General features: G+C 61.4%; 28 protein-coding genes, 5 tRNA genes and 1 pseudogene. 14 read left to right on the top strand and 20 right to left on the bottom strand.

What is annotated here, in order from left to right; all coding sequences use genetic code 11:
* The coding region (locus tag DMX12_RS24990) for a DNA internalization-related competence protein ComEC/Rec2 (RefSeq protein WP_110679740.1) at nt 1–2132 on the bottom strand (2132 nt) is incomplete at its 3' end.
* A 142-nt stretch (nt 2133–2274) separates the two neighbouring features.
* Between DMX12_RS24990 and DMX12_RS24985 the strand changes: the two are divergent.
* Nucleotides 2275–2781, top strand: a pseudogene (locus DMX12_RS24985) (DUF2062 domain-containing protein); the annotation flags it as partial.
* Between the two features lie 9 nt (nt 2782–2790).
* Here the strand turns inward: DMX12_RS24985 and DMX12_RS24980 are convergent.
* The 3 genes from DMX12_RS24980 to DMX12_RS24970 form a co-directional block, all read right to left on the bottom strand.
* Complete coding sequence (locus tag DMX12_RS24980) at nt 2791–3570, bottom strand: ABC transporter permease (protein WP_009681883.1); 780 nt, start codon at nt 3568–3570, stop codon at nt 2791–2793.
* Nucleotides 3567–4499: an ABC transporter ATP-binding protein gene (locus DMX12_RS24975; protein WP_009681882.1), complete on the bottom strand. Its 933-nt coding sequence runs from the start codon at nt 4497–4499 to the stop codon at nt 3567–3569. The genes DMX12_RS24980 and DMX12_RS24975 overlap by 4 nt, the downstream gene beginning before the upstream one ends.
* A 146-nt stretch (nt 4500–4645) precedes the next feature.
* Entirely contained in the window at nt 4646–5269 is a 624-nt protein-coding gene (locus DMX12_RS24970) for a glutathione S-transferase (RefSeq protein ID WP_110679737.1), read from the bottom strand.
* A gap of 286 nt (nt 5270–5555) precedes the next feature.
* Between DMX12_RS24970 and DMX12_RS24960 the strand changes: the two genes are divergently transcribed.
* From DMX12_RS24960 to DMX12_RS24935, 6 genes are all read left to right on the top strand, one after another.
* Nucleotides 5556–8003, top strand: a complete 2448-nt coding sequence (locus DMX12_RS24960) for an acyl-CoA dehydrogenase (protein WP_110679735.1) — start codon at nt 5556–5558, stop codon at nt 8001–8003.
* Between the two features lie 92 nt (nt 8004–8095).
* A complete protein-coding gene (locus tag DMX12_RS24955; protein WP_110679739.1) occupies nt 8096–8500 on the top strand; it encodes a PA2817 family protein in 405 nt (134 codons plus the stop codon).
* Nucleotides 8501–8735: 235 nt separating this feature from the next.
* Nucleotides 8736–9278 (top strand): fimbrial protein, encoded by a 543-nt coding sequence (locus tag DMX12_RS24950; protein WP_110679738.1) that lies wholly within the window; start codon nt 8736–8738, stop codon nt 9276–9278.
* A 69-nt stretch (nt 9279–9347) separates the two neighbouring features.
* Nucleotides 9348–10091, top strand: a complete 744-nt coding sequence (locus tag DMX12_RS24945; RefSeq protein ID WP_110679734.1) for a molecular chaperone — start codon at nt 9348–9350, stop codon at nt 10089–10091.
* 31 nt (nt 10092–10122) lie between these two features.
* Nucleotides 10123–12609, top strand: coding sequence for a fimbria/pilus outer membrane usher protein (locus tag DMX12_RS24940; protein ID WP_110679733.1), 2487 nt, complete (start codon nt 10123–10125; stop codon nt 12607–12609).
* A gap of 53 nt (nt 12610–12662) precedes the next feature.
* Nucleotides 12663–13763 carry a fimbrial protein gene (locus DMX12_RS24935; protein WP_110679732.1) on the top strand — a complete coding sequence of 367 codons (1101 nt, stop codon included), beginning with the start codon at nt 12663–12665 and terminating at the stop codon, nt 13761–13763.
* A 20-nt stretch (nt 13764–13783) separates the two neighbouring features.
* Here DMX12_RS24935 and DMX12_RS24930 read toward each other — a convergent pair whose 3' ends face one another.
* From DMX12_RS24930 to DMX12_RS24905, 6 genes are all read right to left on the bottom strand, one after another.
* On the bottom strand, nt 13784–17638 hold the full coding sequence (locus DMX12_RS24930) for an RHS repeat domain-containing protein (RefSeq protein ID WP_110679731.1): 3855 nt from the start codon (nt 17636–17638) through the stop codon (nt 13784–13786).
* Between the two features lie 36 nt (nt 17639–17674).
* Nucleotides 17675–18151 (bottom strand): hypothetical protein, encoded by a 477-nt coding sequence (locus DMX12_RS24925; RefSeq protein ID WP_110679730.1) that lies wholly within the window; start codon nt 18149–18151, stop codon nt 17675–17677.
* Complete coding sequence (locus DMX12_RS24920) at nt 18151–20841, bottom strand: hypothetical protein (protein ID WP_146226865.1); 2691 nt, start codon at nt 20839–20841, stop codon at nt 18151–18153. The genes DMX12_RS24925 and DMX12_RS24920 overlap by 1 nt, the downstream gene beginning before the upstream one ends.
* Before the next feature lie 193 nt (nt 20842–21034).
* Nucleotides 21035–22702, bottom strand: coding sequence for a hypothetical protein (locus DMX12_RS24915; RefSeq protein WP_146226864.1), 1668 nt, complete (start codon nt 22700–22702; stop codon nt 21035–21037).
* Between the two features lie 7 nt (nt 22703–22709).
* On the bottom strand, nt 22710–23333 hold the full coding sequence (locus tag DMX12_RS29185; protein WP_146226863.1) for a hypothetical protein: 624 nt from the start codon (nt 23331–23333) through the stop codon (nt 22710–22712).
* A 74-nt stretch (nt 23334–23407) separates the two neighbouring features.
* On the bottom strand, nt 23408–25213 hold the full coding sequence (locus DMX12_RS24905; RefSeq protein ID WP_110679726.1) for a hypothetical protein: 1806 nt from the start codon (nt 25211–25213) through the stop codon (nt 23408–23410).
* Between the two features lie 199 nt (nt 25214–25412).
* On the opposite strand from DMX12_RS24905, the gene DMX12_RS24900 reads away from it, so the two are divergent.
* The 4 genes from DMX12_RS24900 (at nt 25413) to DMX12_RS24885 (ending at nt 36576) form a co-directional block, all read left to right on the top strand.
* On the top strand, nt 25413–30458 hold the full coding sequence (locus DMX12_RS24900; RefSeq protein ID WP_110679725.1) for an RHS repeat domain-containing protein: 5046 nt from the start codon (nt 25413–25415) through the stop codon (nt 30456–30458).
* Between the two features lie 357 nt (nt 30459–30815).
* Nucleotides 30816–32804 (top strand): hypothetical protein, encoded by a 1989-nt coding sequence (locus DMX12_RS24895; protein WP_110679724.1) that lies wholly within the window; start codon nt 30816–30818, stop codon nt 32802–32804.
* 141 nt (nt 32805–32945) lie between these two features.
* Nucleotides 32946–35099, top strand: a complete 2154-nt coding sequence (locus tag DMX12_RS24890) for an autotransporter outer membrane beta-barrel domain-containing protein (RefSeq protein WP_110679723.1) — start codon at nt 32946–32948, stop codon at nt 35097–35099.
* Nucleotides 35100–35151: 52 nt separating this feature from the next.
* The gene (locus DMX12_RS24885) at nt 35152–36576 is read left to right on the top strand and encodes a hypothetical protein (protein ID WP_110679722.1); all 1425 of its coding nucleotides are present in this window, start codon (nt 35152–35154) and stop codon (nt 36574–36576) included.
* A 50-nt stretch (nt 36577–36626) separates the two neighbouring features.
* Here DMX12_RS24885 and DMX12_RS24880 read toward each other — a convergent pair whose 3' ends face one another.
* From DMX12_RS24880 to DMX12_RS24855, 6 genes are all read right to left on the bottom strand, one after another.
* Nucleotides 36627–39083: a hypothetical protein gene (locus DMX12_RS24880; RefSeq protein WP_110679721.1), complete on the bottom strand. Its 2457-nt coding sequence runs from the start codon at nt 39081–39083 to the stop codon at nt 36627–36629.
* Between the two features lie 174 nt (nt 39084–39257).
* Nucleotides 39258–39333: transfer RNA gene (locus tag DMX12_RS24875), tRNA-Gly, on the bottom strand.
* A gap of 51 nt (nt 39334–39384) precedes the next feature.
* A tRNA-Gly gene (locus DMX12_RS24870) sits at nt 39385–39460 on the bottom strand.
* A gap of 3 nt (nt 39461–39463) precedes the next feature.
* Nucleotides 39464–39539 (bottom strand) — tRNA-Glu (locus tag DMX12_RS24865).
* A 91-nt stretch (nt 39540–39630) separates the two neighbouring features.
* Nucleotides 39631–39706 (bottom strand) — tRNA-Gly (locus tag DMX12_RS24860).
* Nucleotides 39707–39710: 4 nt separating this feature from the next.
* Nucleotides 39711–39786: transfer RNA gene (locus DMX12_RS24855), tRNA-Glu, on the bottom strand.
* Nucleotides 39787–40053: 267 nt separating this feature from the next.
* On the opposite strand from DMX12_RS24855, the gene DMX12_RS24850 reads away from it, so the two are divergent.
* The gene (locus DMX12_RS24850; protein WP_110679720.1) at nt 40054–40821 is read left to right on the top strand and encodes a hypothetical protein; all 768 of its coding nucleotides are present in this window, start codon (nt 40054–40056) and stop codon (nt 40819–40821) included.
* Nucleotides 40822–40959: 138 nt separating this feature from the next.
* Here DMX12_RS24850 and DMX12_RS24845 read toward each other — a convergent pair whose 3' ends face one another.
* Nucleotides 40960–41442 carry a GAF domain-containing protein gene (locus DMX12_RS24845; RefSeq protein WP_110679719.1) on the bottom strand — a complete coding sequence of 161 codons (483 nt, stop codon included), beginning with the start codon at nt 41440–41442 and terminating at the stop codon, nt 40960–40962.
* The gene (locus tag DMX12_RS24840) at nt 41443–42330 is read right to left on the bottom strand and encodes an ATP-binding protein (RefSeq protein WP_110679718.1); all 888 of its coding nucleotides are present in this window, start codon (nt 42328–42330) and stop codon (nt 41443–41445) included.
* 176 nt (nt 42331–42506) lie between these two features.
* Between DMX12_RS24840 and DMX12_RS24835 the strand changes: the two genes are divergently transcribed.
* Complete coding sequence (locus tag DMX12_RS24835) at nt 42507–44864, top strand: ATP-binding protein (protein ID WP_110679717.1); 2358 nt, start codon at nt 42507–42509, stop codon at nt 44862–44864.
* Here the strand turns inward: DMX12_RS24835 and DMX12_RS24830 are convergent.
* Nucleotides 44854–45342: a glutathione peroxidase gene (locus DMX12_RS24830; RefSeq protein ID WP_110679716.1), complete on the bottom strand. Its 489-nt coding sequence runs from the start codon at nt 45340–45342 to the stop codon at nt 44854–44856. The two genes, DMX12_RS24835 and DMX12_RS24830, sit on opposite strands and share 11 nt — an antisense overlap.
* Nucleotides 45343–45355: 13 nt before the next feature.
* Nucleotides 45356–45751, bottom strand: a complete 396-nt coding sequence (msrB, locus tag DMX12_RS24825) for a peptide-methionine (R)-S-oxide reductase MsrB (protein ID WP_009682839.1) — start codon at nt 45749–45751, stop codon at nt 45356–45358.
* Between the two features lie 167 nt (nt 45752–45918).
* On the opposite strand from msrB, the gene DMX12_RS24820 reads away from it, so the two are divergent.
* Nucleotides 45919–47130 carry a pyridoxal phosphate-dependent aminotransferase gene (locus DMX12_RS24820; RefSeq protein WP_009682838.1) on the top strand — a complete coding sequence of 404 codons (1212 nt, stop codon included), beginning with the start codon at nt 45919–45921 and terminating at the stop codon, nt 47128–47130.
* The last annotated feature ends 201 nt before the right edge of the window (nt 47131–47331 follow it).

Here is a 47331-nt window from a genome sequence, read left to right as displayed (position 1 = left end):
GCCCCCTCCACCGCCGTGTCATGCACTACCAGCCCATGCCGCCGGTACCGCTCCACCACCTGCGCATGCGGGTGCCCAAAACTATTGTTGCGCCCCCGCGATATCAGCACCCCACGCGGCGCCGTGGCACGCATGAAGGCCTCGCTGGAAGAACTGCGGCTGCCATGGTGCGGCGACTGCAGCCAGTCGATGCGTGGCGCTTCGGTCGCCGCCAGCCAGGCACGCTCCGCCCCTGCCTCCATGTCGCCGGCCAGCAACAACCGCTCGCCCTGCGCCTCGACCAGCAACACACAGGAGCGGTCATTACTGCTGCGCCCATCCGCCCAGCGCCACAGCGAAAAACCCACGCCATCCCATTCCCATTGCTCGCCACTGGCACAGGGTTGCAACTGAACATCATCCAGCGCTTCCCCACCGATAACCCGCTCGACCGGCAAACCCCGCTGTATCGCCCCAGCACCGCCGGCATGATCAGCGTGGGCATGGCTGATCAGCATCACGTCCAGGTGACTCACCCCCAACTTGCGCAAGGTCGGCAACACCACCCGCTCCCCCAAGTCGTAGTCGCCCCTCGCCGGCCCGGCGTCATAGAGCAGATTGTGATGCCGGGTGCGCAACAGCACCGCCAAGCCTTGGCCGACGTCCAGTTGCCAGACCTCCACCTGCCCGAAAGGCACCGGCTCGCGCGGCACCCAGAGGGCCAACAGCATCACCCCGCCCAACCCTCGCAGCGGCACACCACGGGGCAGCAGCACCAGCAAAGCCCCCAGGCAGACCAGCAGCCAGGCCCATAGCGGCAGGGCTGGCGGCACCCATGCCGGGCGTTGCTGCGCAACCAGCGCTAGCACCCGAAACAGCACGTCCAGCAAGCCACCTGCCAGCCACAAAAAGGCCTCCCCAGCCTCACCCAACGGCAACAGCAAGGTGCCCAGCAAGGCCAACGGCAGTACCGCCAGGCTCACCCATGGCACCGCCACCAGGTTGGCCAGCGGCGCACTCAGGCTCACCGGCAAGCCCACGGCCAGCAGCACCGGCAACAAACCGATGGCAATCACCCACTGCGCCCGCGTCCAGGCCTGCCATGGCCGCCATGCCCCCAGGCGGGCACTGAAGCAAAACACCAGCGTGGCCACGGCGCCGAACGACAGCCAGAAGCCCGGAAGCAGCGCCGCCAGCGGCTCGACCAGCAACACGGCCACCAGCGCCAGCAACAGTGGCAGGAACGCCCCCAGGTGCCGAAAACGCAGCCGCCAGAGCAACACCACGGCCAGCATCAGGCAGGCACGCTGCACCGGCACCCCCGCGCCGGCCAGCCAGCCGTAGGCCAGTGCCGCACCCATGGCCAGCGCGCACGCCGAGGGCAGCCATGGCAGCCGTGCGGGCCACAGCCCCCAGCGGGCCAACCCGGCGACCAGGCCATAGAGCAAACCGGCGACCAGGCCAATGTGCTGGCCGGAAATGACCAACAAGTGCACCGTGCCGGTGGCCTGCAACGTCTGCCAATCTTCCCGCGCCAGGCCGGCCCCGTCGCCGAGCACCAGGGCCACCAGCGCGGCCTGCCGGCCGTTGGCATCGACCGCCAGCAAGCGCTGGCGCAGCGAGTCCCGCCACCCATAGCTGGCCGGCGCCAGCAGCTGCCCCGCCTTCACCGTACCGGTAGCGCCGGCCCGCCGGGCCAACAGCTGCGCTTCACGGTCCGGCCCATGCGGGTTCAACAACCCGGCGGGGCGCTGCAAGGTCACCGCCAGCCGCCACTGCTCGCCGGCCCGTACCGGCGGCCCGTCGAACCAGCTGACTTGCAGGCGTTGTGGCAGTTCGGCACGGCGCGAACGGGCGGCCTCCAGCTCGAAACGCACACCGTGCGCCGTGCGCGCCGGCAAGCCGACCACCCGCCCCTCCAGCCACAAGGTGCGGCCATCCAAAGCGGCCGCCAGCCGGTCATCCAGGGCCTGCTGGGCAGACCAGCTGGCCCAGCACAGCCCCAACAGAAAACAGCCCAATGGCCACCCGCGGGTGAACAGGCAGACGCCAGCGCAAGCCGCCAGCACCCACAACCACCCGTCCGGTGGCAATGCAGGAAGAAAGCCCAGGCACAGCAGCCCGAGCGCAAGCGCCAACATCCCTGTGCGCATGAGGTAGAGCTCCAGAAGCGAAATCACCTTCTGAGGCATAGCCCAATTGCCGGCACGGCTTGCTCAACAATTGTCACAAACTCTGAACGAGGCTGAGCGGGAATAAGGGCATACTGCCCGGGTCAACGCTCCGGGAGCCTACATGCCGCGCCGACTTTTCAAACGCTACATGCCGGACCCGACCAGTATTCGGGAACACAAGTCCTTACGCTTTTTCGGCAAGTTGCTGCACGACCCGAACCTCTGGCACCTGAACCGCCATTCGGTGGCACGGGCCATGGGCGTTGGCCTGTTCGCGGCACTGATCCCGATGCCGGCGCAGATGCTGCTGGCCGCCGCGCTGGCCATTCCGGTACGCGGCAATCTGCCGATCGCGGTCAGCCTGGTGTGGTTGACCAACCCACTGACGATGCCGCCGGTGTTCTTCGTCACCTACATGACCGGCGCCTGGCTGATGCAGGTACCACCGCGCACATTGCCTGACGAACTGACCTTCGAGTGGATCACCGACCAGCTGTCGACGCTGTGGCAACCCTTCCTGCTCGGCTCGGTGGTGTGCGGCGTGGTGCTGGGCATCCTTGGCTACTTCGGCACCATGCTGTACTGGCGCTGGTGGGTGGGCCGGCAGTGGCGGCGGCGCCAATGCCGGTGCAAGGCCTCAGGCGCGCATGCCGCGGCCGCTGACCAGCAGGCGCACACACAGCAGGTAGAGCACCGCGGTGGCCACCAGCATGAAGGTGATCGCCGTGCCGATGCTGATATCCGACACCCCTAGGATGCCGTAGCGGAACGAGTTGACCATGTGCAGCACCGGGTTGGCCAGCGACACGGTCTGCCAGAACGGCGGCAGCAGGTTGATCGAATAGAACACCCCGCCCAGGTAAGTCAGTGGCGTCAGCACGAAGGTCGGGATGATCGAAATGTCATCGAAGTTGCGCGCGAACACCGCGTTGACGAAGCCCAGCAGCGAGAAAATGGTCGCGGTCAACAGCACCACGGCCACGGTCACGCCCAGGTGGTGCACCTGCAGGTCGGTGAAGAACATCGACAGGATGGTCACGATCACCCCCACCGCCAGGCCACGCAACACGCCGCCCAGCACATAGCCGACGAGAATGATGTGCGGCGATACCGGCGACACCATCAGTTCTTCGATCGAGCGCTGGAACTTGCTGCCGAAGAAGCTCGACACCACGTTGCCATAAGAGTTGGTGATCACCGACATCATGATCAGCCCGGGCACTATGTACTGCATGTAGGTGAAACCACCCATGTCACCGATCTGCCGGCCGATCAGGTTACCGAAAATCACGAAGTACAGGACCATGGTGATCGCGGGCGGCAGCAGGGTCTGCGGCCAGATGCGCAGAAAACGCCGCACTTCACGGTAGACGATGGTGTTCAGGGCGACCCAGTTGGTACGCAGTTCCACACTCATACGGCCACCTTCGACAGGTTTTTTTCCACCAGGGACACGAACAGCTCCTCGAGTCGGTTGGTCTTGTTGCGCAGGCTTTGCACTTCGATGTTCTGCAGGGCCAGCTGGCCGAACAGCGCGGTAATGCCGATGTCCTTGTCCACCTGCACTTCCAGCGTGTGCGGGGTCAGCAGCCGGCAAGGGTAGCCTTGCAACACCGGCGCCGTGGCCAGGTCCTGCTTGAGGTCGAGGACGAAGGTTTCGACATGCAGCTTGCCCAGCAACTGGCGCATGCTGGTGTTCTCGACGATGGTGCCGTGGTCGATGATGCCGATGTTACGGCACAGCTGCTCAGCCTCTTCCAGGTAATGGGTGGTGAGGATGATGGTGATGCCCTTCTGGTTCAGCTCGGTGAGAAAGCTCCACATCGACCGGCGCAGCTCGATGTCCACCCCGGCGGTAGGTTCGTCCAGGATCAGCAGGCGCGGCTCGTGAATCAGCGCGCGGGCAATCATCAGGCGGCGCTTCATGCCACCAGACAACGAACGCGACTGCACGTCGCGCTTGTCCCACAGGCCCAGCTGGGTCAGGTATTGCTCGGCGCGCTCCTTGGCCAGTTTGGGCGGGATACCGTAGTAGCCGGCCTGGGTCACCACGATATCGAAGGTTTTCTCGAACTGGTTGAAGTTGAATTCCTGCGGCACCACGCCCAGGCAGCGCTTTAGCGCGGCGGGCTCGCGGTCCAGGTCATGGCCGAATACGTTGACCGTGCCGCTGGTCTTGTTCACCAGCGTGGACAGGATGCCGATGGTGGTGGACTTGCCGGCGCCGTTGGGGCCGAGCAAGGCGAAGAAGTCACCTTCGGCAACGTCCAGGTCGATGCCCTTGAGGGCCTGGAAGCCGTTGCCGTAGGTTTTGGTGAGCTGTCGGATGGACAGGGCAGAACTCATAGCGGGTCACTTACCGAAGAATAAGGTGCAGGACACGCCAGATAACGTCACTGGCGCAGTGAGTGCGGCCAATGGTGCAAGGCCTGGCCGCACAAGTACAGTCATGTGTATTGATAGTGACTATCGAAACAGCCGTGGTGTTCGATTCAGGTCAGCGCCGTCATCACCGCAGCCTGGTAGGCCGGGCGTGCCTTGAGGCGTGCGTACCACGCTTCCAGATGCCGCATGGCCGGGCGCTCGATGGGCAGCTCGAACCAGGCGTAGGCGAAGCACCCCAGTGGGATGTCGCCCATGCCGATCTGGTCACCGGAAAGATACGGCTGCTGGGCCAGGGCAGCATCGGCCATCGCCAGCAGCTCGGCACAGCGCTTGTGCGCAGCGTTGATCGCCACCCAGTCGCGCTGGTCTTCCGGGGTACGCAGCAGGCCCCAGAACAGCGGGCGGAAGGGGGTTGCCAAGGCTGATGTGGTCCAGTCCATCCACTTGTCGGCCAGGGCGCGCTGGCGCGGGTCTTCCAGGTACCAGCCTTGCTCGGCGCCGTACTCGGCGCACAGGTAGCGGACGATGGCGTTGGACTCCCACAGGACCAGGTCGCCGTCCTCCAGCAGGGGCACCAGGCCATTGGGGTTGCGCGCGCGGTAGTGCGGCTCGTTGACCACGCCGAAAGCGCCGCCGGCGTCGATGGACGCGAAGTCCAGGCCCAGTTCGTGGGCAATCCACAGCGCCTTGCGCACATTGCTCGAATTCTTGCGGCCCCAGATCTTCAGCATGGCAACGTCCTTATGAATGTGGAGGGCTGCACAGTCTACTCCAGAGTTTTCTCGCCTGTACCGGCCTCTTCGCGGGCGCGCCCGCTCCCACAGGCGTCTCACCCGTCTCGAACCCTGTGATACCCCTGTGGGAGCGGGCGTGCCCGCGAAGAGGCCGGCACAGGCTGAAAATATCCTGAAACTCCCACCGCCACACCCTGTCACTGTTCTGACCCTGCCGTTCACGGCGTTACGTCTAAGCTGTCTGGGACGGTTCAAGCTCCCCTGGTTCCAAGGAGGACCGATTATGTTGCTGTTATGGTTGGTAGTGCTGGTGATCGGCGCGGCATACCTCACGCACCGGCGCCTGGCGCCCCTGCAGATTCTCGGCATCGTGGCGGCCTACGTCCTGCTGATGAGCATTTTCAGCAGCGCCCCCGGCTGGCTGCTGGCGCTGATCTGGATCGTGCTGGCGTTCAAGGTGGCCGTGGTGGCGCTGCCCGACTGGCGCCGCAAGGTGTTCACCGGCCGGGTATTCAACTGGTTCCAGCGCACCCTGCCGCCCATGTCGCAAACCGAGCGCGAAGCGATCGACGCAGGCACCGTCTGGTGGGACGGCGAGCTGTTCAGTGGCCGCCCCGACTGGCGCACCCTGCTCGCCTACCCGGCACCGAAGCTGACCGAGGAAGAACAGGCTTTCATCGATGGACCGACAGAAGAGCTGTGCGCCATGGTCAGCGACTGGCAGATCGGCCAGGACCTCGACCTGCCGCCCGAAGCGTGGGCGCATATCAAGTCGAACGGTTTCTTTGCCCTGATCATCCCCAAGGAATATGGCGGTAAAGGTTTCTCCGCCTATGCCCACTCCCAGGTGGCGATGAAGCTGGCCACCCGCAGCGGCGACCTGGCCTCGACCGTGATGGTGCCCAACTCCCTGGGGCCCGCTGAGTTGCTGCTGCACTACGGCACCGATGAGCAACGTAACCACTACCTGCCGCGCCTGGCCCGTGGCGAAGAAATCCCCTGCTTCGCCCTCACCGGCCCATTGGCCGGCTCCGACGCTGGCGCCATGCCCGACACTGGTGTCATCTGCAAAGGCCAATGGCAAGGCGAAGAAGTCCTCGGCCTGCGCCTGAACTGGGAAAAGCGCTATATCACCCTCGGCCCGGTCGCGACCCTGCTGGGCCTGGCCTTCAAGGCCTACGACCCGGACCATTTGCTGGGCGAGCAGGAAGAACTGGGCATCAGCCTGGCCCTGATCCCCACCGACACCCCCGGCGTCGAAATCGGCAAGCGCCACCTGCCGCTGGGCGCTGCCTTCATGAACGGCCCCAACAGCGGCAAGGACGTGTTCGTGCCGCTGAGCTTCCTGATCGGTGGCCAGGCCATGCTCGGCAAGGGCTGGATGATGCTGATGAACTGCCTGTCGGTGGGCCGCTCGATTTCCCTGCCCGCCGTCGGCACGGGTGCGGCCAAGTACACCAGCCTGGTTACCGGCCAGTACGCCACTATCCGCGAGCAGTTCAATGTGCCGCTGGCGGCCTTCGAAGGCATCCAGGAATCCCTGGCACGCATCGGCGGCAACGCCTGGCTGATGGACAGCGCCCGCCTGCTCACCGCCAAGGCCGTGGACCTGGGCGAAAAGCCCTCGGTGCTGTCGGCGATTCTCAAGTACCACCTCACCGAGCGCGGCCGTGAATGCATCCAGCATGCCATGGACGTGCACGGCGGCAAGGGCATCATCATGGGCCCGAACAACTACCTGGGCCGGAACTGGCAGGGGGCGCCGATCTTCATCACCGTCGAGGGCGCCAACATTCTCTCGCGCAACCTGATGATCTTCGGCCAGGGCGCCATCCGTTGCCACCCGTTCGTGCTCAAGGAAATGGCCCTGGCCGGCCGCCAGGACCACGACCAGGCACTGCGCGAGTTCGACGACCTGTTGATGCAGCACATCATGTTCGCCGCCGGCAATGCGGCCAGTACGTTCATCCACGGCATCGGCCTGGGTCGTTTTGAGAAGGTGCCGGGCGATGCCTTGAGCCAAGGGTATTTCCATGCACTGAACCGCCAGGCTGCCGCGTTCGCGATGCTCGCGGACCTCTCCATGATGCTGCTCGGCGGCGCGCTGAAGCGGCGCGAACGTTTGAGTGCGCGCCTGGGGGATGTGCTCAGCCATCTTTACCTGTCCAGTGCCGCCCTGAAGCGCTACCACGACCTTGGCTCACCCGAGCATATGCGGCCGCTGTTGCGTTGGGCCATGGAAGAGAGCTTGGGCCAAGCGGAAAAGGCCCTGGATAGCCTGCTCGACAACTTCCCGAACCGCTTCGTCGGCTGCGCCCTGCGCGTGCTGGTTTTCCCATTCGGGCGCCGTCACACCGGGCCGAGCGATGAACTGGACGCCGAGGTGGCTGCACTGATCGGCCGTCATAAAGGCGACCCAGCGCTGGAAGAACTGCTGGCCGGCTGCTTCAGGCCCCAGGCTGAGGGAGACCCGGTAGCGGCCCTGCAACGGGCCTGTGACTTGCTGGGTGAAGCGGCCCCCCTGCAAAAAGACGTGCACCAGGCGCTCAAAGATGGCCGAGTGCGGCCCGCGCCCGGGCAATCGACCATAGAGGCCGCCGTGGCGGCGGGTGTGCTGCAGTCGACCGAGGGGCAACGGTTGCTGGCAGCCGAGGCAGCACGGCGGGCTGTGATCGACGTGGACGCCTTCGACAAGGAGCAGTTGTTGCCCGAGCCCGGCAAGGTCCGCTAGACCGGAGCGGCCCATGGCGGGCCGCACTGTCTCCAAAAGACATGATCTGGCGTATACTCCGCGACCGTTTCAACGACACCGAGGACCGCCCCATGGCCACCCCCAATCTGGAATACCACCTGCAACTGCTGAACCACCTGCGCACCATCCTGGTGGCTTTGAGTGAAGCCGAGCAGGTACCAGAGGAAAGCCACGCTCTGTTCCTCGAACGCTTCGACGAACTGCTGACCCTGCTGCCGCAAGACCCGCTGGAAAGCCAGTACCTGGGCCAGGACCTGATCTGCCAGGTGATCCAGCGGTACCCGCAGATCGCACACTTGGTGCCCCGCGACCTGCTATGGTTCTTCGGCGGCGATTGCCTGCATTACATGCCCGACGAAGAACTCGATCTCTATCAGCGCCTGGAAGAACTGCGCTACGAAGCTGAACGCAGAGGCGAACCCTTCGACTGGAACCTGCAGAAACGTACGCTTGGTTCGCCCGACCTACCCCACTGATGCCACGTTTCCCCGGTGACACTGTGTTGAAGCGTCCCCGGGAAACTGCCCTTCGCGAATAGAGCATTATTTCCTACGCGCTCTTGTCCCATTACTTACCGTTATTCGCGGTCTTCCTACATTCGCCCTATTCGCCCGTCCATAAACTGTTCGAGTTCCGGAAGTGCACTGCTCACTCGCGATCCGGAACCTGCGGAGCTCACGCAGCCACCTGAACTTTATTATGGACATCACGATGAAAAGACTGCTTTTCCCGCTGGCCCTCGCACTGGCGAGTACAACCGTTTCAGCGGCGACGGAAACCGGCCGCATCGACTTCACGGGTTACATCTACGCTGGCGGCACCTGCCCAATCGAGGTGGTAGAGCCGGGCATGGGCGTCCTGCCTTCCGTTTCCATGGGCAACTTCCTGCCCAAGCACTTCCCGGTAGTGGGTACCACTTCACCGGAAAAGGCTTTCGCACTGCGCATTACGCCCGACGCGACTTGTACGCCCAGCACCAAAGCCAAGGTCACTTTTGAAGCTTTGCATGGCGTAGTGGGTGGCGACGAGCTCTACGGGCTGCGCCGGGGCGACGGCACAGCATCGGGCCTGGGCGTACTGATCAAGGATCAGAATCACAACATCCTCAAGCCCGACATGGAGTCGGAAGAGTACGACATTTCTCCGTCGCAACCTACTGACATGCAGTTCTATGCAGCTTACCAATCGACAGAAACGGTAGTGACCGAAGGCCTCGCAGAGGCCCGCGTCAATTTCTCGGTCGAACTGCCCTGACGATTCACTCCAGGTGCCGCCCGCGCACCTGGAGTTTTCCGCTACAACCTCACCTCGAACGGTCTCGACATGAATGTTCTGACGTCAGGCAGGCGCTTGCTGTGCGCTTGTCTGTTGCCGCTCGCCCTGGCGCCTAACGGTGCCCAGGCAGCGCTCACCATCAGCACCACCCGCATCGTCTACGATGCTCATCAACGCAGTGCCTCGGTAGTTGTCGCCAATCCCTCGGCGCAGCCTTATGCCGCACAGGCTTGGGTCAACACCGAGGCTGACGACACCACTACCAGCGTGCCGCTCGTCACCACCCCTGCACTGTTTCGCCTGAACCCCGGCCGAGAGCAGACCGTGCAGATCAATGGGTTACCCAATGAGTTACCCCAGGATCGCGAGTCGCTGTTCTTCTTCAACCTGCAGGAAGTCCCACAAGCCGACCCGGACTCGGCTGCTCGCAATACGCTACGCATCGCCCTGCGTACACGCATCAAGCTGTTCTACCGGCCCACCGCCATCGCCGGGAACCCGGCACGCGAGCTGAAGAAGCTGGAGTTCTCCACCGTGCAGGAGGGCGGCCGCCGCTACCTGCAAGTACGTAATCCCACGCCTTATCACTACGTGTTCAGCCGGTTCGAGCTGCAGCTTGCCGACCAGCGTCACCCGCTGCGTGAGGCCGACATGCTGCGCCCGCTAGAGACGCAACGCTATGCAATACCGCGCCAACTCGGCACGAGTGGCCTGAAGGTCACCGTTACGTTCATCAACGATTACGGTGGCCTGACCCCGCCTCTGACCCTCCCCGTGCAGGACGCTATCTGAGCGTAGCGAGTCGCCTTCAGGAATGGAACACATGAACCCATCACCAACCTGTCCTGACAGCGAGTCGGTGCGGCGAGCGCTGCTCGCGCTCAGCTGTCTACTGCCCCTGCTCGTGCAACCGGGCAGAGCCATCGCTGCACCTTTCGAAGCCGGTTTTCTTCGCCAGGACCCCCGCCAACCTGGCGCCAGCGCCCTGGCGCTCGGCGCCTTGAGCGATGAACAGCAACTACCGCCGGGGCGTTACCGGGTGAGGCTGATCGTCAATCTAGAGGACATCGGTGAGCACTTGCTGACGTTCGAAAACGATGCCCGCACGCAAACGCTCGAAGCCTGCCTCCCCCCGGCGCTCCTGGGTGAGCTGGGGTTGCGCCTGGATGCACTGGAGGATCCGACGGCCACCAGCCTCCAGTGCCTGGACCTGCCGGGCGTAGTGCCCGGCGCGCAAGTGAACTTCGACAGCGAAAAGCTCCAGCTATCGCTGTCCATACCGCAAATCGCCTTGCGCCGTGATGTGGCAGGCTATGTCGACCCTCAGCGTTGGGACAGTGGCATCAACGCAGCATTCGTCAATTACCAGGCCTCGGCGCGACGCAGCGACGGCTACCAGAGTAGCCAGTACAGCCAGGACCTGTACCTGAATACCGGTCTGAACGTGCAGGGCTGGCGCCTACGCAGCCAGCAATCCTGGCGACAAGACAGCGGCAGCGGGGCACACTGGGACAGGACCAATACCTTCGCCCAGCACGACCTGCCCGGGACGTGGGGAGCCGTGACCCTGGGCGAGTCGTTCACCGACAGCCAAGTGTTTCGAAGCATTCCCATGCTCGGTGTACGCGCGAACGCAGACCAGGACATGCTGCCGGATGCCCTGCGCAGTTATGCCCCTGTGATCCGCGGCGTCGCCCAGAGCCGCGCCAAGCTGGAAATTTGGCAGAACGGTTACCCGATCTACTCCACCTATGTCAGCCCTGGCCCCTATGCCATCGACGACTTGAGCGTAGGAGGTACTGGAGAACTGGAGGTGGTGCTGACCGAAGCTGATGGGCAGGTGCGCCGCTTTCAGCAACCCTATGCCAGCATCGGCAACCTTCTACGGCCTGGGGTCTGGAACTACAGCGCCGCAGTGGGGCGCTACAACCCGCCCGACAAGTTCGATACCCCGGTATTCTGGCAGGCCGGCCTGGCCATGGGCACACCTTGGCGCTCGTCGGTGTACGGCGGGATGATGTCCAGCACCGGGTATCGCGCAGTCGCGCTGGGCGTGGCGCGCGACCTGGGCGAGCTGGGGGCGCTTTCACTGGATGTGACCCACGCCAGCAGCGAGCTGCCAGCGCCGCACCGCGACCTGCAGGGCCAGAGCTATTCGATGCGTTACAGCAAGAGCTTCGGCGCCGACACACACCTGCGCTTCGCCGGTTACCGCTATTCCACCCAAGGGTATCGGGACTTCGACGAATGGGTCCGGCAAGGCAGCAATGAACGCAGCTTTCTCGGCAGTCGTCGCAGCCGCCTCGAGGCCTCGGTTTACCAGAAAATCGGCAAAGGGCACTCGATCAGCCTGAACCTGTCGCAGCAAAACTACTGGCAGCGCCAGGACGTACAACGTCAGTTCCAGTTCAATTTCAGCGGCTATCATGGCTCGCTCAACTACAACCTGTATGCTTCGCAATCCCTGGCCAGCGCCGGCTCACACAGTGACCGCCAAATCGGCCTGAGCCTGTCGATGCCCTTGGAGTTCGGCGCCACCCACCGGCTGTCGACCGACGTGTCGTACAGCGCCAGTGGCAGTAGCCTGCGCACCTCACTCAGCGGCCAAGCGGGACCGGAGCTAGGCTATAACGCCAGCGTTCAGCGTGATCAGCAGCGCAATGACACCCTTTCACTGGCCTTGGCATACCAAACACCGCACGCCAGCCTCGGTGCAGGAGGCGTGCTGAGCGAGCGGTACCGTAACGTATCGGTAAATGCCAGCGGCGCCGTGCTGCTGCATGAAGACGGCCTGGCTTTCGGCCCCTACCTGGGAGACACCATGGGCCTGGTACAGGTGCCAGGGATCGCCGACGTCGGCATACGCCAGGGTGGCGCAGCCCGTACCGACGCCAACGGCTACGCGCTGATTCCTCACCTGCGCCCCTACAAGCCTAATGCCTTGGTACTGGATACCGACCAACTCGGGGCGGATGTGACCATCGAAAATGCCACAGCCCAGCTTGTGCCACGGCGCGGAGCGGTGGTCAGGCACCGCTTCGAGGCCCGCCGCATCAACCGCATGGTGCTGACCCTTCACAACGCCGACGGCCACGTGCTGCCCTTCGGCGCACAACTGCTCGACCACTCGGGAGAGGTAGTAGGCATGGTCGGCCAGGGCGGGCAGCTATTGCTGGCCCTGGATGAGGGTGAGCACACCCTGACCGCGCACTGGGGCGAAGACGACCAACCACGCTGCCAGGTGCAACTGAACCCTGCTGGCCTGCCCATTTCGGACGGGTACCGACAGCAAACCCTAACCTGCAACTGACTCACCAGCCTTGGTCGGTCGCCCACGGGTTGACCGCCAGACAAGGATATCCAATGTTCAGCCCCCGCAATACCCTCGCTATCACCACGTTGATCTGTACGCTCGGATTCCTGCCGCACGGCCAAGCAGCGCCAAGCGCAGATCCCTCCTTTTGTACCGTGGCGCTTCCCGGGCCTATTCCCATGACCTATCACCGTGACCTGGGAACCTTGCACGTGCCGCGCGACGCCCCGGTCGGTACGGTCATCGGCCAACTCGACCCTGAAACCTGGGAAAGGACCGACGGCGCAAGGCTTACATGCTTTCATTTTGGCGACGGCGCCTACATGCGCTTGCACCTCAACGCGAGCGTGCCCATTGTCCCACACCCGTTGCCACCGATCGGCGGTGAACCCTCAGATGGACACATTCTCGAAACCGGGATTGACGGCATAGGTGTGCGCATCCGGGTCAAGAGGCCGCTTGACGGCGTTATATCCAGTAGCTTCATTCCAGAGAACGGTGACACGCGTGTGCCTTACGTCGCTTACAGAGATACCGACAACGGCCTTGTCGGAACAATACTGGGCCTCCTTTACACACAGATCACCTTCGTCAAAACCGGTGATATTGCACCCGGCCCCCACCGGATCGCCGCCAAGCAAATGTTCAATGCCGTCCTCGATTTCAATAACTTCGGTGAAGCGTTCAAGTTCCTGGTATCGGCCACCATCGTCCAGGCCGAGTGCAGTATCGTCGGCGACGCAGTGAGCCCGAACCCCGTGGTGCTTGGGGAATGGCAGAAAAGCGACTTCACCGGACCAGGGTCGCGCACCACGACCGTACCCTTCACGATCGCCTTGACAGGTTGCGTTGCCGACCCTGGCGGCAATAGCCGGGTGACGCTGCAATTGGACCCGACCAACGGCTCGCTGGCAGACCCGCGCCACCCCGGCGTTTTCAGCATAGGCGCTGGCGCGGACGCCGACGGCGTCGGCATCCAGGTGGTCAAGAACGACAGCTCGCCCTTCCCCCTGGAAGTCGAGCACGACATGCTGCCGCTCAGCTCGGGCGACATGCGCCTGGACTTGGGTGCCCATCTGTTCCAGACCGAGGACACCGTTATCCCTGGCGCTGCCAGCGGCGCGCTGAACTTCACCCTGCGCTACCGCTAGCGTGCCACACCGCGATAGGTTCAAGCCGGCCCAGAGGTGCCCGTCAGCACGTCCTGAGCATCGTAGTGGTACTGGTGACTGGCCTGGCCATCGACGACTTCACGCAGACGGTTCAGGCCATCATAGGTCAGCGTGCGGCCTGCCTCGTCGCACGTCATATTGCCATTGGCATCGTAGGTGAACGACACAGGTGGCAGCACCGACCGATCTGCAGGGTAATGGGCCAGACCGGTCAGCTGTGCCGGATCCAACGGGTTTTCGAAATTGTACAGGGTCCTGTGGATCTGGCCTTCGGCATCGGTGGTGGTCACCATGGTAATGTTGTCCAACTCATCGAGCATGAATGCCTGCTGCGCGATCACATTGCCCCATGGGTCCTCGGGGGCCTGCAATGCAGGCTGCCCCCCCTCACCCTTGCACTGGTACACCGTCAAACGGTTACGAAGGTTGTAGGTAAAGAACTCATCGCGCAGTACCGTGCTGCCTTCGCACAACGTACGTTGCACCAAGTTATCGATGTCGTTGTACACCTGCGTCAAGCTCTGCGTCAGGCCACCGCCGAAGTCGAACGTACGCAAGACCTCTCGATCGAACTCGTCATACATCAAGGTCGTCACCAACTGCTGGTCGCCGTCTTTTGTCGTGATGGAATGGGTGCGTCCGAATGCGTCGTAGGTGAAGTCCGCCGTGGTGGAGCCCAGGGTCGTCCGGGACAAGCGGCCGCTCTCATCATAGCGATAGGTCTGCACGCCGCCGAGAACGTCCTGATAACTCGTCAGGCGCTCCTTGACGCTATAGCCGTACTTCATGGTGAAGGTCTGATCATCGCCGTTCGCGGCTGGCGCAGTGTAAGTCCGTGTTTCGTCCTTCACTTGCCCGGTACTGTAATAGCTGCGCACGACTGTCTGGTCCCCCGCGACGCAACTCAACAGCCGTCCATTCTGGCGATCGTAGTAGTAGATGTCCTGCGCGTTCGCCTGCCCTGCTCGATCGGTTCCCGCCGGAGCGATAATCCTGCTGACGGGCTCATCGACAAGCGTTGGCAGGTAGTCGTATTCCACCAAATCGCCGCTGGGCATGGTCACGGTTTGCGGACGCAGTTGGCTGCCGTTGTACGTGTAGGTTTGCAGTCGGCCGCCAGTGGTGGAGGTGCTCATCCGCCCCAGGCCATCGAAGCTCTGTTCGCCCAGTGTCTTGCCATTGATCGCTATGGAGGTTGGCAGGTCGTCGGCACTGTGCGAGGCATAAGTACGGACGACAATGTGATCATACGGCAGCTTATGCTCGAGCAAGCGGTCGAAGACATCATAATGGTACTGGTTGACCCGTGTGTCGATGACCTCGCGGGTGTGGCGCCCCAACCCATCGTAGCTGTCTTCCTGGATACTGATCGTGTTGCCCTCGATGTCTTGCCGTTCGGTGCGTACCTCTTTGTCGAAAAGGTTCAGCCAGGTGACCGTCACGCCGGACTTGAGCCACTGACGGGTTCCGTCCGAAGCCACCGCCTCGACCTCGTCCCAGGCCCGAGTGACCACCCCGTCGTGCTCAGCGACCCCAACCGGGTCGGTATAGGCATAATGGTGCACCCGGTCTGGCCCAACCGTGCAGCATCGTTGCCCCCAGTCGTCATGACGGTATGTGGTGCGCAATTCCAACAACTTGCCGTCTACCCAGTCGATGTCTTCTTCCGCTATTTGTTCTCCCAGCGCGTTGAAGGCAGCGCGATAGGTCGGATGCAGGTCACCACTGCCATCAATGAGCGCATCGACGTCCTCACGCAGTTCAGCGATCACCCGGTTCAAACCGTCGAACTCGCTGCGGGTGACCACCGACTTGACGTCAAAGCTTACTTGGCTGGCCTGCTCGCCGGCAGCGGCACAGAGCTGGTACTGGTAACGCCGACTGGCTTGCTCGGGCCGGTCGGGCGCGACAGTCTCGCAGGTGACCCGGTGCAAGGCGTCGTATTCGTAGCGTATTTCGACATCGTTGTCGTCGCGCGTCAGCAAAGGCTCGTCAAGCACTACCGAATGCTGGGACACGATGGTTCGGGTAGGCGAGTGCTGATCGTCGCCCTCCAGCGAACCGGTCAGGGTTTCCTGGACCTGGAGCACGGTATTGCCCAGCAGCGCGGTCTGGCCAGCAGTGTAGGGTAGCTGGCTATACGCATACCGCGTGGTGAGGTCGCCACCTTCCATGCGCTGAACCTTGCGCCGCGGTCGAGCGTATGTCCAGCGTTCGGCGGGGTCGGTCTCGTACTCGTAGGTCATTTCCTGCCACTGCCGTTCAGTGTCGGCCGGCAACATTTCCACCAGGGTCTCGCTGTCGAGTGCATACCACGGCGCAAGCTCCACGCCCGCGTCGCCATCATTGCCCAATGCCGCCAGCGTCGCATAACGGTAACGGCTTACCAGGACGCTGGCCGCCCCCACACCGTTTTCGGCCGGCACCACGGTCTTCTGCTTGAGGTCTCGGGCGAACCCTTCAGGGTCGGCGTCATGCCCGTCCTGATCCGACGCGTCATACCACTGCTGCAGCGTCTTCACCCCAGTGGCATCGACCTGCTCCAGCAGGTTGCCGAACCCGTCATACCGTGTCAGGACGCTCTGTTCACGGCGCACAGCCGATTGTGAATGGCGCCACCAGGCCTCGGTACTCCGGGTGGGCAACTGCACATTGGCCGGTTGCTGGGCGAACTCGATCATGTTGCCGTCACTGTCGAGCTGCACGTTGTACACCGTACTCGAGCGTTGAACACTGTCGTTCTGGACGGTCTGTGTACTGGTTTGCAGGTGGAACTGATCGAACGCGCGGGTAATGGTGCGCACGGGCTGGGCCACGCCTTGCTCATCGGCGACATACCAGGTTTCCACCGACCCGTATGCATAGGTGCCGACATAGCGGAACAGGTTGTCCAAGCCATCGTCCTGCCAGGTCACAGGCAGCCCGTTACCGAGGAAATTGTGCTTGTCAGGTCGGCCAGGGTCGAGTTCGTAGCCGTAGCGCTTCTCGATCGTGGGTTGCTCGAATCCGGGGTGGACCAAATGGTGCGTGACCCGAGGGAGCGAGGTGCGGGCATTGCCGGGAAACAAATGGCCTTCGTCTTCGTAGCGCAACACTTCAAGGGCGCCCGTCGGGGTCTGCACCTCGACGATGCACAGCAGGTCGCGCACGGTTTCGTAGCGCAAGCGCCAGGAAGCTTGTTCCTCGGTCGGCAGTATGAGCCGTTCCACTTGCCCATCGCCGCCCAGAAGCAACGTGAATGCCGTGCGGGCCTGTGCGTCTTCCAGGTTGGGAAAAGTCGTGGCGGACAGCGCATTCCCTTCTCGCTTGATCTGCAACACCACCTCGCCATCGTCCTGGGTGACCGATGCCAACCGCGGGAAGCCACCAAAGTCCTCGTAGTACAGGCGTATGCCATGGCCTTGCGCATTGTAGATTTCCACGGGCACGGCAAGGTTGCGGGCGCCTTGCGGCTTGAGCACTTCGACAGCGCCCGATTTGTGCACGATACGATAGCCTCCGTTGCCGTGCGCGTAGAAATGGAACGTTTCGAGTTTCTGCTCTTTCATCACCCAGGGTTTGCCGGCGGGTTTGCCAGTGACCTTGTAGCTTTCACCGGTGGCCAGCGAGACGACGTCCGTGGCGGGGTTGAATTGCGAAAGCCGCAACGTCCAACCCTTGCCGAACCCCGAATCGACGGTATTGAGCGGACTGTAGAACAACGGGAACTCGAACAGCGGCCCCTGCAGGAAATTGCAATTGAGCCCGGGCAAGTTTACCGAGAATGTATATTGGCCGGTGCGTGGGTCGACACCGGAAGCGAGGTAACTCATGAAGTTGAAGGCGTTCGAATGAACGGCAGTGGAATCGGTCATGTTGGTATCTCCAGAAAGGGTTGTGCGTGCGACCAGTCAATAGAGATGGATTGACACACAAGACAATTTCCCTTTGATTTTTCCTTGATTATGAACATAGCTCATGCGACGCAAACCCGCCTTGACAATTCCACTCGGAGGCACATGTTCCAAACCAGGAATTTCTATCCACGCCGTAGACACAGGGTCTTTATACGTCTTTAATTTGAAATACCAATCCGGTGTGTTTGTCTCTCTACATTTAGCCTCTGAGTACAAGCCGATCTCGGCCGATGACGGCACGTTGTTAAGCTTGAAGAAAGTCATCTGATCATTCTTGCAGGTATTAGTACTAGCATCTTTGAAGTCAAAGATTTGTTCGTATTGAGTTACTTCGACGTTAATTGAACACCGATCCCCGCCGGGGCCATTGGCGCTGTCCCACTTTTCGGCGAATTCGATATTGCCGGCAAACGCTGTATCGAGTGCCAGCAGCCCCAAGATCGCCAACATGCAGCTTGTACGAAGTTTCATTATACCGTTCCTCTCGAAGTGGCCCGCATCACGCTCTGCGGAGGTGGCTCGACTTTGAATTCCACCTGATTGCGCCGCCCAACCTGAGTGGGCTGCCCGTAAGACAGACGCAGATAGTGGGCATTGCCGTCCTGGTCTACCAACTCGACGCCTAGATCTTTATTGACGACAGACAGGGCTTGCGCATTGAATGCAAAGTCGTCATGCCTGAAGTTGACGATTACCAACGTGCCGTCCTTGAAACCAGTCAGGTTTACCGTCTGATCGAAGTCCCAAATCACTTTTTCCACATAAGGTCCCAGGCGGCTGTCATACTTTATTTCAAGTGGCGGCGGGCCACTGCCTTCCTTTTTTTCCAGGCGGTCGCGGAAAATCCAGCCGGTATAGCTGGCCATCACCTCGTTGTTGTAGCGGCTTTCCCAGGTCAGCAGCGAGCAGGGCGGTGTTACCACTGAATCTTTGGCGTAGTCAGCGAGCCAATAGAACTTGCATGTCTCGAAACTACCCTGAGCGTACTCCAGACGAAAGTAATCCTGGGTCCGCAGATGAAAGTCGAAATTGTCCTCTTCCGGGTCGCCCGGGGCCGCTGACCCGCCCTCGACGCGCCAACGCGTCATGCTGTAATGCTCCTCTTTGAAAATAGGGCGTGGTATATACCTGAATGTGAACGAGACGTTATCAAGGGCCTTGTCTGTCGAAACAAACTCGCCGCCCCCATCCTTATCCAGAACCAAGTTGAACTCGGCACTCGGGGCGTTCTCGTAGCGTGCGTGCAAATAGAGCGTTTTGAAGGTAACCCCCTCGTCCGCGTCGGCCAAACGCGTATGACCCTGCCCGCCTTGGGAGATACGGAACCGATTGGGCGTGGTGCGCGTTGCGTACAGAGACGTAGAGCCGCTCTCGATGCCTTCGACCTTCTCATCCAACAGGTCGATGTCTATCCCCGACCGGCGATCGCGCAAGCGGATGCTGGCGATTTCCGTAGGGCTGAGCCAGTAGACCTCGTCTCCAGAAACCGGCTGAACCGGCTTCACCTTGATGTCTACCTGCAACTGGTGGTAACCGTTGGCGAATGCGCGTCCCTCATGCGTGCTCCCTACACCGCCACTGAGCGTTACCTGAAACATCGTCAGATCTGTCCAGCTCTTTTCCGGTTCCAGGCTCGAGACCGTCACTACCGCGTGCCCACCAGGGTAGCTCACACCATTCTGAACAAACGCCAGCGCTACCACATCCGTGGCCGCGAGCAAGCCGGCGGGCGCGGTGTACTGGCCCTGAGCATCGAGTACGCCATTGCCCAGTGCGCGCCAACGACGTTCGGCGCTGGGCAACCAAGTGGCATCGCCGTGCATGAACGTGCGTTGCTGGCCTGGCTTGATCGCGCCTTGTTCGCTGGAAGTGATGCGGGCCGGCTGATAGCTGTTGTTGAGCACCACGCCGAGGCGCTGCTTGCCTTCGGCGTCGACAGCGATCTGTTGCAACGCCACGTCGTGGGTTATGCCCGCAGCAGGTTCGAATTTCGCTTGCCGTGCCTCTGGCACCAAGGTGCCCAATGCAGGCTCCAGCAAGCGCCAGGACAAGGCACGCTCATCGGTACGCGAGGCGTTCAACATCACCGGCTCCAGGCCACCAACGGTCTTGTACAGTGCAGGCGCGAAGGCGACCGGCTGGTGCTGCACCAGCAACCGGGCGCTGGCGGTGCGTAGAACCCCGCCTTGCTCGTGCTCGGCAGTGATCACCACGGTCAGGCAGTTGTGGCCAATGGCCTCTACGTCGGCGGCCTGGTACAAGCCCGGGCGGCCACTCACGAACATGCCATCCGCCTTGCGCTGGTGACTGCGCAGGCTCATCGCCGTCCAGCGCGTCGCTTGTAGCGACGCGCCATCGGCATCATGCAAGGTGAACTGAACCGTCTCCCCGGCCTGTAGCGTTCGAGTCGCCGGGGATAAGGTCAACAGACTACGGTGTGGCGCGATGTCGCCAAACACGATCAGATCCCTGGGTGAAGCCCGGTCGACCTCCTGGAACACCTGACCACCAGGAAACAACAGGCTGCTGAGTACATCGAGACGGTCGCCGGTGACATGCTCGAGCATCTCCCGCTGGACCAGCAGCGACGCGGAATACCGTTCACCATCGTCATCGTCAGGTATGAGGTAGGGGAAGTCGCGGTCAGGCTCGAGTCCATCTGCATCGTTGCCTAGCAGCTTGATGAACACCAGCACCGCCCCAGCCCCATAATTGTTCGCACCCAGCAGTTGCGCCCCGGGCGCGGCCTGGGTACGAATGATGAAATGATCCGGTGTCAGCGGGCTCACCCCTTGAAGGTCGATGATGCCCAGGTCGAACAGGGTGCGTTGCCGAGGTAACCCGGCGAACCAGCTAGCGAGCCGGGGGTTCAACGCCTCGGCGAGCTCCCCTTCGTACAGATTGCTGGCAAGGCGGGTACCTTGGGACAGATCGAGCACCACGCGCCCGCGTTGGTCGACGATACCTTGCACCTGGGTCAACTCGATGGCCATCTCCAGGGTGTAGCCCATGCTTTCGGACAGCTCATACCGGGCCAGTAGCTCCCCAGTACCACAGTATTCGAGCACCTCACCGCCAATGATGTTCATGGTCAAGCTGGCCTGAGAATCATCGAGCGAGGCCGTTTCGAAGGACAGCCTCGGGGTGCCGAACTCGATCATGACCAAGGCGATGCGCTTGTCCGCTGCCTGGAATTCGAGTGAGCAGGGCGGCAAGAAGGTAAGCGTTTCCAAACGGCTCAAGTACTGCTGCTCCAGCGCCCGATTGAGCCGAGCGCGGCTGAACACCGAGACCGCCCCCCAGCCGCGGGTACTCGGACCTTGCAGCCGAGCGATAATGTCGTTACGTGAATTACTAAGCATGTCGATGGCCTCGTGTCATTTGCGGATCATTGCTGCCTGTGACGTTTGCCTCGTGCCAGACGAGCTGCGACAGCAGTGCCGAGTGGGCCGAAAGCGGTAGTGGCAGAATCGAGTAGCCCTCAAAGGTGCCGTACTCGGGTTGCTGATAGCTGGCGGCGACCAGGACGTAATGCTCGACGGCCAACGGATCGCCCGCGTACATGCCCTGCTTATCGATAGAGCCAGGGCCACCTAGCGGCAGGTGCCACGTCACTTCATCCAGCAGGGTGCCGTTGAAACGCGCCTCCAGTTGCACACGGCCGTCCGGTTGCAGCGGGCCGAGGGCGATGTCGAGCAGCGGCTGGCGCTGCTCCACCAGCATGTGTACCTTGCGGCTTACTCCCCGCCCATCGCTCACGACGATTTCGTCGATCACCCACGCCTTTTCGGGATCGGGGCTACCTGCGGTGTACGTGCAGAAGGCTCCATCGGGGGTCGGTTCGAGGTGGCCTGCTCCTGGCCCTGCGTCCTCGATAGACCAAGCCAGGTTGCCGCCGCCGTTCGATGCCGCACTCAACTGCACTCCATCCCCTGGCTGCAGCACCCTGATCAAGGGATTGACGCTGATCCCTTGGGGCAACACGGTAACCAGGACGTCGCTCGTCTGCTGGGTAACCCTATCGGTCGCGGTGACCATGATGCGTGTGGCGAGACCGCCCATGGCATTGAGGCTTGGCGCGGTATAGGTGCCAGTGTCGGCATCGATACGCCCCCACTCCCCCGAACCGCCGGGCAACCCGGTCAACCGCCAATGCAGCGTGGCGTCAGCGGGCTCGACCGTAAAGGTATGTACATCTCTGGCCTTGAGCACCAGCGGTGCATCGACAATCCGTAGCGTTGAGCCCTGTGCCCGCAAGCTACCGAACACCGCCGGGTTGATCGCTGACTCAACCCGCTGGGGCACCGGTTGGCTAGCCTCACCCACTGTGAAGTCCTGCAGTAACTGCTCGCCGATATGCGCCGTCAGGTGGGGGGCCAACGCGTTGTAGAAGGCCTTGTGGATCGAATACGCCACTGCCTCTTCAATTTGTGCGCGCGCCTCCATGGGCAGGTCGGGCGGCAGCCCACCGGTGAGCTGGACCACCGGTGTACCAATGGCCGAAGTCTGCAGTTTGCCCTCGGTCATGAAGGCTGAACCACTTGCCAGCCCCAATACGAAACGGTGAGCCAGCGTCACCGAGCCTGTCAGCGACAGGCTGCTCCAGGACGAGCTTTCGCGCGGGCGGTATTTCAATGACAACGAGAACGACTGGCGCCAGGCCTGCTCGCTCGCCGGCGCCGAAAATGTCGCTCGTAGGGTTTGGGCCTCTAGATCGAAACCGTCGAGCTGAAAGACAAACGCTTGCGAGCTGTAGTCACTGCCAGGGACATGTAGCCGGCCTGCACGCGCCGAAAGCCCCTCGAGCTTGCCACCCTCGCCTCTCGTCCAGGAGAAATTGCCATCAGGAATCAGCCCCAAAATGGCCTCGGCAAACGCCACACGTTGCAGAGTGGCCAGCGATAACAGACTGGTCACCTGCTGCGGGCCGGCGAACTCATCCGGTAGCAGGAAAGGTAACGGGGCACCCGGCAGCTCACCGTTGGCTCCACTATCGAGCGTCGACCACAGCACGAGCGCCATGCGCTGCTCATCGTCGCTGCGCTGCAGCCTGGCGACCATATTCTTGCCAGCACGCAACGGCTTGTCTGGCAAGGGGCGGATGCCGGCCAGCAGGAAGTAACGCTGTGCATCGCTCAGCTGGGCGAAATGGCGCTGGAAAAACACCCCCCCCCAGCGTACCGTCGACCGAAGAGCCCATTCCTTCTATGAAAAAGTCGTCACCGCTCGGTAGGTCGAGCTGAAGCCTGCCGTCAGCAGCGACCAAAGTATGGTCGGATCTCAAACGCAGGCTGTCCAGCGCATCGTAATGGGCCAATTGACGGATACCGCGCAGGCGCTGCAGCATGACCACGGTGCCTTCCACCTGCAGCGTCACACGCGCCACTGGCCGTGCTTCGGAAACGATGCTCAGGTCCAACTGTGGAGCCGCCAGGCGCACATCATTCAAGTTGTATGAGAGATCGGTATGTTCGATGTCGAACTGGCCGTTGATCTCGTCGATGGCATTCCCTTCGCGCCAACGCAACAGATACCCCTGGTGCATCGAATCGTTGAGCCCCCGGACGTCCAGGGCATGGACGAAATCCCACTTGGCCAAGTCTGGATAACGGCCCATCCACTCTAATATTGCCTCTACGGTATGTACGGACATGCAGATAGTCCTCTTACTTGGTTATGGATCTGATGGCGATCAGGGACGACACCCTGCCTGCCATATCGAAGCCGCTACGACATCAGGGTCAGGGCTAGCGCTTTGAACGGTTTGAAAGAAGCGCCCTCGTCGAAGCTCACACTGCCCCGAACCTGGAAACTCTGGTTCAATGCCAACTCACTCAGTTGGGCCTTTTCGAACTGGGCAACGATTTCCCCAGCCATTTCCTCCTCGTCGCTGACGGCCACCTTGCAGCGCGGGTAGAAGGTTTTGGAGGCGCTACCGACGAGTCCGTGAACTTCAAGGGTGACCAGTTGATCGACAGCCATGCCTTTCCAGTAGGGAACACTTAGCTCCAGCCCCTTGTCCGGCACCTTCGCCAGCGACACAATGCCGTTCTCGACCGGTTGGCACTGGATGCTTGGGAGGCGCTCTTTGACGGTGTCAGCAACGTGAAGCCGATAGGCGTCGGAACTGCCCAGGTGTTCCCCCCCCAAGCTGACCGAGCAGGAAACCTCTACGACCCGGTCAAGATTCGGCAGTATCAGGTCGGCTGGGACAGGGCAGCGCCTCTGGCCTCTCGCTAGCAGAAAGCTTCGCGAACCCGCCTCGGTGAACCCCCGCCAGTGAGCACTGAGCTCGGCTCCGACCGGCAGGTCTGAAAGGTCAGGTATCAAGATGGCCGAACCGAAATTCAGCGAATTCCAGCCGTCGATAGAGCCGTCGTACTCTCCGCCGTCGTCGCCAGGCACGGCGTCTTCCACGCTTGGAGTGGGCAATTTCAGTTGGGTCCTGATGTCGATGATCAGGCCCTGCGAGCGGCTATCGTAGCCACCCCGTGCGCACTGGTATGAGAGCACCACCTTGTCGCCACGATGGTCACGCACCCACTGCCCATCGAGACTGAATGCAAAGAACTGGCTGTCCACTGACGTAAGGTCCAGCCGCATGCCGAGCGCCTCGCTGGTCCCCGAGGCGTACTGCAGAAGCAGAACCACGCCATCTCTGTCGGACATGCCATCATAGGCTGCGAACTCGAGGGTGATACCTTCAGGGTAAGCATCGGGGTCGATGATCACCGTGCCGTCGGCACCAGGGGGAACGTCGCGCACCCGTGGCGGGGGCAGCAAGTCCGGCAGGCCAGGGTCGCTGCTCTCTACTAGCAGCGTTTGCATGGGCGAATCGCTGAAGCGATTGTTCCCCACATAAGCGATGCGGTAGCAAACCTTCAAGGCCAGGCCGATCCCGGTCGCGAGGATCGAATGGGGGAATAGCAAGCTGACTACACGGTCTATGTCGTCAGGCCCCACCGTGTGGCCAATGGTCCCTTTCTGGACTTCTGAATCATTGTCGGGGAAGACAAGCGACCACGAGCACGTGAGCTGGTCCCCTTCACTCATTGCCTGATAGGGCAACAGCAGAAGGTGCGCATCCTGGCCGCCCAGATCATCGACCACCACGGTCAAGTCATGCGACTCCATGAGCTGCGCTACCGGTATGCCGCCCTGTGCCGGTAATTCACGGTTGACATAGAAAAACCGCCGCAATGACGCTTCACAGGTTTCGCGCGGGGTGCCTACCCGGGTATACGCAGCGTAAGCGTAGAACACCCACCCGCCTTTCAGGCCACTGAACCTCCCTGCCGGGATGAGGCAGTGATAGCACCCTTGGTCATCCAACTCATCTACAGCCAATTGCACTTGAAGGTGATCCGAAGGGCTGCCGTCGGCTGCACAGCCGCGAAGATCGATATCGAGCTTGTCACCTTCGACAATGCCCGGATAGCAGATCAGTGTGTCGAGCATTTCACCCAATGCATCGGCATCGAGGCTGTTGTTGGCATCGAGTGCCGGAACATCAGGCATCGGTAAAAACGGCATGGGGAACTCCATCGATGAGCGCTACTGAGGTCTCAGAAGCTCGCAATGGAACCTTTTTTACCCCTGCCCCACCCACGGGGAAACTGGCAAATATGCTAGGTGGCACACCTGGATCACGCTGCTAAGGTCTGCGACAAACAGGCCCGGCTTCTACCGTGACCGGTGCCTGACCCAGTACCCCTGTTACGAGGTCAGCACAATGACGCTCAATTCCAAAGTGCGCAGCAATGCCAGTAATTTCATCGAACAACTGCAAACCAGTGTCGACCCACGCACCGGTCAGTTCACCGTGAACCTGAAACTGCCTACCGTCCAAGCGCATGATCGGCGAGGGCCGGCGCTGGACATCGCGCTCGCCTACAATGCCTTGACCCCCATTGACGCTGGCTACGGGCTGGGCTGGGATATACCCCTGTCGCAGTTTCGCCAAAGCAAGGGGCTGCTCACTACCAACAGCGGCGAAAACTTCAAGATCATCAGCGACCCGACACAGCTCGGGCGCATGACCGTGGGCCAGCAGAAGCTCGAAAGTTTTCACTTCTATCGCGACAGCGCAGCGGTTTTTCGCCTGGTGCACCGCAGCGGTGAGGTGGAGTTCCTGGAAGAGCGCGGCAGCGGCGAATTCCGTACTGCCGTGCCGGTGCAAATCTGTACCCCACAGGGCCAGCGGCTGAACCTCGACTACGACACCTACGGCGGCCATCCCTACCTGTCACGCGTTCATCAGAGCGACGGCGAGACGCTGTTACGGATAGAACGGGCCCCAGGCCGCAACAGCGTGGTCCTGTCGTTCAACCCCGACATCAGCGACCAGCCAGGCCCCTCCTACACTCTGCACCTCGATGCCGAAGGCAAGCTCGAACGCTTCGAGCTACCTACTGACGAGAAGGCTACCTGGGCCTTCGACTACCGAAAAATCAGGGACATGTGGTGTGTCGTGGAAATGCGTACGCCCATGGGCGGTGTGGAACGGCTGGAGTACGCCGACGGTGGGCATCATTTCCCCACCAGTGCCAACCGGCCCACATTACCCAGGGTCACCCGGCACCTGCGGCACCCTACCGCTGACGGCGACCCTGTCGACATCCGCTACCAATACTGCATGGATGCGCAGCGTCCGGACGCCCGCAACTTCCTGGGCTATGAATTGAACTACAGCTGGCTCGACGATGGCCTGGACTACCTCTACCAGCACAGAGGCGACTATCGGTACGGCACCATCGAGACGTACTGGACAAACGACGGTAACGGCTCGCCACGTGCGCTGCGCTCGATCAACCGACATTACAACCGTTACCACCTGCTGGTGCTGGAGCAAACAAGCCAGGGCGAGGCGGTGGCACGCCAGACCATCAGCTACAACCTGCACGACGATACCGACTTCGATCAGCAGCCGGCCACCTGCCAATTGCCCATCGAAACGCAATATTCCTGGTGGCTGACGAGCGCTTCGAGCGAGGTTTACCATGAGAAGGAATCCCGCACGTACGACCACCAAGGGAACCTCAGGACCCTCACTCGGCGCGACGGGGTGCAGGAAATCAGCGAGTACTATCCTGCCGAGGGCGAAGACGGCGAAGAGGGTGTCTGCCCCCCCCATCCTGAAGGTTTCGTGAGCTACCTGAAGCGACAGGTGACGATACCCGTAGCCGGGCCAGGAAATGCCGCAACGCTGGTCAAGCGTTTCGACTACAGGACCCTGGCGGCACTGAGAGACCCTGAGCGAGCTGACCTGGCCGACTGGCATACCGTGACGCAAGAGCGAACGCTGCAGCTGGACAATCAACAGGAAGTCGAGCTGACCCGGCATGAGTACACCTATGTCAACGATATCGACATACCGTTCCTGCATGGGCGGGTGGTGATGAAAGTGACCACCCGCGACTTCCTGCCTACCGTGGTGACGCATGCATTCAGCCAGCTGGGTGCCGACCAGACACTGGCCAATGTACCGGTGGTACAGACTCAGGAAACTTTCAGCGGGTGGGACGGCAGCGTATCGACGAGCCTGGTTCAGGAGTCGGCGTTCACCGGGGACGTGGTACTGCGCGAGGACGCCGAAGGGGTTCAAGTACTCTATGAGTACGATGCCCTTGGGCGCCCGCTACGCGAGATTCTCGCCCCCGAGGACCCGCAACACCGTGCCGAGAACACCTGGCAGTACTATCTGCATTGTACGGATATGGGCGAGGCCCCTGGCACATCCTCGACTTCTGTCGGCGGGGTCACCACCCGCACGTATGTCGACGGGTTCGGACGAGTGATCGGCGAGGCCCGAGACCACATCGACAAAGACGTCCCCCAGCGCCTGCACGAAACCCTGGAAGTACGCTATGACGCGCTAGGTCAAACCATCGAACGCACCGAGCATGACTGGTACCAGAACAATCCGCAGCCGCTTGTCACCCGCTTCGAATACGACGACTGGGGGCAGTGCCATCGCACCACGACCCCCGACGGCGTCATTCACCACGAACAAGCCAAGCCGACCCGCGAAGGCATGGTGATTCGCAGTTGGCGCAGCAGCGGCGATCGCATCAACGCAATGACCGAAGCTTCGATGAACAGGTTCCAGGCCCCGGACCAGCTGCGCACGCTGGACGCCAGCGGCAAACTATTGTGGACACGTAACTTCACCTACGATGGCCTTGGACGCATCGACCGCCAAACCGATGAACATGGCGACACCCAAAGCTTCACCTATGATGCACTAGGGCGGCTAAGCAGCACCAGCCTGCCGGATAGGACGGTCCTCGAGCATGGCTACGCCGCCCACGCTGAAGCCGCGCTGCTCACCGAGGTTGCCCTGATACCCGAGGGGGACCGTAACCAACGTGCGATACTGGGTTCTCAAGCGTTCGATAGCCTGCATCGCCGCACGCGTACCGACGTGGGCAAACAGAGCCATCGTTACCACTACCAAGGCGGACGCAACCGACCGGCAAGCTACACCACACCTGCCGGCGCGAAGATCGAACTGAGCTACCTGCTCAACCTGACCGGCGCGCCGGTCGCCAGTGTGGCCCCCGACCAAACCTGCAGCTACGGCTACGACCCACGCAACGCCCAACTGGAACGCGCCACCAGCGAAGAGGGCGAGCGCCAGTACGAGTACGACAGCTTTGGCCATTTGATCCGCGAGCAGTGGACAGGCAAGGACCAGGTCACCTGGACCACTCGTTACCAGCCATCGCTGCACGGGCGTATCCACCTGCGCGAGGACCAGACGCGCACCCCCACACGCTATACCTATGACGCCGCCGGAAGGGTGAGCAGCATGACCTGCGAACAGGTAACGGTCACTTACCGTTACGATACCCTCGGCCGGCTCGAGCACGTCACCACTTCCGATCTGGCCAGTGGCAGTGAGCAGGTCACCACCCATGGCTACGATGACCACGACCGCGAGACCAGCCGTACCACCAGGGTCACCGGCCAACCAACGCGAACCCTGGAACAGACCTGGTACCCAGGTGAACGCCTGAAAAGCCGCACGCTGACCGAAGAGGGCACGCTGCTGCTGGGTGAAACGTTCGCCTACGACAGCCGAGCTCGCCTGAGCACCTACAGCTGCACTGGCAGCGAATTACCCCGGGACGAACTTGGCCGACCGATCAGTCAAGAGATCTTCCTCTACGACGGTTTCGACAATATCAAAATGGTCACGACTACCATCGAAGGAACGAGATACCGTACCCTCTACACCCCCCGGGAAGACGACCCCTGCAAGCTTGCCAGCATCCAGCATCTGCCCGCACGGCCGGGCCTTCCCATACCGCCATTCGAGTACGACGCCAACGGCAACCTGCTCAACGACGAAGCCGGGCGGCGGCTTTGCTACGATACCCAGAGCCGTTTGCTGTCAGTGACCGACGCCTCCAGCCAGGTACTCACCAAATACCATTATGACGGTAACGGTGACCTTCATGCGGTCCAGGCCACCGGTCAACAAGCCACACAGGTGTTTTTCGAAGGGTATCGGCTGAGCCTGGCCATAGGTAACGCGCAGGCGCAACGAGTGCTATACAACGGCGAAGGGCCGTTGGCCCAGCAGGCGTGTGGCGAACCTGGCCAGACGCTGCTGTTGCAGACCAACGCCAGCCACAGCGTGATCGCCGAGTATCACCTGGGCGAGTTGCGCAAGCTCAGCTATGGCGCTTACGGCAGCCTGCCGGAAAGCGAACAGGCCGCCGCCAAAGGCCTGTTGCGTTTCAACGGCGAGCTGGCCACGACTGCACTGGGCTGGTACCTGCTCGGGCGGGGCTATCGGGTCTACAACGAACGTATCCGGCGCTTCCATAGCCCCGACAGCCTGACTGTGTTCGATGGCGGCGATATCAACCCCTACAGCTACTGCCGCAACGACCCGGTGAATTTCCGCGATCCCAGTGGGCACGAGGGTGTGGGCAGCACCGGCCGGCTGCGCTCCCCGGTCGAGGACGAGGTGGCCACCCACGGTGGCGGCGGTGGGAACTGGGAAGGATGGTTGATGCTGGGCGTCGGGCTGATTGCCACCCTCGCAGCGGTGTTTACCGCAGGGAGCTCGATCAGTGCACTGGTAGCAGCCGCCAGCGTCACCGCGGGAACGATCGCCAAGGCCACGGTGCTGACCATCATCGCTGCCGGCGCCGTCATCTCGTATGGTATGCAAATCTACGCCACCATCAAGCAGGACGAGAAAGCGAACGCGATCGCTTTCGGGATCAACGTAGCAATGACGGTCCTGTCATTCATGTACACGGCGTTTACAAAAATGGCCAGTCTTTTCAGGTCATTCAGGAGACAGTCTGGGTCGCCGGCGGCGCGGTCATCGAGCTCATCAATATCAAGAAGCAACTCCACGACGGGCGCTTCTCCGGTAATTGACGACGCCGTGCTCCCCACCTCGCCCCGCGCTTCAACGTCAACACGAGCCTCGTATATCTCACCTGCCAGCCTAAATGCGCAAACAAGTGGGGCAAGCAGCCGAACTTCATCGATAGCAGCCGTCGCGGAAATGAATCAGCTCGAAAATACCATTCCACCGAGCTCGCCAGCAACTTCTTCCGCGATTGCAAGAACGTCACGGTCCAGTTCCCTGTCAAGTGTTCATCTCGCGCAGTTCGACAAAGTCCCGCTTACTTACTCGTACGGGCAAATCTGGTACGACTCCCCTAAAGGGTGGATTGAGGTGACTAAATCAAGGGCCTCGGAAATTCGGTACAAGTGGCAACAAGTTCACTACGGTAGGGGTCTGTTCCCGTAGGCCGATCGGCCTAAAAATGCCCGATGCACCGCATCGGGCGTTTTGGTTTTCACTGTCCCGTCCTGAATAAGGTTTACACCTCCCATCCCGAATTTCCGGAGTGAGGCTGCTCTGCGTTGGACATCTGCACCGCCTCATCAACCATCTTTCTCGCCTGCGCCAGGTCATCTGGTTTGCTTCGCAGTAGCTCTGATGAATGAGGAAGTAAACCTTATTCAGGTCGGGACATGCCTAGCATTTTTAACAGTAGTCCGATGGCCTGAACGGGCGCTAACGTAACGTCAGCGCCCCCTGGCATGCCAGGAGCCGAATTCACCTGACACCTGTGTGCTTCGCACCCTGCAAAGGAGTTTACGGATGAACAGTAAAGACTCACGCCACCCCACCCGACAGCTCGCCGACGAAGCCCGCCGTCAGTACCAGGCGCAACGGATCAAGCGCCTGGCCAGCCTGCCCTTTAACGCCCTCGCTGAGCCAACCGTCGCGGCAATTGTCGACCCTGGCGACGGCACTCTGGATGTGAGACTGATCGATCAAGACCTCGATGTAGGCATCCCAGAATGGCCGAATATCGCCGAAGGTGACACCGTACAACTGTATATCAAGAGGCATGGCAGCAACGAAAGCATTGCTGTGAGCGAATCGATCCCGGTCGACGAGAGCACAACATTCCCACTGAATGTGCCAATGGACCAGGCGCATCTAGAGCAAGAGGGGGCCTTCGATCTTTTTTACAAACAGATGAACGCCGACGGCAATTCGATCGACTCCGCCCCCCGGCCACTGCGCGTGGACCGCACACCGCCTTGGGGCCACCAGTATCCTGAAAAGCTGGTCCTGCCCGCCGCCCCCATCACCGATGCCTACCTGAAACAAAACCCGCAAGGTGTGACGGGTACCATACCCGAGTATGAGGACAGCAAGAGCAACGACAAGGTTGCCGTCTATTATTTCAATGAGCTCCCCCCGGATAGCTCAGACGATCTCCCTGACCCAATCCTCCTCATCGACGTACCTGCCAACAGGCAGATCACCATCAGTGAAGATGACGTGCGCACCTATGGCGACGGTGGCTGCTATGTGGTCTACGTACTGATAGACATCGCGGGCAATGCCAGCCGCATTTCCACTTACACTGCCCTGGACGTCGCGCTCGGCACCCTGCCCAGCGGTATGGGCGACCCGGTGGTGCCACTGGCCGCTCCCGACAATTTGGTGGATCTGGAGGATGCCCGAACTGGGGTGCTGGTGGAAATTCCCGCCTTCGAGAACTGGAAAAGCACGGACACCCTCATCGTGAGCTGGGGCAACACCCCGCTTCCCAGGGAGCAGATCGGCTCCAGCCCGCACTTCCCCCTCGAGGTGCGCGTGCCTGCCGCAGCCTTGAAGGCTGAGTACACCGACGCACCCGACCGCCAAAGTACGCGGGTCTCCTATGAGCTGTTCAGGGGAACGATGTCACAGGGAACACTGGACACGGAGGTTGATGTCGACTTTTCGGTCATAGGCCCTGTGCGCCCTGATCCGGATCCGGACTGGCCAGGCGGAAACGCCAACCTGCCCACGCTAGAGGTTCGCGGCAAGACATCCGACCAGGCCAATACGCTCACGCGTGAAGATGAAAACCAGCCTGCCCTCATCACCCTGATTCGCTACACAGGGGCCAAGGACGGCGAGCGGATTCAATTCTACTGGAAAGGCGAACACGTTCCGGAAGCCGATCTGACCATCGACACCGAGGAGCCCGCTGAACTGACGGCCGAAATCCCATGGGAATATATCTATAACGCACGTAACGATCCGCAATTGCCGGTGCACTACGGCATCACCGCCCCCGGAGAAACCAACGAAGAGCACTCTCTCGCCACCTTGGTGAACGCGAATGCCGTGGTGCTGCGGGCACCTGCGGTGAAGTTCGAGCGTACCTTCAAGCGCGCTGATGGCACGGAGGTGTTGAATTGCAATTCCCTCTGGGACCCAAATGATGGGAGCAAAGAGCCCGCGTTCCTCGTCACAATCCCGGACCTGACAAACCTTGGCGTCTCGGCCGGCCATGTGCTGAAGATCACCTGGACCGCGCTGAAGGGGGAAAGCGGTGATACGCAAGTGGCTGAGTTGTTCCAGAACCTGACCATCGGCACCGACCTGCCCACTACCGGCGGGAGATGGGAAATAAAACCTTACGACGAAAAAATCTACCCTATCTACGATGGCGCCAACAGGGGGCGCGGACGGGTCGACTATGAAATCAGCGGCGGAGCGGAAACGATCAATGCCTTATCCGCTGAGATATCGGTGAGTATTTTCAATGGTGGTGGCTCGTGCGAAATACCTTCTGGGGCCTGACCGGAATCGCTCTCCTGTCCGCGAGAGCGATGACCACTCAGGCAACTGGTGACTTTTCCTACATAACCTAGAGACCAATCTGAATACAGTTTTCCTTTTCGTAGACCTTTAGTTGCGTCCTAGACCTGAGGGAAATAACTCATGCGAATCCATCGTACCCGCACGGCCCCACTCCTGGGGCTGAGCGGCTTTCTCCTGCTACCGTTCAGCTCAGTGACCGATGCAGCCCCTGTTTTCGACGACCAAGCCATCGACGCCAGCACCCCCCGCCAGAGCTGGCAAGTGATCGATGGCAGCCTCACCGCCAACGGTGCCACCACCAACGAAATCATCGCCGAACCAGGTACTCGCGTAGCGCTCAACGACAGCACCGTCGCCGCCAATGCCGCGGGCCTGCGGTTGCTGGGCGCTTCTGCGGTGGTCAACCGTTCGCAGATCAGCAGCCAGAGCAACCAAGGCTTGCTGATGAATGAGGGTAGCCAGGCGCAAGTGTTCGACAGCCAGATCACCGGTGCCTTGCGCGGCGCCACGGTCAATGCCAGCACCCTGGAACTCACGCGCACCCAGGTCAGTGCAACCGCGGCCACATCGTCAGGCCTGGTGGTGCTCGACGGCACGCTGCGCGCCAGTCAAGGCAGCGTGATTTCAGGCGTCAACGAAGGGATATTGATACGTTCGACGCCAACCGGTACGTCCAATTCCGTGGTGCTGGACGCCAGTCAGGCAAGCGGCCAAGCCGGGCCGGCCATCCGCGTGGGCCAGGGTGGCGCGCCCGCCGATGCACAAATCGCCATACTCAATGGTTCGACCCTCAGCGCCGGTGCTGGCCAAGCACTGATCGACATCGGCGACAATGCCACCGCCAACGTACGCGTCAACGCCAGCGACCTGGTAGGTGACATCGTCGCGCAGCCCGACGGGCACGCCAGCCTGACCCTGGAAAACCGAGCGACCCTGCGTGGGCGCCTGGATAACATCGAACGGGTAGCCATCGACAGCCTCGCCAGCTGGACGCTGGTCGAAGACAGCCAGATCGGCGCCTTGTCGATGAACGGTGGCAGCATCCGCTTCGGCGAAGCGGACGGCCAATTCCATACCCTTACCGCCGACAGCCTGGAGGGTAACGGCACCTTCGTCATGGCTGTGGACTTCAACACCTTGCAACATGACTACCTCAACATTACCGGCCAGGCTACCGGTGACCATGGTTTGCTGGTCAGCAGCAGCGGTACCGAGCCGCAAGCCGAGAGCCAGATGCACCTGGTGCATACCGGCTCGGGTGATGCACGTTTCTCGCTGGTCGGCGGGCCGGTCGACCTGGGCGCTTACTCCTACGACCTGGTCCAGCGCGACAACGACTGGTTCCTCGACACCAGCACAAGAACCGTCAGCCCAGGCACCCAAACCTTGCTGGGGCTGTTCAACACCGCCCCGACAGTGTGGTACGGCGAATTGGCCACCTTGCGCAGCCGGATGGGCGACGTACGCCGGGGTGGCGATACGGCCGGCACCTGGCTGCGCAGCTATGGCAACCAATACAACGTGTCGTCCAGTTCCACGACGCAGTATCAGCAGACCCAGCAAGGCATCTCGTTCGGTGCCGACATGCCGTTGGGCCAGGGGCAGTGGCTGGCCGGCGTTACCGCGGGCTACAGCAAATCCGACCTGAACCTGCCACGCGGCGCTTCCGGCGAAGTCGACAGCTACCACCTGGGTGTTTATGCCACCTGGGTCGACCCGCAGTCCGGTTACTATTTCGACGCGGTCGGCAAACTCAACCGCTTCCGTAACCAGGCCGAGGTACGCCTGAGCGATGGCCAGCGAGCCAAGGGCGACTTCGATACCACCGGTGCAGGTGTTTCGCTTGAGGCCGGTCGCCATCTGAAACTGGGTGATGGCTGGTTCGTCGAACCCTACGCGCAGGTCGCCGGCCTGATCGTGCAAGGCCGCGAAGTCACCCTCGACAACGGCATGCGCGCCGACAGCCAGCGCAGCCGCTCGTTGCAGGGCAAGGTAGGCAGCGCGCTGGGGCGTGACATCGCCCTCGAAGGCGGCGGCACTTTGCAGCCGTATATCAAGGTCGCCGCACTGCACGAATTCGCGCGCGGCAACGATGTAAAGGTCAACGACAATCGCTTCCACAACGACCTTGCCGGCACCCGTGGCGAAGTGGGCGCAGGCCTGGCCGCTCGCTGGGCGGAGCGCTGGCAGGTGCACGCCGAGTTCGACTACAGCAACGGGGACAAGCTGGAAAAGCCTTGGGGCATGTCACTGGGCGTCAACTATCGCTGGTAACGCATTCGCGTGGGGGCGTCACGGCTCCCACGTAACATCAAGGAGAAACACCATGCGCCCCACGCCACTCGCACAACTCCCTCTTCCCAACATCCCGGCCCTGTTGCCGAACATTCCCGGGGGTCAGCCCAACCTGTTACCGGTCAACGCACTGGCGGCGCCGCTGCGGGTCGAAATGGTCATGTGGCTCAATTCCAGGCCAACCCCTGCAGCCCCGGAAACACTGAACCTGTATTGGAACAAGCAATGCGTCCACTCCAAAACCTGGGAGGCACCAATCGAGGAGGAAGAACTGTTCGTCGAAGTCCCTGTCGAGCATCTGGTGGATGGCGAACATGAAGTGTTCTATGAAGTAGTGCTAGGTGACGGCAACCCAGCTTATTGCGAGCCACTGCCGATCACCATCGACCTGGCACCACCGGAGTTGCCGCAAGACAACGCGATCCACTTTCCGGAGGAAGTGATCCAGGATGGCGTCAGTGACCGCTACCTCAAGGCCCATGACGACCTGCTGCTGGGCAGCATCGCGCCTTACGACGATGCCGCCCCGGGCGATGTGGTGAAGATTTACTGGGGCGAGGTGCCCGACGCCAAAACCAGCACGGTCGTCGACCGTTACACCCTCACCCCGCAAGACCTAGGCCAGCCTCTGCGCGCCAGGATCTCCGGAACCGACATTCGCGACAGCGGCGAGGGCGGGCGCTGGGCCTGGTATGGGGTTCAAGACCGCGCCGGTAACCTGGAACACTTTTCCATACCAAAATCGCTGTACGCCCGCGCCACACCCCGAGGCCGGGTACTGCCAGCCCCCACGCTGGTCGAAGCCGAAGGGGGGGCGAGCCGAAGCATCTTGCGCCCGAATATGGCGGCCCAGGGCGCCACCGTGCGGATACCGGACAGCGCCGACATCGGCCCTAACGAAAGCATCGAGGTATTCTGGGGCAAGCCGGGCGAGGAAGGTTCGTACAAGCCCCAGCCGCTGCAGCCCGATGCCCGCCTTTATCATGTGCCCCCTGAGTTCGTAGCCATTCATATTGGCAAGCAGATAGAGCTGTACTATGAACTCACCGAGAGAGAAACGGAGAAGTCGCCGGCCCACACCCTGACCGTGGACAACGTCGACCACCTGCCTACGCCGCAGAGCGATGCGATCGACGCCGGCATACTCAACCTCACCCGCCTGGGTACTGGCAAGGCCAGCCTGCATTCGGCCATCTGGCCGTTCATCGCAACGAGCCAGTTCATCAAGATCGAACTGTACGGGCGTAGCGCTGCCGATGGCTCGAATCTGCGTACCCAAGTTGGCGAGAAGGCAGTCGTTAGCACGCAAGGCCGTATTGAACTGGGTGAGATCGACAAGGACAAACTGGCGCTCTATAAGCGCGACGAAACCCTGCGCATTGAGGCATCGATCAGTTTCGACAGCCAGAAAAGCTGGCAGCCGATGCCGATCATCTTTCCGTTGCTCGTAGACTGATCGGCCCTGGGTGATGACCGGTCGGCCATCACCCAGAGGTTGGCGAGAACTTACAACGAATGGACTTTACGCACGCCCTGCCCTGCGACGACCTCGACCGATCCAGGCAAGGCACGCTGTGGCTCCGTCAACGGCAGGGGCAGAATGATGAAGCCGTCGAAGATGCCGAGTGGACCTCCATCCACCGCGCAGCCGACCACCGCGTATCTGGACGCAGGGAGCGTTTCATCGACTGTGTAGCGCCCCGTGGCATCCACGTCGCCGGGCCCCGCTATCACCTCCCACAGCCCACCCGTTATCGGACCGCCATTGAACCGGCTTTCGAGCTGAACGCTGCCCTCATTCATGGCGTGGATCTGCACTTCGAGCAGCGGCTCACGATGCATGGCGATCTGATGGCAAACTCTGGTATTACCCGAGGTATCACTCACCGTGATCTCGTCCAGAACGTAGCTCGGCATTTTTTCACCATCTTTGGGCTCGTACGCCCTGTAGGTGGCGGACAGGCCATCGGCGGCGGGCTCGAGGGAACCTGCCATGGCGTGCTCGGTCACCGACCAGCTCAGTTTGCCACCGGTCGAAAGCGTGCTCGCCAAGAGCTCCACTTCTTCCATGTTACTCGCTGCTTTCACTTGGGGGTTGACTTGCAAGACGTTGCGCATGATCGTCAGCAACGCAGTGGCCTGGGAACCGGTTGTAGCGGCTGTGACGCGTACACGCGTGAACGCCCCCTCTATAAGTTCTGCCGCCGGTGCGGTATAGAGGCCACGCGAATCGATTGAACCCGGCTCCCCCATGCCGGGAACTGCCTCTACCGACCACCTAACCAACGCGGAAGCGGTGGAGAACTGATAAGACTCTCCAGCAGCCAGGATATGCTCATAAGTATTCAGCTGCACCTGGGTGCGCGCGGGACTGATGTCTCCGAATGCCACCGCGTCATAGGGAGCCACGATGTCGGACACCTGCACCACCTCCCCGAAATTCAGCTTCAGGACAGAACTGATGGGCTCTTTCATGGAGATCTCGATGGGGAGCAAATTCAACGCTTCATTTTCGATGCTTTTGGCGATCTCATGCAGGATGAGACCATCCTTCAGGACCAAGCCACCGATGGCATCGTGAACGGTAAGAAGAAACTCCCAGAAACGATCTAAATCTTCATCAGGCGGAGTCGGTTCATGAGTTCTGACTCGCTGGTGGCCTTGGACCGTTTGTGGCAGACCGCCAGAAACAGGGCTGGTAGAGGTATAGACGAGGTTAGCGGAATTTTTTTGACCGCTATAATACCCAGTTACAGTGGTATCAACGGTCACCGGTACGAGGGTCAGGAATCGTTCAATCAGATCAGGGCGTGACACCGCAGCATATGTAACGGCCAACGTATACATCATCATAAACCAGGCATTATCAAATCCCATGATAAGCACGTTAAAAATCTGCTTGACTGGCCATGAACAGTCGACCCTGCCGTCGCGAGCCTCGAATTTCAATCCATCAGCGGGCACGCTTATATCGTGGATTGCGTACCGGATGTTGACGTACCGATCCGGATAACCAAACTCTTCCGGAACTGGCATCCGAACGGTGTAACTTGTTTCAGCCAAGGGTAGAACACCGCCGCTCACCTCAAGCCCAGATGGAAACCCTTGATTGCCATAGTTTATCTTGGATGTGCCGCCTGATATGACTTGCGGGAGCTCACGGGCCAATGCAGGTATTGAGAAATATCGCGTATCCATCATGACCGTCGCGGTATGGTCATCGGCTACCAGATACCGGAAGTCAGACCCTGGGGTGGGCTCGTCGCCGTTATAACGGGCGTTCTCCATCCTGACCAAGCCGAGCACACCCCCTTCGCTGCCCTCCCCCGCAGACTGTGTACGCATGATGAACGACTGTGGATGCATCAGCTCGTGCTCACCCCGCTGTATGCGCCCCAGCAGAAAACGCCGTTGCGCGTCGGGTAAAGACTCGAACAGCTCCTTGAAGACAAGTCCCCCCAGCGAGTTCTCATAAGACTCGTCGGTGAACGTCAACGTGAAATCACTGCTGTGCTTCAGGTCCAACAGCAACTCGCCGCCATCACTGACAAGCCCAGGAACATCCGACAACTTCAGGTGCAGCTTCAGCACCGGCCCCTGAAGCGGGTCGATCCATTCGATCTCCCGAACCTGCCACTGGCCGTTGATTTTCTTTTTACTCAGTAAGTTACCGCCGATAACTCGCAGGGTCATGTCAGCCTTGGAGTTGTCCAGGGCTGCCGTTTCGAACGAGACTCTCGGGGTGTCGAGCACGAAACCTTCAAATCGGTACTGCCAGTCGTTACTGGCCGAAGAGACCATCCCACAGATCGGTGGAAAGTAAGATTCATCGGAAAAACGACGGATGTATTCCTGGAGCAAAAAACGGTTGAGCGTCGCGCGATCGAATGCTGCGATCATTCCCCACTTGAGTAACCGACTTTCCATCGCCATCCAGTCGATAAGTTCGCTCTTGCTGGCCATGCCAGACCTCCTGATGATAGGTGCGCAGGGAGTCATGCCCTGCTGTCAGAGTGACCGGAGCAGGTTCGCATGGGAGCAAAGAGGGGGGTACTGACAGTTTTATCAGTAGCGATGCGCCTGTTTTTCACCCAGGCACAACGAAGAATGCCACTCGAAAGAGTGGCATTCTTGATTTGGAGCGGGAAACGAGACTCGAACTCGCGACCCCGACCTTGGCAAGGTCGTGCTCTACCAACTGAGCTATTCCCGCATATTTGAAGCAGACCGTACCGTTTTGCTGAACGCCACAGCCTTGGAAGACTGGAGCGGGAAACGAGACTCGAACTCGCGACCCCGACCTTGGCAAGGTCGTGCTCTACCAACTGAGCTATTCCCGCAAATGGCGTCCCCTAGGGGACTCGAACCCCTGTTACCGCCGTGAAAGGGCGGTGTCCTAGGCCACTAGACGAAGGGGACACACGACACTTTTCAGTGCACCAGAACAGAACCTCACGATTCAGCCTGGATTTTCTTTTCCTGCCCCGCCATCAGGCGTTGCCGGAGAAACTGGAGCGGGAAACGAGACTCGAACTCGCGACCCCGACCTTGGCAAGGTCGTGCTCTACCAACTGAGCTATTCCCGCAATTTGGCGTCCCCTAGGGGACTCGAACCCCTGTTACCGCCGTGAAAGGGCGGTGTCCTAGGCCACTAGACGAAGGGGACACGCTGCTGGCATCGCTGCCTGCTTTCACTCCCTGCCGCGTTTCGCTGTGTGCTTTACGCTGCAAGTGGCGCGCATTCTATGGATGCTTGATACAGGCGTCAACCCCTTTGTAGAAATTTATTTAAATCAATGACTTCCGGGTGGGTCGGGGTGCAGATGCGGGCTGGCTTGTCGATATAGAGAACGGGTTTGCCTGTGCCGCTATTCGCTCCGAGGCAAACTCACTACACTCAACGCTGTAATTCTTCTTCAATGAGGCATTAACGGTGACACCACTTCTGATCACCCTGCTCATCGTAGCGGGTATCGCGTTGCTGATCGTGATCGGCTACCTCAACAATGTGGTCGAGAACGGCAAGCTGGAGCGCGCCCGCCTGAAGATCGAACTGGCCGACCGCCTGCGCCGCTGCGGCGAAATCACCGAGACCTTCCCAGGCCAGTTCATGACCCCGGCGCTGAAGCTGCTGCTGACCCGCCTGGAGCTCAACCTCAACCAGCGCCAGCTGGCGGTGGACAAGCACAATGCCCAGGTGAAGGCACGCATGGCCGAACTGGAAGGGCTGATCGCCCTGGGTGAAAAGATCCCGGTGAACAACCCGCCCAACCCGATCCAGACCGAGGTCAAGGCCAAGGATGTGCGCTTCTTGCTGGAAGCACTGCACAACCAGGTGACCCGCGCCGCGCAAGAGGGCTTCCTGCCTGCGCCGGAGGCCAAGCACTGGGTCAAGGAGATCCGCCACATCCTGGTGCTGCTGCATATCGAGTTCTTCAACAACCTCGGCCAGCAGGCCCTGCAGAAAGGCCAGCCAGGCCAAGCCCGCCTGGCATTCGAACGGGGGGTGCAGTACCTGCGCAAGCAGCCGGAGCCGAAGGTGTATGAAGAGCAGCTGACGTACCTGGAGAAACTGCTGGGCCGGGCCAACGCCCAGGTGCTGGACCAGATGGAACCGGCTGAGGACGAACACAACGAACTGACTCAGGGCCTCAAGACCGATGAGGACGAGACCTGGAAGAAGAAGGTGATGTACGACTGATCCGGAATTTGTTGTGGATTTGATGGCCCTATCGCCGGCAAGCCAGCTCCCACAGGTTACTGCACAGGTCTTCGAGCCTGCGGTTACCTTGTGGGAGCTGGCTTGCCGGCGATAGGGCCAGCCCAGGCAACACAACAATCAGCAGTCAGTCAGCTCCAAGAAGATAGCCGCCAGGCGCTCCAGCCCCACCTGGTCCGCCTCGCTGAATCGCGCCAGCCTCGGGCTGTCCAGGTCCAGCACACCAATCAGCCTGCCCTCCTTCACCAGCGGTATCACCAGCTCGCTGTTCGACGCACTGTCGCAGGCAATGTGCCCCGGGAACGCATGCACGTCCTCGACCCGCTGGGTCTTGCCGGTGGCAGCCGCCGCGCCGCACACGCCTTTGCCGAACGGAATGCGCACGCACGCCACCTGGCCCTGGAACGGGCCCAGCACCAGTTGCCCGTTACGGTTGAGGTAGAAGCCCGCCCAGTTCAGATCGCCTACCTGGTGGTAGAGAAATGCCGAAAACTGCGCGGCATTGGCAATGAAATCACGTTCGTCGGCAAACAGCGCCTGCACTTGCGCCGCCAGCAGGTGGTAGCCGTCGAGGCCGACGCCACTGGCATTGAGGTCGATCATTTACTTTTGCTCCAGCAATTGCAGCCCGACCCAGTAGCGAGCGAACTGATAGGCACAACGGCCATTACGGTTACCGCGGCCGGTAGCCCAGCGCACGGCGAGAATTTCCAGCGCTTCGTCACGCTGCCAGGCCAGTCCGGCCGGGGCCGCCAGCTGGCCGATCCAGTGCTCGACCACGTCAAGGAAGTGCGCCTGGGTGAACGGGTAGAACGACAGCCACAGGCCAAAGCGGTCGGACAGCGCGATCTTGTCCTCCACCGCTTCACTGGGGTGCAGCTCGCCGTCGACCCTTTTCCAGTTTTCGTTGTCGCTCTCCTTTTCCGGCACAAGGTGGCGGCGGTTGGAAGTGGCGTACAGCAGGACATTGTCCGGTGCCTGCTCCAGCGAGCCATCGAGCACGCTCTTGAGCACCCGGTAGTCGCCCTCCCCGGCCTCGAACGACAAGTCGTCGCAGAACAGGATGAAGCGCTGCGGCAGCTTCTGCAGTTGCTCGACCACGCGCGGCAGGTCGGCCAGGTGGTCGCGTTCGATTTCGATCAGGCGCAAACCGGCGCTGGCGTGCTCGGCCAGCAGCGCACGCACCAGCGACGACTTGCCGGTGCCGCGCGAACCCCACAGCAAGGCGTGGTTGGCGGGCATGCCTTTGATGAACTGGTGCGTGTTGCGGCCCAGCTGGTCACGCTGTTTGTCGACGCCGATCAGGTCGGTCAGGCGGATGTCCAGGCTGACTTCCAATGGCAGCAGGTAGCCGCTGCGGCCATCGCGCTGCCAGCGGGCAGCCAGGGTGGTGGCCCAGTCGATGTGCGGGCGCGGGGCCGGCAGCAGGGGTTCGAGGCGCGTCAGTACCGATTCGGCGCGGTCCAGGAAAGCGATCAAGCGAGCGTCCATGACGACTCCTAGCAATTTCAGTTTTTTGGGGCCGCTGCGCGCCCCTTCGCGGGCTTGCCCGCTCCTACAGGGATTGTGTTAGGCCTGGGGGCCCGCGAAGGGGCGCAAAGCGGCCCACGCTTGGCGATCAACTGAAATGAACAGACAGACCCACCAGCAGCCGGGGATGATCGGCTATGCTTGCGCAGCGCAAGGAATGGGAAACCAGCTCGGAACTCATGGATATCAAGTTCACCAATCGCCTGTCATACAAGCAAGCCCGGTTGACAGTCCTGGTCGGCTTCATCCTGGGAACATTGCTCAGTCTCATCCAGATCGGCATCGATTATGCCAGCGTAGACGCATCCATCAACCGTGAAGTGCGGGCCTTGCTGCAAATCAGCCACAACCCGGCCTCGCGTATCGCCTACAACATCGACTCGGAACTGGCCCTGGAACTGACCCGCGGCCTGCTACAGTCGCCGGCGGTGATCCGCGCACGGCTGATCGACAACAACCAGACGGTCCTGGCCGATGTCGAGCGCCCACGCCTGCAAGACCGTCTGCGGCCGCTGAGCGACTTCCTGTTCGGCGAACAGCGCCAGTTGAGTGAAAGCCTGTACCTTACCCATATGCCCGAGGAATACCTTGGCACCCTGTACCTGGACGTCGACACCTTCGCCTTCGGCAGCCGCTTTCTCGACCGTGCCGGCATTACCCTGCTCAACGGTTTTGCCCGCAGCCTGGTGCTGACAGGCCTGCTGCTGGCACTGTTCTACCTGATGCTGACCAAGCCACTGGTCACCGTGATCAGTGCGCTCAGCGGCAGCGACCCGCGCAAACCCCGGCAAACCCGCCTGGAATGCCCGCACGGCCACGAACTTGATGAAATCGGCGTGCTGGTGAAAGTCGCCAACCAGCAGTTCGTCAGCATGGCCACCGAAATCGAGCAGCGGCGCACCGCGGAAAACCGCCTGACCCAGTACCTCAACGAGCTGGAAGACATCGTCTCGGCACGCACCAACGAGCTGAAGGCCAGCAACAGCAGCCTGAGCCTGACCAACCAGGAGCTGGAACAGGCCCGCCGGCGGGCGCTGGACATGGCCCAGGCCCGCGCCGCCTTTCTTGCCAACATGAGCCACGAAATCCGCACCCCGCTCAACGGCATGCTCGGCATGATCGCCCTGGCGCTGGATAACCCGTTGCCCAGCGAGCAACGCCAGCAGCTGGCGATTGCCCACGACTCGGGCAAGGTACTGGTCGAACTGCTGAACGATATTCTCGACCTGTCCAAGTTCGACGCCGGCCAGCTGGAACTGGAGCGCATTGCCTTCGACATGGGCTCGATGGTCGAAGACACCGCCAACCTGCTGTCGCAGAACACCGCACAGAGCGTGGAACTGACCTGCCTGATCGCCGGCGACTTCCCCAGCAGCGTGCTGGGCGACCCCACGCGGGTGCGGCAGATCGTCAGCAACCTGCTGTCCAATGCCTTGAAGTTCACCCGCTTCGGCCGCGTCGATATACGCCTTGAGCGCATTGCCGGCGGCGTGCGCCTGCAAGTGCGTGACACGGGCATCGGCATCCCTGAAGAGGCCCAGGTGCGCATCTTCCAGCCCTTCACCCAGGCCGGCGCCGGCATCACCCGCCAGTACGGCGGCACCGGCCTTGGCCTGGCCCTGACCCGCAACCTGTGCAAAGCCATGCAGGGGCACCTGCAGATAAGCTCCGAAGCGGGCTTTGGCAGTTGCTTCACCGCCGAGCTGCCGCTGGCTGCGCACACTGAAGCCATCCCGCCACAGCCCCTGCAAGGCCGCGTGGCCGCCCTCAGTGCGGCGGGCAGCGGGCTGCACGAGCTCCTGCAGCGCGCGTTGCCCGCCTGGGGCTTGAGCTACCAGCGGCACGACAGCCGCATGGCCCTGCAGGCCACCGCGTTCGACCTGTTGATCACCGATGACGTGGACCATCTATTCGAACTGCGCCCGGCCCTGCAAGCGCCGATCCTGCTGGTTACCGCCTACGGCAACTTCCTTTCCCAAGAGCAGTCGCTGGCTTTGGCACCGCTGCACCAGCTGGCCCGCCCGCTGGCGCGCAACGCCTTGTATCAGACCTTGCGCCGAACCTTGCAAGGCCATGAGCCAGAACACCCGCTGGCCACGCCGCCCGTGACCCAGGGCGAAGGCCGCGCGCGCATCTTGTTGGTAGAAGACAACCCGGTGAACCAGCTGGTGGCCAAGGGGATGCTGGCCAAGCTCGGTTGCCAGGTCGAACTGGCAACCCAGGGCGCCGAGGCCCTGGCGGCGCTGGAACGGCAACCCTTCGACCTGGTGCTGATGGACTGCAACATGCCGGTGATGGACGGCTACGAGGCCAGCCGGCGCATTCGCCAGAGCGGCCGCTGGCCGTACCTGCCCATCGTCGCCCTCACCGCCAACGCCATGCCCGAAGAGCGCGAGCGCTGCCGGGCCGCGGGCATGAACGACTACCTGGCCAAACCGTTCCGCCGCGAAGAGCTGCTGGCGCTGGTCGACCACTGGGTGCCGCTCAGCGGCTGAGCAGGCGCTCGATGTCCGCTTCCAGTGCCTGCGGCTTGGTGAAAGGCGCATAACGCGTGACCTGGCCACTGGCCGGGTCGAGCAGGAACTTGGCGAAGTTCCACTTGACCTTCTGCGAGCCAAGCAAGCCTGGGGCACGCTGCTTCAGTTCGACATACAACGGGTGGGTGCCGGGGCCGTTGACGTCCACCTTGCGGAACAGCGGGAAGCTCACGCCGAAATTGCGTTCGCAGAACTGCGCAATTTCCCGCGCCTCGCCCGGCTCCTGCTGGCCGAACTGGTTGCACGGAAAGCCCAGCACTACCAGGCCACGCCCGCGGTAGGCCTGCCACAGTTGCTCCAGCCCCTTGTACTGGGGGGTAAAGCCGCACTGGCTGGCGGTATTGACCACCAGCAACGCCTTGCCGGGGTAGTCGCCGAGGGTCTTGTGCTCGCCGCCCAGGGTCACGCAGGGAATGTCCAGTATCGATCCAGCCATGGTCGGGCTCCGGTCAGTCGCGCGGGCGCAAGTCGATGCACACCGAGTTGATGCAGTAGCGCAGGCCAGTCGGTGGCGGGCCGTCGGGGAACACGTGGCCCAGGTGCGCATCGCAGCGGGCACAGGTGACTTCGGTACGGATCATGCCATGGGAGGTGTCGCGGATCTCGATCATCGCGCTGTCTTCGATCGGCGCGTAGAAGCTCGGCCAGCCACAGCCGGAATCGAACTTGGTCTGGGCGTCGAACAACGGCAGGCTGCAGCAGATGCAATGGTAAATGCCGTCGCGGCGCTCGCTGTTGTACTTGCCGCTGAACGGCCGTTCGGTGCCCTTCAGGCGGCAAACCTGGTACTGCTCGGGGTCGAGCATCGACCGCCATTCTTCCAGGGTTTTCTCGATCTTTTTCATGCAGGAACCTCGGCAGGCTGAATTTCACCCCACGCCGTCTTTTCCAGGGCGCGGGCGGCACGTATATTAGGTGGCTTCGTGTGCCAGGCGTTCAGTCTGTCACCCGCTTCCTGCCCTTTCAAACCTTTCGGCGGGGCGTAGCGCGTATTCTCAATCGGGATCCCATCATGCAGTTCAGCAAATCGAACAAGCTCGCCAATGTCTGCTATGACATTCGCGGCCCAGTGCTCAAGCACGCCAAGCGCCTGGAAGAGGAAGGCCACCGCATCCTCAAGCTGAACATCGGCAACCCAGCGCCCTTCGGCTTCGAGGCGCCCGACGAAATTCTCCAGGATGTGATCCGCAACCTGCCCACCGCGCAGGGCTACAGCGACTCCAAGGGCCTGTTCAGTGCACGCAAGGCGGTGATGCAGTACTGCCAGCAGAAAGAGATCGAAGGCGTCACCATCGAGGACATCTACCTCGGCAACGGTGTCTCCGAGCTGATCGTGATGTCGATGCAGGCGTTGCTCAACAACGGTGACGAGGTGCTGATCCCGGCACCCGATTACCCACTGTGGACCGCTGCCGTGAGCCTGGCCGGCGGCAAGCCGGTGCACTACCTGTGCGACGAGCAGGCCGACTGGTTCCCCGACCTGGAGGACATCAAGGCCAAGATCACCCCGAACACCAAGGCCCTGGTGATCATCAACCCGAACAACCCGACGGGCGCGGTGTATTCCAGGGAGTTGCTGCTGGGCATGCTGGCGCTGGCCCGCCAGCACAACCTGGTGGTGTTCTCCGACGAGATCTACGACAAGATCCTGTACGACGAAGCCGTGCACATCAGCACCGCCTCGCTGGCGCCAGACCTGCTGTGCCTGACCTTCAACGGCCTGTCCAAGTCGTACCGGGTGGCGGGCTTCCGCTCTGGCTGGCTGATCATTTCCGGGCCCAAGCACCATGCGCAAAGCTACATCGAAGGCATCGACATGCTGGCCAACATGCGCCTGTGTGCCAACGTGCCGGCGCAGCATGCCATCCAGACCGCGCTGGGCGGTTACCAGAGCATCAATGACCTGGTGCTGCCACCTGGGCGCCTGCTGGAGCAGCGCAACCGCACCTACGAGCTGCTGAATGACATCCCTGGGGTAAGCTGCGTGAAGCCGATGGGTGCGCTGTATGCGTTCCCGCGGATCGACCCGAAAGTGTGCCCGATCCTCAATGACGAGAAGTTCGCCCTTGACCTGCTGCTGTCGGAGAAGCTGCTGATCGTTCAGGGTACCGCGTTCAACTGGCCGTGGCCGGACCACTTCCGCGTGGTGACCTTGCCGCGGGTCGATGACCTGGAAGCGGCGATTGGGCGGATCGGCAATTTCCTGCGCACTTACTCGCAGTAAGTAACGGCCTCATCGCCGGCAAGCCAGCTCCCACAGGGATCGCCTTAGGGCTGACAGGTGTTTGCCACAAGGTAGGCAGCGCCTGTTAGAGCGAGCGCCGCCCGCGCGGCGCAATCGCGAGCTGCGCTCGCTCCTACGTTTGTTTCGGGCCAATTATTCCTGTGGGATTCGCGCGCGAACGCCTTGGTGCATGCCTCAATA

This window comes from Pseudomonas sp. MB-090624 (assembly GCF_003205245.1).
Taxonomy (GTDB): Bacteria; Pseudomonadota; Gammaproteobacteria; order Pseudomonadales; family Pseudomonadaceae; genus Aquipseudomonas; species Aquipseudomonas juntendi.
This window is presented reverse-complemented; position numbering and strand designations above follow the sequence as displayed.

Excerpts from the sequence above, each read along its gene's own strand:
- DMX12_RS24980 (WP_009681883.1), bottom strand. The coding sequence starts at position 3,570 with ATGAGTGTGGAACTGCGTACCAACTGGGTCGCCCTGAACACCATCGTC.
- DMX12_RS24975 (WP_009681882.1), bottom strand. The coding sequence starts at position 4,499 with ATGAGTTCTGCCCTGTCCATCCGACAGCTCACCAAAACCTACGGCAAC.
- DMX12_RS24970 (WP_110679737.1), bottom strand. The coding sequence starts at position 5,269 with ATGCTGAAGATCTGGGGCCGCAAGAATTCGAGCAATGTGCGCAAGGCG.
- DMX12_RS24960 (WP_110679735.1), top strand. The coding sequence starts at position 5,556 with ATGTTGCTGTTATGGTTGGTAGTGCTGGTGATCGGCGCGGCATACCTC.
- DMX12_RS24955 (WP_110679739.1), top strand. The coding sequence starts at position 8,096 with ATGGCCACCCCCAATCTGGAATACCACCTGCAACTGCTGAACCACCTG.
- DMX12_RS24950 (WP_110679738.1), top strand. The coding sequence starts at position 8,736 with ATGAAAAGACTGCTTTTCCCGCTGGCCCTCGCACTGGCGAGTACAACC.
- DMX12_RS24945 (WP_110679734.1), top strand. The coding sequence starts at position 9,348 with ATGAATGTTCTGACGTCAGGCAGGCGCTTGCTGTGCGCTTGTCTGTTG.
- DMX12_RS24940 (WP_110679733.1), top strand. The coding sequence starts at position 10,123 with ATGAACCCATCACCAACCTGTCCTGACAGCGAGTCGGTGCGGCGAGCG.
- DMX12_RS24935 (WP_110679732.1), top strand. The coding sequence starts at position 12,663 with ATGTTCAGCCCCCGCAATACCCTCGCTATCACCACGTTGATCTGTACG.
- DMX12_RS24930 (WP_110679731.1), bottom strand. The coding sequence starts at position 17,638 with ATGACCGATTCCACTGCCGTTCATTCGAACGCCTTCAACTTCATGAGT.
- DMX12_RS24925 (WP_110679730.1), bottom strand. The coding sequence starts at position 18,151 with ATGAAACTTCGTACAAGCTGCATGTTGGCGATCTTGGGGCTGCTGGCA.
- DMX12_RS24920 (WP_146226865.1), bottom strand. The coding sequence starts at position 20,841 with ATGATCGAGTTCGGCACCCCGAGGCTGTCCTTCGAAACGGCCTCGCTC.
- DMX12_RS24915 (WP_146226864.1), bottom strand. The coding sequence starts at position 22,702 with ATGGCGCTCGTGCTGTGGTCGACGCTCGATAGTGGAGCCAACGGTGAG.
- DMX12_RS29185 (WP_146226863.1), bottom strand. The coding sequence starts at position 23,333 with ATGTCCGTACATACCGTAGAGGCAATATTAGAGTGGATGGGCCGTTAT.
- DMX12_RS24905 (WP_110679726.1), bottom strand. The coding sequence starts at position 25,213 with ATGCCGTTTTTACCGATGCCTGATGTTCCGGCACTCGATGCCAACAAC.
- DMX12_RS24900 (WP_110679725.1), top strand. The coding sequence starts at position 25,413 with ATGACGCTCAATTCCAAAGTGCGCAGCAATGCCAGTAATTTCATCGAA.
- DMX12_RS24895 (WP_110679724.1), top strand. The coding sequence starts at position 30,816 with ATGAACAGTAAAGACTCACGCCACCCCACCCGACAGCTCGCCGACGAA.
- DMX12_RS24890 (WP_110679723.1), top strand. The coding sequence starts at position 32,946 with ATGCGAATCCATCGTACCCGCACGGCCCCACTCCTGGGGCTGAGCGGC.
- DMX12_RS24885 (WP_110679722.1), top strand. The coding sequence starts at position 35,152 with ATGCGCCCCACGCCACTCGCACAACTCCCTCTTCCCAACATCCCGGCC.
- DMX12_RS24880 (WP_110679721.1), bottom strand. The coding sequence starts at position 39,083 with ATGGCCAGCAAGAGCGAACTTATCGACTGGATGGCGATGGAAAGTCGG.
- DMX12_RS24845 (WP_110679719.1), bottom strand. The coding sequence starts at position 41,442 with ATGATCGACCTCAATGCCAGTGGCGTCGGCCTCGACGGCTACCACCTG.
- DMX12_RS24840 (WP_110679718.1), bottom strand. The coding sequence starts at position 42,330 with ATGGACGCTCGCTTGATCGCTTTCCTGGACCGCGCCGAATCGGTACTG.
- DMX12_RS24835 (WP_110679717.1), top strand. The coding sequence starts at position 42,507 with ATGCTTGCGCAGCGCAAGGAATGGGAAACCAGCTCGGAACTCATGGAT.
- DMX12_RS24830 (WP_110679716.1), bottom strand. The coding sequence starts at position 45,342 with ATGGCTGGATCGATACTGGACATTCCCTGCGTGACCCTGGGCGGCGAG.
- msrB (WP_009682839.1), bottom strand. The coding sequence starts at position 45,751 with ATGAAAAAGATCGAGAAAACCCTGGAAGAATGGCGGTCGATGCTCGAC.
- DMX12_RS24820 (WP_009682838.1), top strand. The coding sequence starts at position 45,919 with ATGCAGTTCAGCAAATCGAACAAGCTCGCCAATGTCTGCTATGACATT.